Annotated in this window: 59 protein-coding genes, 1 tRNA gene and 1 riboswitch (2 of these 61 cut by a window edge); of the genes, 34 read left to right on the forward strand and 26 right to left on the reverse strand. The window is 66.1% G+C overall.

The window, feature by feature from the left end; translation table 11 throughout:
• Together KWG56_RS09315 and KWG56_RS09320 are read right to left on the reverse strand one after the other, a co-directional pair.
• Window positions 1-66, reverse strand: the beginning of a protein-coding gene (locus tag KWG56_RS09315; protein ID WP_219354547.1) for an enoyl-CoA hydratase. It extends 708 nt beyond the left edge of the window; the window shows 66 of its 774 coding nt (coding positions 1-66); the start codon lies at window positions 64-66; its stop codon lies beyond the left edge, outside the window.
• Window positions 63-1,148 (reverse strand): MBL fold metallo-hydrolase, encoded by a 1,086-nt coding sequence (locus tag KWG56_RS09320; RefSeq protein WP_244999448.1) that lies wholly within the window; start codon window positions 1,146-1,148, stop codon window positions 63-65. The genes KWG56_RS09315 and KWG56_RS09320 overlap by 4 nt, the downstream gene beginning before the upstream one ends.
• Window positions 1,149-1,275: 127 nt before the next feature.
• Here KWG56_RS09320 and KWG56_RS09325 point away from each other — a divergent pair, with 127 nt between their 5' ends.
• The 9 genes from KWG56_RS09325 (at window position 1,276) to KWG56_RS09365 (ending at window position 10,101) form a co-directional block, all read left to right on the forward strand.
• Complete coding sequence (locus KWG56_RS09325; RefSeq protein WP_219354548.1) at window positions 1,276-2,196, forward strand: hypothetical protein; 921 nt, start codon at window positions 1,276-1,278, stop codon at window positions 2,194-2,196.
• A 107-nt stretch (window positions 2,197-2,303) separates the two neighbouring features.
• Window positions 2,304-3,089, forward strand: a complete 786-nt coding sequence (locus tag KWG56_RS09330; RefSeq protein WP_219354549.1) for an exodeoxyribonuclease III — start codon at window positions 2,304-2,306, stop codon at window positions 3,087-3,089.
• A 5-nt stretch (window positions 3,090-3,094) separates the two neighbouring features.
• Window positions 3,095-3,610, forward strand: a complete 516-nt coding sequence (locus KWG56_RS09335; RefSeq protein ID WP_219354550.1) for a hypothetical protein — start codon at window positions 3,095-3,097, stop codon at window positions 3,608-3,610.
• A 129-nt stretch (window positions 3,611-3,739) separates the two neighbouring features.
• Window positions 3,740-4,645 (forward strand): cobalamin biosynthesis protein CbiG, encoded by a 906-nt coding sequence (locus KWG56_RS09340; RefSeq protein WP_201099310.1) that lies wholly within the window; start codon window positions 3,740-3,742, stop codon window positions 4,643-4,645.
• 45 nt (window positions 4,646-4,690) lie between these two features.
• Entirely contained in the window at window positions 4,691-5,662 is a 972-nt protein-coding gene (trhO, locus tag KWG56_RS09345; RefSeq protein ID WP_244999449.1) for an oxygen-dependent tRNA uridine(34) hydroxylase TrhO, read from the forward strand.
• Between the two features lie 41 nt (window positions 5,663-5,703).
• Window positions 5,704-6,489: a helix-turn-helix transcriptional regulator gene (locus KWG56_RS09350; protein ID WP_219354551.1), complete on the forward strand. Its 786-nt coding sequence runs from the start codon at window positions 5,704-5,706 to the stop codon at window positions 6,487-6,489.
• A 94-nt stretch (window positions 6,490-6,583) separates the two neighbouring features.
• Window positions 6,584-7,540 (forward strand): DMT family transporter, encoded by a 957-nt coding sequence (locus KWG56_RS09355; protein ID WP_219354552.1) that lies wholly within the window; start codon window positions 6,584-6,586, stop codon window positions 7,538-7,540.
• Window positions 7,541-7,709: 169 nt separating this feature from the next.
• The gene (locus tag KWG56_RS09360) at window positions 7,710-8,915 is read left to right on the forward strand and encodes a saccharopine dehydrogenase family protein (protein ID WP_219354553.1); all 1,206 of its coding nucleotides are present in this window, start codon (window positions 7,710-7,712) and stop codon (window positions 8,913-8,915) included.
• 13 nt (window positions 8,916-8,928) lie between these two features.
• Window positions 8,929-10,101, forward strand: coding sequence for a carboxynorspermidine decarboxylase (locus KWG56_RS09365; protein WP_219354554.1), 1,173 nt, complete (start codon window positions 8,929-8,931; stop codon window positions 10,099-10,101).
• 6 nt (window positions 10,102-10,107) lie between these two features.
• On the opposite strand, the gene recN is transcribed toward KWG56_RS09365, so the two are convergent.
• Both recN and KWG56_RS09375 read right to left on the reverse strand, forming a co-directional pair.
• On the reverse strand, window positions 10,108-11,805 hold the full coding sequence (gene recN, locus KWG56_RS09370; RefSeq protein WP_219354555.1) for a DNA repair protein RecN: 1,698 nt from the start codon (window positions 11,803-11,805) through the stop codon (window positions 10,108-10,110).
• A gap of 106 nt (window positions 11,806-11,911) precedes the next feature.
• Window positions 11,912-12,766 (reverse strand): outer membrane protein assembly factor BamD, encoded by an 855-nt coding sequence (locus KWG56_RS09375; RefSeq protein WP_201099502.1) that lies wholly within the window; start codon window positions 12,764-12,766, stop codon window positions 11,912-11,914.
• Between the two features lie 190 nt (window positions 12,767-12,956).
• On the opposite strand from KWG56_RS09375, the gene KWG56_RS09380 reads away from it, so the two are divergent.
• Window positions 12,957-13,889: a ribose-phosphate pyrophosphokinase gene (locus KWG56_RS09380; protein ID WP_201099299.1), complete on the forward strand. Its 933-nt coding sequence runs from the start codon at window positions 12,957-12,959 to the stop codon at window positions 13,887-13,889.
• Window positions 13,890-13,975: 86 nt separating this feature from the next.
• Entirely contained in the window at window positions 13,976-15,001 is a 1,026-nt protein-coding gene (locus tag KWG56_RS09385) for a hypothetical protein (protein WP_219354556.1), read from the forward strand.
• Between the two features lie 151 nt (window positions 15,002-15,152).
• Here the strand turns inward: KWG56_RS09385 and KWG56_RS09390 are convergent, their stop codons facing one another.
• Together KWG56_RS09390 and aceA are read right to left on the reverse strand one after the other, a co-directional pair.
• A complete protein-coding gene (locus tag KWG56_RS09390; RefSeq protein WP_201099295.1) occupies window positions 15,153-15,362 on the reverse strand; it encodes a hypothetical protein in 210 nt (69 codons plus the stop codon).
• 17 nt (window positions 15,363-15,379) lie between these two features.
• Complete coding sequence (gene aceA / locus KWG56_RS09395; protein ID WP_219354557.1) at window positions 15,380-16,660, reverse strand: isocitrate lyase; 1,281 nt, start codon at window positions 16,658-16,660, stop codon at window positions 15,380-15,382.
• A gap of 157 nt (window positions 16,661-16,817) precedes the next feature.
• On the opposite strand from aceA, the gene KWG56_RS09400 reads away from it, so the two are divergent.
• Window positions 16,818-18,248, forward strand: a complete 1,431-nt coding sequence (locus KWG56_RS09400) for a helix-turn-helix domain-containing protein (RefSeq protein WP_219354558.1) — start codon at window positions 16,818-16,820, stop codon at window positions 18,246-18,248.
• A gap of 4 nt (window positions 18,249-18,252) precedes the next feature.
• On the opposite strand, the gene KWG56_RS09405 is transcribed toward KWG56_RS09400, so the two are convergent.
• The gene (locus KWG56_RS09405) at window positions 18,253-19,704 is read right to left on the reverse strand and encodes a gluzincin family metallopeptidase (protein ID WP_219354559.1); all 1,452 of its coding nucleotides are present in this window, start codon (window positions 19,702-19,704) and stop codon (window positions 18,253-18,255) included.
• A gap of 78 nt (window positions 19,705-19,782) precedes the next feature.
• Entirely contained in the window at window positions 19,783-20,766 is a 984-nt protein-coding gene (locus KWG56_RS09410) for a helix-turn-helix transcriptional regulator (RefSeq protein WP_244999450.1), read from the reverse strand.
• 92 nt (window positions 20,767-20,858) lie between these two features.
• Between KWG56_RS09410 and KWG56_RS09415 the strand changes: the two genes are divergently transcribed.
• A complete protein-coding gene (locus KWG56_RS09415) occupies window positions 20,859-21,083 on the forward strand; it encodes a hypothetical protein (RefSeq protein WP_201099288.1) in 225 nt (74 codons plus the stop codon).
• A gap of 2 nt (window positions 21,084-21,085) precedes the next feature.
• On the opposite strand, the gene KWG56_RS09420 is transcribed toward KWG56_RS09415, so the two are convergent.
• The 10 genes from KWG56_RS09420 to KWG56_RS09465 all read right to left on the reverse strand — a co-directional run bounded on the left by KWG56_RS09420 (window position 21,086) and on the right by KWG56_RS09465 (window position 28,791).
• Complete coding sequence (locus KWG56_RS09420; protein ID WP_219354560.1) at window positions 21,086-22,174, reverse strand: acyltransferase family protein; 1,089 nt, start codon at window positions 22,172-22,174, stop codon at window positions 21,086-21,088.
• A 42-nt stretch (window positions 22,175-22,216) separates the two neighbouring features.
• Window positions 22,217-22,657, reverse strand: coding sequence for a hypothetical protein (locus KWG56_RS09425; protein WP_201099283.1), 441 nt, complete (start codon window positions 22,655-22,657; stop codon window positions 22,217-22,219).
• A complete protein-coding gene (locus tag KWG56_RS09430; protein WP_201099281.1) occupies window positions 22,657-24,078 on the reverse strand; it encodes an NAD(P)(+) transhydrogenase (Re/Si-specific) subunit beta in 1,422 nt (473 codons plus the stop codon). Before KWG56_RS09430 ends, KWG56_RS09425 begins: the two co-directional genes overlap by 1 nt.
• Before the next feature lie 13 nt (window positions 24,079-24,091).
• A complete protein-coding gene (locus KWG56_RS09435) occupies window positions 24,092-24,358 on the reverse strand; it encodes a hypothetical protein (RefSeq protein WP_219354561.1) in 267 nt (88 codons plus the stop codon).
• Window positions 24,355-24,693, reverse strand: a complete 339-nt coding sequence (locus KWG56_RS09440) for an NAD(P) transhydrogenase subunit alpha part 2 (protein ID WP_201099277.1) — start codon at window positions 24,691-24,693, stop codon at window positions 24,355-24,357. Before KWG56_RS09440 ends, KWG56_RS09435 begins: the two co-directional genes overlap by 4 nt.
• A gap of 2 nt (window positions 24,694-24,695) precedes the next feature.
• Complete coding sequence (locus KWG56_RS09445; protein WP_201099275.1) at window positions 24,696-24,938, reverse strand: hypothetical protein; 243 nt, start codon at window positions 24,936-24,938, stop codon at window positions 24,696-24,698.
• The gene (locus tag KWG56_RS09450; RefSeq protein ID WP_219354562.1) at window positions 24,935-25,159 is read right to left on the reverse strand and encodes a hypothetical protein; all 225 of its coding nucleotides are present in this window, start codon (window positions 25,157-25,159) and stop codon (window positions 24,935-24,937) included. Before KWG56_RS09450 ends, KWG56_RS09445 begins: the two co-directional genes overlap by 4 nt.
• 53 nt (window positions 25,160-25,212) lie before the next feature.
• Window positions 25,213-26,346, reverse strand: a complete 1,134-nt coding sequence (locus tag KWG56_RS09455) for a Re/Si-specific NAD(P)(+) transhydrogenase subunit alpha (protein ID WP_219354563.1) — start codon at window positions 26,344-26,346, stop codon at window positions 25,213-25,215.
• Window positions 26,347-26,474: 128 nt separating this feature from the next.
• Window positions 26,475-26,744 carry an aa3-type cytochrome c oxidase subunit IV gene (locus KWG56_RS09460; RefSeq protein WP_219354564.1) on the reverse strand — a complete coding sequence of 90 codons (270 nt, stop codon included), beginning with the start codon at window positions 26,742-26,744 and terminating at the stop codon, window positions 26,475-26,477.
• 241 nt (window positions 26,745-26,985) lie between these two features.
• Window positions 26,986-28,791, reverse strand: a complete 1,806-nt coding sequence (locus KWG56_RS09465) for a M3 family oligoendopeptidase (RefSeq protein ID WP_219354565.1) — start codon at window positions 28,789-28,791, stop codon at window positions 26,986-26,988.
• A gap of 103 nt (window positions 28,792-28,894) precedes the next feature.
• Here KWG56_RS09465 and KWG56_RS09470 point away from each other — a divergent pair, with 103 nt between their 5' ends.
• Window positions 28,895-30,676, forward strand: a complete 1,782-nt coding sequence (locus KWG56_RS09470; protein ID WP_244999452.1) for a DUF4153 domain-containing protein — start codon at window positions 28,895-28,897, stop codon at window positions 30,674-30,676.
• Between the two features lie 109 nt (window positions 30,677-30,785).
• On the forward strand, window positions 30,786-32,237 hold the full coding sequence (locus tag KWG56_RS09475; protein ID WP_219354567.1) for a sigma-54-dependent transcriptional regulator: 1,452 nt from the start codon (window positions 30,786-30,788) through the stop codon (window positions 32,235-32,237).
• Window positions 32,238-32,239: 2 nt separating this feature from the next.
• Here the strand turns inward: KWG56_RS09475 and KWG56_RS09480 are convergent, their stop codons facing one another.
• The 5 genes from KWG56_RS09480 to KWG56_RS09500 all read right to left on the reverse strand — a co-directional run bounded on the left by KWG56_RS09480 (window position 32,240) and on the right by KWG56_RS09500 (window position 33,975).
• On the reverse strand, window positions 32,240-32,626 hold the full coding sequence (locus KWG56_RS09480; RefSeq protein WP_219354568.1) for a GIY-YIG nuclease family protein: 387 nt from the start codon (window positions 32,624-32,626) through the stop codon (window positions 32,240-32,242).
• Between the two features lie 56 nt (window positions 32,627-32,682).
• On the reverse strand, window positions 32,683-33,036 hold the full coding sequence (locus KWG56_RS09485) for a hypothetical protein (RefSeq protein WP_373274050.1): 354 nt from the start codon (window positions 33,034-33,036) through the stop codon (window positions 32,683-32,685).
• Between the two features lie 78 nt (window positions 33,037-33,114).
• The gene (gene gapR, locus KWG56_RS09490) at window positions 33,115-33,390 is read right to left on the reverse strand and encodes a nucleoid-associated protein GapR (RefSeq protein WP_201099250.1); all 276 of its coding nucleotides are present in this window, start codon (window positions 33,388-33,390) and stop codon (window positions 33,115-33,117) included.
• 158 nt (window positions 33,391-33,548) lie between these two features.
• A complete protein-coding gene (ykgO, locus tag KWG56_RS09495; protein WP_008263184.1) occupies window positions 33,549-33,674 on the reverse strand; it encodes a type B 50S ribosomal protein L36 in 126 nt (41 codons plus the stop codon).
• A 224-nt stretch (window positions 33,675-33,898) separates the two neighbouring features.
• Window positions 33,899-33,975: transfer RNA gene (locus KWG56_RS09500), tRNA-Cys, on the reverse strand.
• A 217-nt stretch (window positions 33,976-34,192) separates the two neighbouring features.
• Between KWG56_RS09500 and KWG56_RS09505 the strand changes: the two genes are divergently transcribed.
• A complete protein-coding gene (locus tag KWG56_RS09505; protein WP_219354569.1) occupies window positions 34,193-35,488 on the forward strand; it encodes a lytic murein transglycosylase in 1,296 nt (431 codons plus the stop codon).
• 118 nt (window positions 35,489-35,606) lie between these two features.
• Here KWG56_RS09505 and cysS read toward each other — a convergent pair whose 3' ends face one another.
• Window positions 35,607-37,016, reverse strand: a complete 1,410-nt coding sequence (gene cysS / locus KWG56_RS09510) for a cysteine--tRNA ligase (RefSeq protein WP_219354570.1) — start codon at window positions 37,014-37,016, stop codon at window positions 35,607-35,609.
• Between the two features lie 133 nt (window positions 37,017-37,149).
• Here cysS and folE point away from each other — a divergent pair, with 133 nt between their 5' ends.
• From folE to KWG56_RS09585, 15 genes are all read left to right on the forward strand, one after another.
• Window positions 37,150-37,767, forward strand: a complete 618-nt coding sequence (gene folE / locus KWG56_RS09515) for a GTP cyclohydrolase I FolE (RefSeq protein WP_219354571.1) — start codon at window positions 37,150-37,152, stop codon at window positions 37,765-37,767.
• Between the two features lie 159 nt (window positions 37,768-37,926).
• A complete protein-coding gene (locus KWG56_RS09520; protein WP_201099242.1) occupies window positions 37,927-38,373 on the forward strand; it encodes a biopolymer transporter ExbD in 447 nt (148 codons plus the stop codon).
• Between the two features lie 112 nt (window positions 38,374-38,485).
• Window positions 38,486-38,827 (forward strand): MmcQ/YjbR family DNA-binding protein, encoded by a 342-nt coding sequence (locus KWG56_RS09525; protein WP_219354572.1) that lies wholly within the window; start codon window positions 38,486-38,488, stop codon window positions 38,825-38,827.
• Window positions 38,828-38,888: 61 nt separating this feature from the next.
• Window positions 38,889-39,773, forward strand: coding sequence for an alpha/beta hydrolase family protein (locus KWG56_RS09530; protein ID WP_244999453.1), 885 nt, complete (start codon window positions 38,889-38,891; stop codon window positions 39,771-39,773).
• Window positions 39,774-39,808: 35 nt separating this feature from the next.
• Window positions 39,809-40,651 carry an aldo/keto reductase gene (locus KWG56_RS09535; protein ID WP_219354573.1) on the forward strand — a complete coding sequence of 281 codons (843 nt, stop codon included), beginning with the start codon at window positions 39,809-39,811 and terminating at the stop codon, window positions 40,649-40,651.
• A 20-nt stretch (window positions 40,652-40,671) separates the two neighbouring features.
• Window positions 40,672-41,334: a Pr6Pr family membrane protein gene (locus tag KWG56_RS09540; protein WP_219354574.1), complete on the forward strand. Its 663-nt coding sequence runs from the start codon at window positions 40,672-40,674 to the stop codon at window positions 41,332-41,334.
• Between the two features lie 144 nt (window positions 41,335-41,478).
• Window positions 41,479-43,008 (forward strand): UbiD family decarboxylase, encoded by a 1,530-nt coding sequence (locus tag KWG56_RS09545; RefSeq protein WP_219354575.1) that lies wholly within the window; start codon window positions 41,479-41,481, stop codon window positions 43,006-43,008.
• A 132-nt stretch (window positions 43,009-43,140) separates the two neighbouring features.
• Complete coding sequence (locus KWG56_RS09550; protein ID WP_219354576.1) at window positions 43,141-44,073, forward strand: DUF3829 domain-containing protein; 933 nt, start codon at window positions 43,141-43,143, stop codon at window positions 44,071-44,073.
• 116 nt (window positions 44,074-44,189) lie between these two features.
• Window positions 44,190-44,822 (forward strand): hypothetical protein, encoded by a 633-nt coding sequence (locus KWG56_RS09555; RefSeq protein ID WP_219354577.1) that lies wholly within the window; start codon window positions 44,190-44,192, stop codon window positions 44,820-44,822.
• Window positions 44,823-44,923: 101 nt separating this feature from the next.
• Window positions 44,924-46,702 carry a M14 family metallopeptidase gene (locus KWG56_RS09560; RefSeq protein ID WP_219355260.1) on the forward strand — a complete coding sequence of 593 codons (1,779 nt, stop codon included), beginning with the start codon at window positions 44,924-44,926 and terminating at the stop codon, window positions 46,700-46,702.
• Window positions 46,703-46,705: 3 nt separating this feature from the next.
• Complete coding sequence (locus tag KWG56_RS09565; RefSeq protein ID WP_201099226.1) at window positions 46,706-47,113, forward strand: MAPEG family protein; 408 nt, start codon at window positions 46,706-46,708, stop codon at window positions 47,111-47,113.
• A 54-nt stretch (window positions 47,114-47,167) separates the two neighbouring features.
• A complete protein-coding gene (locus tag KWG56_RS09570; RefSeq protein WP_219354578.1) occupies window positions 47,168-48,523 on the forward strand; it encodes a TldD/PmbA family protein in 1,356 nt (451 codons plus the stop codon).
• Complete coding sequence (locus KWG56_RS09575) at window positions 48,520-49,314, forward strand: 3'(2'),5'-bisphosphate nucleotidase CysQ (protein ID WP_219354579.1); 795 nt, start codon at window positions 48,520-48,522, stop codon at window positions 49,312-49,314. Before KWG56_RS09570 ends, KWG56_RS09575 begins: the two co-directional genes overlap by 4 nt.
• A gap of 93 nt (window positions 49,315-49,407) precedes the next feature.
• On the forward strand, window positions 49,408-49,653 hold the full coding sequence (locus tag KWG56_RS09580; RefSeq protein ID WP_201099220.1) for a DUF4170 domain-containing protein: 246 nt from the start codon (window positions 49,408-49,410) through the stop codon (window positions 49,651-49,653).
• A 71-nt stretch (window positions 49,654-49,724) separates the two neighbouring features.
• The gene (locus KWG56_RS09585) at window positions 49,725-49,940 is read left to right on the forward strand and encodes a hypothetical protein (protein WP_219354580.1); all 216 of its coding nucleotides are present in this window, start codon (window positions 49,725-49,727) and stop codon (window positions 49,938-49,940) included.
• 3 nt (window positions 49,941-49,943) lie between these two features.
• Here the strand turns inward: KWG56_RS09585 and KWG56_RS09590 are convergent, their stop codons facing one another.
• Together KWG56_RS09590 and KWG56_RS09595 are read right to left on the reverse strand one after the other, a co-directional pair.
• Complete coding sequence (locus KWG56_RS09590) at window positions 49,944-50,609, reverse strand: protein tyrosine phosphatase family protein (RefSeq protein WP_219354581.1); 666 nt, start codon at window positions 50,607-50,609, stop codon at window positions 49,944-49,946.
• A gap of 59 nt (window positions 50,610-50,668) precedes the next feature.
• The gene (locus KWG56_RS09595) at window positions 50,669-51,634 is read right to left on the reverse strand and encodes a DMT family transporter (RefSeq protein WP_201099208.1); all 966 of its coding nucleotides are present in this window, start codon (window positions 51,632-51,634) and stop codon (window positions 50,669-50,671) included.
• A gap of 99 nt (window positions 51,635-51,733) precedes the next feature.
• Window positions 51,734-51,876, reverse strand: a riboswitch (FMN riboswitch).
• A gap of 111 nt (window positions 51,877-51,987) precedes the next feature.
• Between KWG56_RS09595 and KWG56_RS09600 the strand changes: the two genes are divergently transcribed.
• The 3 genes in view from KWG56_RS09600 to KWG56_RS09610 are tightly spaced (at most 10 nt apart) and all read left to right on the forward strand, a layout consistent with a single transcriptional unit that may run on beyond the window.
• The gene (locus tag KWG56_RS09600) at window positions 51,988-53,826 is read left to right on the forward strand and encodes an ABC transporter ATP-binding protein (RefSeq protein ID WP_219354582.1); all 1,839 of its coding nucleotides are present in this window, start codon (window positions 51,988-51,990) and stop codon (window positions 53,824-53,826) included.
• The gene (locus KWG56_RS09605) at window positions 53,823-54,506 is read left to right on the forward strand and encodes a lysophospholipid acyltransferase family protein (protein WP_219354583.1); all 684 of its coding nucleotides are present in this window, start codon (window positions 53,823-53,825) and stop codon (window positions 54,504-54,506) included. Before KWG56_RS09600 ends, KWG56_RS09605 begins: the two co-directional genes overlap by 4 nt.
• Before the next feature lie 10 nt (window positions 54,507-54,516).
• Window positions 54,517-55,671: the 5' portion of a 3-deoxy-D-manno-octulosonic acid transferase gene (locus KWG56_RS09610; RefSeq protein WP_219354584.1), read on the forward strand. The gene runs 147 nt beyond the window's last position; 1,155 of the gene's 1,302 nt are visible here — the first part of the coding sequence; it begins with the start codon at window positions 54,517-54,519; its stop codon lies off the right edge, out of view.

A 55,671-nucleotide genomic window follows, 5' to 3' on the forward strand; every position in this document is an offset into this window, starting at 1 on the left:
GTCGGCCCGGTTCAGGGTGACGCTCAGCACGCCATCCGACAGTTCGGTGCGGATATGTTCGCTCATGTCGTTTCCTCGTTCTTGTCCGTCGCCGACCACCAGTCGACGCCGTTTTCATCGCGCGTGCGCCGCGCGCGGCCCCGCCGTTCCAGATAGTTCAGATGCGCCTGGGCCTCGCCCGTCGCCATGCCCAGCACCGCATCCCCGATGGTGCGGCCGAACACCGCCGGGAAGGCGTCAATGACCCTAGCCGGTTTCCCCAAGGTCCGATCAAGCCGTTTCAACGCCGTCTCATGTCCACGCTTCAAGGCGTCCAGACGCGGGTGAACGCCATAGAACGGCTCGCCATGCGCAGGCAGGATGAAGGCGCCTTCCGGCAGCAGGGCGCGCAGCTTCTCGATCGAGTCCATCCAGTCGCCTAGCGGATCGGCATCCGCTTCGGTCGGCCAGACCGACACATTGGACGAGATGCGCGGCAGAATCTGATCCCCGGCGATGAAGACATCATCTGATTTGCGCCACAGACAGACATGCTCAGGGCTGTGGCCGGACCCGATCACCACCGTCCATTCGTCGGCGCCGATGATCAGGACGTCGCCCTCGCTCAGGCGCTGATAGCCGCGCGGGATCGGCGAAACACCCTTGGCGAATCCCCCATACTCCGCCCGCCATTTGGCGATCTGCGCCTCGCTCCATCCGGCGGCGCGATAGAAGACCTCGCCCTCGGCAGGCGCATCGCCCCCCTCCTCCGCCGCCAGCATGCGTCCGGTCAGATACTCGATCTGCGACATCAGCAACGGCGCGCCCGTGCGCTCGCACAGCCAGCCCGCCAGGCCTATGTGATCGGGATGCATGTGGCTGCAGATGATCCGCGTGACCGGCCGCCCGCCCAAAGGCCCCGCCAGCGCCTCGGACCAGGCCTTGATCGAAACCCCGGTCTTCAGCCCGGTGTCGATGATCACCCAGCCCGCGCCATCCGCCACGGCATAGACGTTGACGTGATCCAGCTGGAACGGCAGCGGCAGGCGCATCCACAGGACGCCAGGCGCAACCTCTGTCACCGCCCCCGGGACGGGAACCTCCAGAACCGGATAGTTCGGGCCGCGTCGTTCACCAGCCGTTTCGTGTTTCTGGGCGCCGTCGGGCAAGTCCGTCTCCAATCGCAACTAACGAACTCTATGCCGGATGTCGTAGCCACGTCCACCCACGCCTTGACCCCGAACCAATAGGTCGGCACACGAAAGTTTCGAAGACACAGCCCCCAAGGTGTTTCCTATGAAACTACGCATCGCAGCCGTGCTGCTCGCACTGGCCTTCAGCGCCGCGTCCGTCGCCCCTGTCGCAGCACAGGCCAATCGCGAGGACCCCCGCGAAAACGCCACTCGCGGTTCAGGAAACGCTCGGATGGGCGCCCGGAATCGTGATCGCGCGCCGCAGATGACGCCTGAACAGATCCAGGCCGCCGCTCAGGAACAGGCCACTCTGGCCAACACCGGCTGCCAGGTGACTGAAGCCAAGCTTCTGGGCACGACGGCGGAACGGACTTCGGTTTACGAAATGGCCTGCGCCGCTGGCCCAGGCTACATCATCGAGACGAAGACCCCGCCCAATGTGACGGACTGCGTCGTCCTGGCCCATTCCGCCGCCACCCTGCGCGCGTCGAACCCGGCAGCCGATGTCGGGCCGCAGTGCACGATCGCCGCCAACCTGGACACCCAGCGTTTCCTGCGTGAATACGCTCAGCAAGCGGGCGTGCCCTGCACGGTTGATGACGCCAGCGTCATCGGCAAGTCCAACGAAGGCGCCATCGTCTATGAGATCGGCTGCTCTGGCGAACAGGGCTACTGGATCAAGAAGATCGACAACGCCTGGCAGAAGACCGAATGCATTCAGGTTCTGGCCGAGCGCGGAACCTGCCGCCTGACGACGGCGGGCGAGATCGCCGCATCGGTCAAGAAGTGGCTGGCAGGCTCTGACGCCGCCGCCTGCGACGTCACTGAAGCCCGCCTGATGGGCCAGAACGCCAACGGCATGTTCTATGAAGCCAAGTGCGCGGCTGGCGACGGCTTCATCGCCCGCACCAACGCCGAACGTGTCGTACAACAGGTCTATCCCTGCGCCACCGCCCAGCAGATCGGTGGCGGCTGCACCCTGACGACGGCGGCCGCAGCCGCTCCGGCAGGCGGCCGTCCGTAAGGGCCGCTGCGCCAAATCACTGCATGAAGGGCCGTCGGAGCGATCCGGCGGCCTTTTTGTTTCACGGCCTCTTTTCCCAAACCGTGACGCAGCCTAGCCTCGCCGTCATGCGCATCGCCACCTGGAACGTGAACTCCGTCAATGCTCGCCTGCCCACAGTGCTGGCGTGGCTGGAACAGGCAAAGCCCGACGTGGCCTGTTTCCAGGAGATCAAATGCGTCGATGAAAAGTTCCCGCGCGAGGCCTTCGAGAGCCTGGGCTACAACGTCGAGACCCACGGCCAGAAGAGCTATAACGGCGTGGCCCTGCTGTCGAAGCACCGGCTGTCGGACGTGCGGCGCGGCCTGCCGGGCGATGAGGCTGACGAACAGGCCCGCTATCTGGAAGCCGTGGTCGAGGGCCCCCGCCCCATCCGCGTGGCGGCCATCTATCTGCCGAACGGCAATCCGCTGGGCACGGAGAAGTTCGCCTACAAGCTGGCCTGGTTTGACCGGCTGAACGCCCATGCCCGCGAACTTCTGAAGTTCGAAGAGCCGCTGGCCCTGTGCGGCGACTATAATGTCATCCCCGAGGCCGTGGACGCCAAGAACCCGTCCGCATGGACCGGCGACGCCCTGTTCCAGCCCGAAAGCCGCCAGGCCTTCCGCGCCCTGAAGAACCTGGGCCTGGCTGATTCCCATGAACTGGGCGACGAACCGGCGGGGACCTACACCTTCTGGGACTATCAGGCCGGCGCCTGGCAGCGCGACCATGGCATCCGCATCGACTTCGCCCTGCTGTCTCCGCAGGCCGCAGATCGTTTCCGCAGCATCGAGACCCATCGCGACGCGCGCGACATGGACAAGCCCAGCGACCACGTGCCGGTGGTGGTTGATCTCGATCTGGAGGCCTGACGGACATGGTGGATGCGCTGCGCGTCGTGTTGCTGGTCGCCCTGGCGGCCGCCCTGCTGACGACCGTGGCCCTGGCCTTTTCGTGGTGGATGGAGCCGCCGCGTCGTCTGCACCGCGCCCTTCTGAAAGCCATAGGCGGCGCACCCGAAGTCGAAACCATGTCGCCCGGCGAAGGCAAGGCCTGCGCCCTGAACTTTGACGAAGAACAGGTGGTCATCCTCTGGGCCAACGGCGCCGACGGACTGGCCTATCTGTTTGACGAGGTAGACGGCGGAGAGATCATCGTCGACGGCCATGTGGTCGCGCGGGTGCGTCGGGGCGAGGTGCGCAAGTCGCTGGATGTCCTGGCGCCCGACGCCGAACAGGTGGTGCTGCGGCTGATGTTCGCCGACGCGCGCAACCCCGAGTTTGAACTGGCGTTATGGGATGCGACGTTCGCGGGTCAGGTCGGATCGCCTGGCGAGGCCTTGAGATTGGGACGGCGCTGGCTGTCGCATCTGGAAGCCTTGCTCAAGGGCTGAAATCCCCAACCGGGCACGGCCGACGCCCGTTCGGTTTCATCGGCGACAATCCCCTCTTTCGATTGTCACGATGGGACGTTAGAAGCGCCAGTTCATTGTACTATACGCCTTTTTATTTGGGAGGCCGCCTTGGCCCGCCTTTTCGACGCCTATGTCGTCGCCGACTGGACCGCCGCTGAAAACAAGAAGCTGGGCGATACGTCCCTGTGGATCGGCGTGGCCAAACGCGATGTGCGTTTCCGTCTCTACACCGAGACGCACAACGTCGCGACGCGCGCGGAAGGCGAGGCCCTGCTGGCCAGCATTCTGGCCGAACATCGCAAGCGCGGCGACCGGGTTCTGGTCGGGCTGGACTTCAACTTCGGATACCCCAAAGGCACGGCCCAGCGGCTGAAGCTGGAGGGCGCGCCGTGGCAGGCGATGTGGAAATTCATCGCGTCCAACATCGTCGACAAGGCCGACAACACCAACAACCGCTATCAGGTCGCGGCCAAGATGAACCGTCTGATGACGGACGAAGCCTGGCCCCTGTGGGGGGCGCCTGCCAAACAGGCCCAGCGTTGGCTGACCACGACCAAGCCCCCGGCGGGCGCGGGCGCCGACATCCCAGAGTTCCGCGCCACCGAGGACGCGGCCCGCAAGGGACGGCTCCAGCCCAAGAGCGTCTGGCAGATGCACGGCGCGGGCGCCGTGGGCGGCCAGACCCTAGTCGGCATTCCGGCTGTGCGCCGCCTGTTGGAAAGTCTTGGCCCGTCCGGCGCCGTCTGGCCGTTCGGCACCGGCTGGCGCGCCCTGACGCCGGATGACGTCGAGCCGCTGTCGGCCCTGGTGGTCGAGGTCTGGCCCTCGATGTTCAACGCCAAGCCGAACGACGGTGAATACAAGGACCAGGCCCAGGTCCGCACGACCGCCGAGGCCCTGGCCCTGCTGGACGAAGCGGGCGATCTGGCGGGCAAGTTCGCGCCGCCCGCATCGGCGACGCCGGAACTGATCGAACAGGTCGAGCAGGAAGAAGGCTGGATTCTGGGCGTCTGACGCCGGGTTTGTCCAAACCCGGCGGTCGGAGTATCTGCTCGCGCCATGTCCTCCCTTCCCGACCACCAGACCATGCCGACGACGCAGGGCGACATCCGCGTCGCCGCCCTTTATCGGTTCAGCCCCATCACCGACCGCGAGGCAGTGCGCGACGCCCTGTTCGCCGCCTGCGAGGCGGGCGGGGTGCGCGGCACGCTGCTGGTCGCGCATGAGGGTCTGAACGGCACCATCGCGGGGCCGCAAGCGGGCATCGAGGCCGTTCTGGCCGCCATTCGCGCCCTGCCCGGTTTCGCCGATCTGGATGTCAAATACGCCTGGACCGGCGACATGCCGTTCCTGCGGCTGAAGGTCCGCGTGAAGGCCGAGATCGTCACCATGGGCCAGCCCGATCTGGACCCGGCGCGTCAGGCGGGGGTCTATGTCTCGCCGACCGACTGGAACGCCCTGATCGCCGATCCGGACACCCTGATCATCGACACCCGCAATGATTACGAAGGCGAGATCGGCGCCTTCGAGGGCGCGGTTCAGCCCAATACGAAAAGCTTCCGCGACTTCCCCGACTGGTTCCGCACCGAGGGCCGCGCCCTGATGGAGCAGACCCAGCCCAAGCGGGTCGCCATGTACTGCACCGGCGGCATCCGCTGTGAGAAGTCCACCGCGTTCCTGAAGGCCGAGGGGGTCGAGAACGTCCATCATCTGGAGGGCGGCATCCTGCGCTATCTGGAAGAGGTCGATCAGGCCGACAGCCTGTGGCGCGGCGATTGTTTCGTCTTCGATGAGCGGGTGTCCGTGGGACACGGTCTGGTTCAGGGCCCGCACAGCCTGTGCCGCGCCTGCCGCCTGCCGGTCGATGAGGCGGGCCGCGCCTCGCCCCACTTCATCGAAGGCGTCTGCTGCGAACGCTGCCGCGACACGCGCGATGACGAACAGCGGCTGCGCTATGCCGAACGTCAGCGTCAGATCGAGATCGCCCGCAAGCGCGGCGTCGACCATCTGGGCGCCGCCAAGGGAACATAGGGGCGGCTGCGCGCCCTGACCGCCTGTGATAGATTGCCCCCATGTCGATCCTGACCGGCGCATCTGATGAAAAGCCGATGGCGCTGGGGCTCAGCGTCCGGTCCTACGGCGCGGATCATGGCGAGCACCGGCACGATTTCGGCCAACTGGTCCTGCCGCTGTCCGGGTTTCTGGAAATCGACGTCAACGGGCGCCAGGCCCCCTTGATGCCGGGACGCGCCGCCTTTGTCGGCGTGGGCGAGCGCCATTCCCAGGAAGGCCGCCAGCCAAATATGTCTCTGATCCTGGATCTGGACCTGTCGTCGGCGTCGCCGCAGGCCAGCGACGCCCTGGCGGCGGGATCCTTCCTGACCCTGAACCCGCTTGCGGGCAAACTGGTCGACTATATGGGCCTGATGACCGCGTCCGGCGCGGCGCCGTCAGCCCAGGCATTGAGCCACTGGACGCCCCTGCTGCTGGACGCCCTGACCACGGGCTCGCCGTCGGCCACATCGCGGCTGGATGGCCTGCTGGCGCGAATGGAGGCCGAGCCGGGCGCCGACTGGACGGTCGAGTGCATGGCCGAACGCGTCGGGGTCAGCGCCAGCCGCCTGCACGTCCTGTTTCGCGAAAAGCTGCAGACCACACCCGCCGCGGCCCTGGCCGACATCCGCCTGAAACAGGCCGCGCGCTGGCTGACGCAAACCGAACTGCCGATCTCGGAACTGGCCTACCGCGCGGGCTACTCGGATCAGAGCGCCCTGACCCGCGCCATGCGTCGAAGCATGGACGTCACCCCCGCCGTCTATCGCCGCCTGTCGCGCCTGTCGCGCCTGACAACGGGCTGACCGGACAGGAGTCCCGGTCTAAAGATCAGCAGCCTGGATCAAGATTACAGCCTATGGAGCGGATATTGGGCGTCTCCGAAACGGAGCGTCTTCAATGCCATCGACCAACAGGATCATTCTGGGCCTTCTCTGCGGCATGGCCGCGGGCGCCCTGTGGGGCGTGGTCTTTGTCGCCCCGGAACTGGCGCGGCCGTTCAACGGGATGCAACTCGCGGCGGGCCGCTTCCTGGCCTATGGCGTCATCGCCGCCGCCCTGATCACCCCGCACTGGAAACGGCTGTCGGCCCTGATCGGCGCGAAGGAATGGTGGGCGCTGATCGTGCTCAGCCTGTTGGGTAACATCATCTATTACATCTTCCTGGCCAGCGCGGTTCAGTTCGGCGGCGTGGCCATGACCTCGCTGGTGATCGGCTTCCTGCCGGTGGCGGTGACCATCATCGGCAGCCGCGACAAGGGCGCCGTCCCCTTCGCCAGACTGGCCCCATCGTTGTTGATGTCGGCGGCGGGCGTGGGCCTGGTCGGCTGGCAGTCGCTGGGCGGGACGGCGCCGGGCGAGATGAAGGGGCAGTTGATCGGTCTGGCCTGCGCCTTTGCGGCGCTGGGCTCATGGACCGCCTATGCCGTCAGCAACAGTCGCTGGCTGGCGCGCCTGCCTCATGTCACCGGCCAGGACTGGAGCCTGCTGACCGGCGTGGTCACCGGCGCCCTGGCCCTGGTGATCGCCATTCCGGCCTTCCTGATCCGCCCCGGCCATTTCGCGCCCGATGAATGGATGCGCTTCATCGCCGTGGTCAGCGGCATGGCCCTGCTGGCCTCCATCGTCGGCAACGCCCTGTGGAACAGGATGAGCCGCCTTCTGCCGCTGACGCTGGTGGGGCAGATGATCCTGTTCGAGACCCTGTTCGCCCTGCTCTACGGCTTCCTTTGGGAGCAACGCCTGCCGACCGCGCTGGAATATGTGGCGATGGTTCTGGTCGTGGGCAGCGTCATCACCTGCATCTGGGCGCACCGTCCGCCCGCGCAGCGCGTAATCGCCTCGAAAACGTCATGACCGGCGACATTCGATGCGGCAACCGGCTGCGGCGCGTCACCGCAGTGCGCCATTGAAACAAACCGAGCACGAGTTTGTTAGCGATCCTGTCATCACCGTGCTATGAGCCGCGCCCTTTATAGGCGGCGGCGATGTCGCCAGAGTTTTCACACTTCGGGAGAAGCCACACATGAGCAGGGTGCTGGTTATCGGCGCAGGCGGCGTCAGTTCGGTCGCCGTCCACAAGATGGCGATGAATACGGATGTGTTCTCGCACATCACCCTGGCGAGCCGCACCAAGTCCAAGTGCGACGCCATCGCCGAATCCGTGAAGACGCGTTTTGGCGTTTCCATCGACACCGCGGCCATCGACGCCGATGACGTGGCGGCGACCACGGCCCTGATCCAGTCGGTCAAGCCTGCGCTGGTCGTGAACCTGGCCCTGCCCTATCAGGACCTGTCGATCATGGACGCCTGCCTGGCTGCCGGCGTGAACTATCTCGACACCGCCAACTACGAGCCGCGCGACGAGGCCAAGTTCGAATACAAGTGGCAGTGGGCCTATCAGGACCGCTTCAAGGAAGCCGGTCTGATGGCGCTGCTGGGTTCGGGCTTCGACCCCGGCGTGACCTCGGTCTTCGCCACCTACACCAAGAAGCACCTGCTGGACCGGATCGACACCCTCGACATCCTGGACTGCAACGGCGGCGACACGGGCCTGCCCTTCGCCACCAACTTCAACCCGGAAATCAACCTGCGTGAAGTGACCGCCAACTCGCGTCACTGGGAAAACGGCCAGTGGGTTGAAGGCCCGGCCCTGAGCCACAAGCAGGAGTTCAACTTCGAAGGCGTCGGCCCCAAGAACATGTACCTCATGTACCATGAGGAACTGGAGTCGCTGGCCAAGTTCTACCCGGAAATCAAACGCATCCGCTTCTGGATGACCTTCGGCGACAGCTACCTCAAGCACCTGGAAGTGCTGGAGAACGTCGGCATGACCTCGATCGAGCCGATGCAGTTCCAGGGCCGCGAGATCATCCCGATCGAATTCCTGAAGGCGCTGCTGCCGGAACCCTCGTCGCTGGGTCCGATCACCAAGGGCAAGACCAACATCGGCACTATCGCCACCGGCCAGAAGGACGGCGTTCAGAAGACCTTCTACGTCAAGAACATCTGCGACCACGAAGAAGCCTATGCCGAAACCGGCAACCAGGCCGTCAGCTACACCACGGGCGTCCCCGCCATGATCGGCGCGGCCCTGATGCTGACCGGCCAGTGGAAGGGCGAAGGCGTCTTCAACATCGAGCAGCTGAACCCCGATCCGTTCATGGACATGCTGAACAAGCACGGCCTGCCCTGGACGGTTGAGGAGCTGGACGCTCCGCTGGCCTTCTGATCGGAAGAACGGAATGCAAACCCAGGCCGGAGATCCGGGCGCCTTCGCGCATTTTGACCTGAACCGTGTCGCCTCGCCCGCCTTCGTGGTGGATGAGGCGGCCGTCAGGCGCAATTTGTCCGTGCTCAAGGATGTGCGCGACCAGTCGGGCGCCCGCGTCCTGCTGGCGCTCAAGGCGTTTTCGATGTGGTCGCTGGCCGATGTGGTCGGCGAATACCTCGACGGCGTCTGCGCCTCCGGCCTGTGGGAGGCCCGCCTCGCCCGCCAGTTCTACAAGGGCGAACTGACCACCTATTCCCCCGCCTACCGCGCCGAGGATCTGCCCGAGATCCTGCGCCTGTCGGACCATGTCATCTTCAACAACCCCGCCCAGGTCGCCCGTTTCGCCGACCTGATCGCCACGGCCCGCGCCGAGGGCCAGGTGTTCGAGATCGGCCTGCGTCTGAACCCCGAACATTCCGAGGGCGAGGTCGCGAAATACGATCCGGCCCAGCCCTGCTCCCGCCTTGGCTTCCCGGTTTCACAGCTGAAGCCCGAACATCTGGTCGGCGTGGACGGCCTGCATATCCACGCCCTGTGCGAACAGGACTTCACCCCTCTGGCCCGCATCTGGGCGGCGGTGGAGCCGAAACTGGCGCCCCTGCTGGGCGGCGTGAAATGGGTCAATCTGGGCGGCGGCCATCACATCACCCGCGCCGACTATCAGACCGATGATCTGGTCGCCTTCGTGCGCCGCCTGTCGCAGACGCACGGCGTCCAGGTCTATCTGGAGCCGGGCGAGGCCGTGGCGCTGGACGCCGGCATCCTGATCGGCGAGGTTCTGGACGTCTTCGACAACGGGATGCCCATCGGCATCACCGACATATCGGCGACCTGCCACATGCCCGATGTGATCGAGGCGCCCTACCGTCCCGCCATGCTGGGCGAGCCTGAGGACGGCGTCGCCGTTCGTCTGGGCGGCCCGTCCTGCCTGGCGGGCGACATCATCGGCGACTACGTCTTTGCCGAACGCCCGGTCGTCGGAACGCGCATCGCCTTCCTGGATCAGGCCCATTATTCGATGGTGAAGACCAACACCTTCAACGGCGTGCCACTGCCCTCAATCCACCTGTGGAACAGCGCCACGGATGAACTGAAGCCGATCAAGGCCTTCGACTGGACCGAGTTCCGCGACCGCCTGTCCTGAGACAGATCAGCCGATCAGGGCGCGGGCTGCGGCGCGGGCCTCGTCGGTGATTTCCGCCCCCGACAGCATCCGCGCGATCTCTTCCTGGCGGCGGGCGTCGTCCAGAGCCACGACCGTGGTGGTGGTCATGCCATCACGATCGGCCTTCATCACCTTCCAGTGGGCGTGACCGCGCGAGGCGACCTGCGGGCTGTGGGTCACGACCAGAACCTGCGCGCCGTTCGACAGGCGTTTCAGGCGCGACCCCACCGCCTCGGCCACGGCGCCGCCGACGCCCTGATCCACCTCGTCAAAGATCATGACGGGCTGGTGCATGTCCTCGCGGCTGGCCAGCGCCGCCTTCATGGCGAGGGCGAAACGCGCAAGTTCGCCGCCCGAGGCAATGGCGTCCAGCGGGCCGAAATCGGTCCCGGCGTTGGTGGCGATCTGGAAGCGGATGGTCTCGACGCCGTCCGGCCCGCGACGCCCCTCAATCGGCTCCAGCGCCACGCGGAAACGCGCCCGCTCCAGCTTCAACGGCCCCAGTTCGCCCATCACGGCGGCGGTCAGGCGATCAGCCGCCGCCTCGCGCGCCGAGGTCAGGAAGGTGGCGGCCAGATCGTAGGATTCTGCGGCTTCGGCCGCTTCGCGCCCGGCATTGGTCAGGGCCTCCTCGCCGTCCTCGATCAGCCGCAGTTGCTCGCGCAGGCGGATGCGAAGGCTGGGCAGGGCGTCGACCGTGGTGTTCAGCTTGCGGGCGGCGGCGCGCAGGGCGAACAGGCGCTCTTCCGCCTTGTCCAGTCGGCCCGGCTCATAGTCGAAGGCGTCGGCGGCGGCGTCCACGGCGGCGACGGCCTCGGCGGCCTCGACCATCGTGCGGTCGATGGCCTCGACGGCGGCGGACAGTTTCAGGATGACAGGGTGATCGCCCTCGGCGCCCGCCTGCCCTGCCCTCTGGCGGGCGTGTTCGACGGCGCGCAGGGCGGCCCCCAGTTTCTGGCTCAGCTTGTCGCCGCCCAGTTGGGTGCGGGCGTCCGCCAGATCGGCGATGGCCTTTTCCGCCGCGCCCAGCAGGGCGCGTTCGCCCGCCAGTTCGGTTTCCTCGTCCGCGCGCGGGTCCAGCGCATCCAGTTCGGACAGGTTCAGGCTGATTTCTTCAAGACGCGCGGCGACGTCTGCGGCCTGGGCCTTCAGTTCGGCCAGTCGCGCCTCAGCCGCCTTCAGCTTGGTCGAGGCGGCGGCGACGGCGGAAAGCTGCGGCTGCAGACCGCCATAGGCGTCCAGCAGGCCCCGATGATTGCGCCAATCCAGCAGGCCCACCGTCTCATGCTGGCCATGCACCTCGACCAGTGCCGAGCCGATCTCGCGCAGGGCGGTGACGCCTGCGGGCTGGTCATTCACATAGGCGCGGCTGCGGCCGTCGGCGGACAGGACGCGGCGCAGGATCAGCTCTTCGCCCGGCTGGACCTCGAATCCCTTGTCCGCGATCAGGGCCAGAAGATCGGGATCATCGGGGGCGCTGAAGACGGCGGTGGCGACGGCCTGTTTGGCGCCGGACCGCACCAGGCCCGCATCGCCGCGTCCGCCCAGCGCCAGACCCAGGGCGTCGAGAATGATCGACTTGCCCGCCCCCGTCTCGCCGGTCAGCACGGTCAGGCCGCTGTCGACGTCGAGGTCGAGCACGTCAACCAGAACGACATCGCGGATGGAAAGGGCGGTCAGCATGAGGTCAGCAGCCGGCGGAACGAATCAGGATCACGACCGGCAGAATCGAGAGATGCGCGGGGATGCACAAGGGTGTTCCCCGCAACACGCTCGACCAAATTCAAACTCAGCCCGGAATGAGACGGCGCAGCCAGCTCTCGCGCTTGCCTTCCGGCGCCTTGTCCGGCGACTGGCCGTTTTCGGTCAGCAGGGCATAGGCCTCGGCGTACCAGGGGCTCCCCGGATAGTTATAGCCCAGGACGGCGCCATTACGGGTCGCCTCTTCCTTCAGACCCAGCATCAGATTGACCTCGACCAGGCGGTAGAGGGCTTCCGGGGTGTGCGAGGTGCGCTGGAAATCAGGGTTGGCGATGACGGCCTTGTAGCGGTTCAGCGCCGCCAGCGGCTGATTGTTGCGCTGGTAATAACGGCCGATGTTCATTTCCTTGCCGGCCAGCTGATCGTTGACCATGTCGATCTTGATCGCGGCGTCGCTGGCGAAAGGCGTGCCGGGATAGCGGCGGGCCACATCACGCAGACCGGCCAGAGCAGCATTGGCGTAGCCCTGGTCCCGGCCCACGTCCGTGATCTGCTCGAAGTTGCAGACGGCCTTCATGTAGAAGGCGTAGGCGGCCGACGGGTTGCCGGGGAACAGGGCGATGAAACGGTCAGCCGCGGCAATGGCGTCGGCGTAGTTGTTGTTCTGATAATAGGCGTACACCTGCATCAGGATCGAACGGCGCGCCCAGTCCGAATAGGGGTGCTGACGCTCCACTTCCTGGAAGTAGTCGACGGCGTCGGACCAGCGGTGCTGCTGCAGGCGTTGATAGCCGGTGTTGTACAGCGCCTCGACCGGGCGCTCTTCATAGGCCAGACGCGGCTTGGCCTTGCCTGCGCAACCGGAAATCGTCATCGCGGCGACGGCGACGGCCAGCAGGACCATGCCGGAACGGAACTTGGATGCGAACAAGGACGACCCCATAGACGTGCAGACAAGGTGCGGACGCACCTGTTGAAAGACTGATCCGGCGTTCTCTAGCATCCGCTTTCAGGCTGCGCCATGCCGAGGAAATGTCGTTCCGCAGCTTGCCCCGCCCGTAGTCGCTGCTAAAGAGCGCGCCAACCGACGTCCGTTCATGGGGGTCGGATGACGGCGAAAGGATGACCGGCCCATGAAGCTGCTCTCAGGCAACTCTAACCGCGCACTGTCCCAGGCCATCGCCGACCACCTGGATATGCCGCTGACCAAGGCCCAGGTGAAGCGGTTCGCTGACAACGAGGTCTTCACCGTCATCGAGGAGAACGTCCGCGGCGAGGACGTCTTCATCCTTCAGTCGACCAGCTATCCGGCCAACGACAATCTGATGGAGCTGCTGATCATCACCGACGCCCTGGTGCGCGCGTCGGCCAGGCGGATCACGGCTGTCGTCCCCTATTTCGGCTATGCCCGCCAGGACCGTAAGACCGGCGGCCGCACGCCCATCTCGGCCAAGCTGGTCGCCAACATGATCACCCGCGCCGGCGCCGACCGGGTCCTGACGATGGATCTGCACGCGGGCCAGATCCAGGGCTTCTTCGACATCCCGACCGACAATCTGGTGGCGACGCCGGTTCTGGCCCAAGACATCAAAGACAACTACCAGCGCGGCAATCTGATGATTGTCTCGCCCGATGTCGGCGGCGTGGTCCGCGCCCGCTCGCTGGCCAGCCGCCTGGACGTGGATCTGGCCATCGTCGACAAGCGTCGTCCCAAGGCGGGCGAGAGCGAGGTCATGAACATCATCGGTGACGTGGCTGGCCGTCACTGCATCCTGTTCGACGACATCGTCGATTCGGGCGGCACCCTGGTGAATGCGGCCAAGGCGCTGATCGAACAGGGTGCGACCGAGGTGTCGGCCTACATCAGCCACGGCGTCCTGTCGGGTCCGGCGGTGCAGCGCATCACCGATGGTCCGCTGAAGGAGCTGGTGATCACCGACTCCATCGAGCAACCCCACGAAGTTTTGAACTGCCCGAAAATCCGCACGGTTTCAGTGGCTCCGCTGATTGGTGAGGCTATCCGACGGATCGCGAACGAAGAATCCGTCTCCAAGCTGTTCGATTAACCTTCGGATAACCACTTTTCGTTCGTTATATGCGCCTTTCCGTATCGGCGCTGCCCCCGGCGCCTCGAGTTCTGGGACGCGCCTCCATGCCCAAGGCCTTCATGACCCGCGGCCTCACGGTCGCCGCTATCGCCGCCGCCGCCTTACTGGCCAGCTGCTCCACTGACAGCTCCAAGAACAAGGGCGTCGCCCCGCCGCCTCCGCCGCCGCCGCCGGTGACGCTGAACCAGAGTGTCGCGGACGCGGCCTCCATCTATGTCGCCTTCCTGCGTCAGGCCCAAACCATCCAGCCCGGCGGCTTCTCCAGCGCAGAATCCATCCAGGCCGAAATCCGCAAGGGCGCTTCGTATGAGCCGGAAGAACTGTCGCGCGGCCTGATCGCCTATGGCTCGATCATCGCCCTGCAGTCGCCCGAGTTCGTCGCAGGCGTGCGTCAGTTCGCCGTCGATCCTGTCCAGCGCCAGCAGGTGATCGCCCAGATCGTCGCCGACCCCGCCTATGCCGCCAGCCTGCCCGGTGCCGATGCCGCGGCCGGCCTGATCACTGCCGCAATCAACAATGACGCGGTGGCCATGCGCACAATCGCCGACGGCATCGAGCAGGACGCCTATACGATCCAGGAACGCCGCGACCCGCGCCGCCGCTGGGCCACCACGCCCATCGCCAACCGCGAAGTGCGTCTGGAAGGGGCCAAGACCCTGTCCGCAGTAGACATGCTGCCTTCCGCCAATGAAGCCGCCAGCCTGTTCACCGCCGCAAACACCGGAACGGGCCTGACGGTGGAGCCTTCGCGCAAGGCGCCGCCCTACACCCCTGCCCTGACCCGCTCGCTGGCCATCGCCGCCTTGGCCGCCCTGGGCGCTGCGGGCGACGAAGCCAAGGCCAACACCGACGCCCTGGTGATCGAGCCGAACAGCGAGTTCTGCCTGAACATGTCCAAGCTGATGCTGTTCCAGTGCCTGGCCGCCTCGCGCCCCAGCTATGAGGACATGTTCTGCCTGGGCCGCCACGTCGCCCGCGACCTGTCCAGTTGCGCCACCCAGGCCGTTTATGCACCGATCATCACCGTCGGTGATCCGACGGCGACCCGGACACCTGCGCCGGGCAACTAAGCCCTTAACCGAGGCGATCTATATTCACTCTTGGATTGTCATTCCGGGTCGTGCGAAGGACAAACCCGGAATGACGGCTCTGAGTTGAAATCAGACATGACAAGGCCCGCCCCGAGCGATCGGAGCGGGCCTTTTCTTTTCCGCAATCAGACTATTCGTAGCCGTGGGCGGCTTCGTTGATCACCTGCGACGGCATGGACGAGAAGTCCACGGCGACGGGCGTGGCGGTCTTGGCCTGATAGGTGCGAAGCACATGCGTCAGACGACGGCGCACTTCACGTTCCGCCTCAGAGCCGCCTTCCAGCACCAGGGGCGCCAGGCAGAAGTCGATGATCGATTCAGTACGGGTCAGCGGTTCCATTGCGGTTCCTTTCCTGATTAAGCCGCGGTGGTGAACTGGGCGGTCTCGGTCGAGTCCTTCAGCGCCGTCGTCGAGGACGTGCCGTTGGAGATGACCGTGGCGACCTGGTCGAAATAGCCGGTGCCGACTTCGCGCTGGTGACGCGTGGCGGTGTAGCCGCTGGATTCATTGGCGAACTCGCGCTGCTGCAGCTCGGAGTAGGCCGCCATGCCACGGTCGCGATAACCGTCGGCCAGCTCGAACATCGAGTTGTTCAGCGCGTGGAAGCCCGCCAGGGTCACGAACTGGAACTTGTAGCCCATGGCGCCCAGCTCACGCTGGAACTTGGCGATGGTGGCGTCGTCCAGCTTGGCCTTCCAGTTGAAGGACGGCGAGCAGTTGTAGGCCATCAGCTTGCCCGGATGCTTCTTCTGGATCGCCTCGGCGAACTTCTTGGCGTCGTCCAGATCGGGGTGAGACGTCTCCCACCACAGCAGGTCGGCGATGTTGGCGTAGGACAGGCCGCGCGCAATGCAGTGGTCCAGGCCCGTGCCTTCCTTCAGGCGGAAGAAGCCCTCGGACGTGCGGTTTTCACGGTCGATGAAGGGCTGGTCGCGCTCATCGATGTCCGAAGTGATCAGTTGGGCCGATTCGGCGTCGGTGCGGGCGACCGTGATGGTGGGCGTGCCCATGACGTCGGCGGCCAGACGCGCGGCGACCAGATTGCGCTCATGCGCCTGGGTCGGGATCAGGACCTTGCCGCCCAGGTGTCCGCACTTCTTCTCCGACGCCAGCTGGTCCTCGAAGTGAACGCCAGCCGCGCCCGCCTCGATGAAGGCCTTCATGATCTCAAAGCTGTTCAGCGGACCGCCGAAACCGGCCTCGGCGTCGGCGACGATAGGGGCGAACCAGTCGCGCTTGGCGCCGCCCTCGGCATGTTCGATCTGGTCGGCGCGCTGCAGCGTGCGGTTGATGCGGCGGCACAGTTCCGGCGCGGCGTTGGCCGGGTACAGCGACTGGTCCGGGTACATGGCGCTGGCCGTGTTGGCGTCAGCGGCGACCTGCCAGCCCGACAGATAGATGGCCTTCAGGCCCGCGCGGACCATCTGCATCGCCTGATTGCCGGTGACGGCGCCCAGGGCGTTGATGAAGGGCTCGGTGTGCAGCAGCTCCCACAGGCGGTTCGCGCCGCGTTCCGCCAGGGTGTGGGTGATCGGCACCGATCCGCGCAGACGCAGGACATCTTCCGGCGTGTACGGGCGCTCGATGCCGTCGAAACGGCCAGCGGGCGAAGGAACCAGGTCGGCGAAGGTGGTCATGGTCGAACTCGTCTCTGCGAAGGGCGCGGCCTAGGCCGCCGTCTCGGAGACAAGAACACGCCGAAGTCACGAATGACACAGCGCGGACACTCAGATAGAAGTCACTTTGTCATATCATGACTTTGCATTGCAGGTCACATTATGACACCATGCCGTCATGGAGACAGCCGCCGACCGCAAACTCTTCCTCGGCGCCCGGTTGAAGCGGCTGCGGCGCGATCTGTCGCTGACCCAGACGGCAATGGCGGCGGACCTCGGCGTTTCCCCTAGCTATCTCAACCACATAGAACGCAACCAGCGTCCGGTTTCAGCCCAGCTTCTGCTGCGTCTGGCAGACACCTACGACGTCGATCTGCGCACCCTCAACCAGGGCAGCGCGGCGGACGAGGCCCGTCTGACCGAAATCCTGGCGGACCCGCTGTTCAAAGGTCTGTCCGCGCCGCGTCACGAGCTGGTGCAGTTGCTGGAAGAGGCGCCCGGCGTCGCCGACGCGATTGTGCGCCTGTATCAAGCCTTTGACGACGGACGCGCCAAGGCGCGCGCGGCTGCAGAGAACGGCGAAGGCCTGATCGAAACCAGTCCCGCCGAATGGGTGCGCGAATATATCCAGTCGCGCGGCAATCATTTCGCCGAACTGGATCAGATGGGCGAGGCGCTGGCGGACGCTCTGGCGACGGACGCGCCTGCGCACGGCGACGGGTTCGAGCCCGCCGCCCGGCAACGACTGGCGGCGAAACACGCTCTGGGCGTCCGCACCCTGCCCGCCGATGTCATGGTGGAGTGGACACGTCGCTATGACCTGCACCGCCGTCGGCTGCTGTTGTCTGAGACGTTAGGGCCGTCGTCGCGGGCCTTCGCCATCGCCTATCAACTGGCCCTGGTCGAGCACGGCCCCGCCCTGCACGCCATGGCCGAGGCGTCGGGCGCGCCTGATGCGGCGACGCGATCTCTGTTAAAGGTCGCCCTGACCAACACCCTGGCCGCCGCCATCCTGATGCCCTACGCCGCCTTCCAGCGGACGGCGGAGGACACCGGCTATGATCTTGCCCGCCTGCAGGCGCGCTTCGGCGTCAGCTATGAACAGGCCGCCCACCGCCTGACGACCCTGTCGCGCCCCACCGCGCGCGGCGTGCCCTTCTTCCTGATGCGGGTCGATCAGGCGGGCAATATCTCCAAGCGGTATGCAGCTGGGGCGTTTCCCTTCTCCCGCTTCGGCGGCGCCTGCCCGCGCTGGCGGCTTCACTCTGCCTTCCGCACGCCGGGCCGGATCATCACCCAGATCATCGAGACGCCAGACGGAGGGCGCTGGTTCACCTTCGCCCGGACGGTCGAGCGGCAGGGACAGGACGGGTTCGGCGAAAGCCACGATCTGGCGATCGGCCTGGGCTGTGAACTGCGCCACGCACACCGATTGGCCTATGCCCACGGCCTTGATCTGGACCGGCCGGATGTGACCCCCATCGGCCCCTCTTGTCGGCTGTGCCACCGCCACCCCTGCGCCGAACGCGCCGCCGCCCCCATCGACCGCCCTCTGGCCGTCGATGACTGGTCGAAGTCCGTCAGCCCCTATCCGTTCGGCGCTGCCTGACGCCTCACGTCAGAACCACCTGCCCGTCCACCATGCGGAAGGCCACGCCGGTGCGCTCGAACAGGCGGGCGATGACCGCGGAGGGGTTGGCCGCCCCCTGATCCAGCAACCGTTCGATGTCCAGACGCAGGGTCGGGTCGCCCGACGCCCGCGTCAGGGCGGACAGCCACTCCTCGCGCGTCAGCACGCCATCGGCGCGATTGGCGTCGATCAGGCCGCGCAGGAAGTCAAACCAGTCGCCGCCCGTCCGCTTCTTCTGCGCGCCCTCAGCCGCCATCGCGAAGACGGCTCCACAGGCGTAATAGGCGCGGTGCTCGCCGCGTTGCCCGGCATCGGCGACGCCCCGGTTCACCGTCAGTTCGGCGCAGTCCTTGACCTCATTCTGCAATTCGGCCCGGACATCGAAACCGGGATCGAACTGCTGCAACGCCCGCACCGCCATCAGGTCGGCGCCGCCCTCGGTGATCCACATGTCGCGCGCCGTTTCATAGCGCACGGCCTGCCCCAGCCAGAAATGCGCGCTCTCATGGCCGATGAACCAGCGCGACCGCTCCTGCACCTGTTTGCTGGGCTGGACCACGCCGGCCCCCTCAAACCGCATGACGATCAGGGACGAAAGGGCGCTGCCGGCCATGCTGGTCATGCGTTCGGTCGGGCCGTTCCAGCCGACCATGACAACCGGGATTTCGTCCCCATCGCCCGACGGGCCGAGGCGGTGCTTGTAATAGTCGCCGACACGCGGGGCGAAGCTGCGGATCTCCTCACCGATCCACGACGGCAGGCTTGGGTCCATGACGGTGGTCAGCCCATCTCCGCGCGTCACTGTCGCCTGCCCCATCAGCACATAGCTCTGATCGGTCGTCGTGGTCAGGTTCGCGCGGCGTTCGCCCTTATAAAGAACCGGGCCGGAGGCATCGCGCCAGGTGACGGGTGAAGGACCGCCGTCCACATCCACACCGTTCAGATCATCGGGCGTCGCCGCCGCCTCCGCCACGGAACGCACAGCGAAGACATCGAATTGGCGCGTCGGCAGGGCCACCGCCCCATCCGAGAAGGTTATGGTGCGATAGGCCGCCTCCAGATCGACGGACCTGGGCCGGATGATGAAGCGGACATGGCGCGGCACGAGCCCGCCGTCTCGGCTTCGGATGGTGTCATAGGCGCCGTGCCGCTCCATGACGACGCCGGGCGTTTCGACCGTCCACTGCGTCGGCCGCCACGGTTGGCGCGAGCCGGTCATCAGGGCCGATTCCGTAAAGGCCCAGACCGGCGCATCGCGGGTGAAGACATAGTCCGCCGTCAGGATGTCGCCGTTGCGCGTCACCGTCACGGACGGGGCTGACCGCGCCTGCACCTGCGGGACCGCCATGCTCGAAACGGATGAAGTCGCCGCACAGGCCGCCAGCAGAGCGGTGGATGAGCAAAGAGTGACGGCGGCGATCAACGTCAGGCGCAAAGGGTCGTCTCCGAATTGTTCAGCAAGCTGCCAGCATAGATCGGCAAGCCCCGGTGTCAGCTTACCTTTCTGTCACGCTCAGGCCTGTTGCAGAGCGCGCCCCGCCGCCGCCAGTTCCTCGGCCATGACGGCTTTCAGTCGATCCGGCGACAGGATCACCGCCTGCTGGCCCCATGTGAACAGATGCCAGGCTAGTTCGCGCATCCCCGACGCGCGGAACCGCACAATGACAGCGCCGTCGGCCTGCTCCTCCAGCGTCTGGGTCGGGTGCCAGCGCCAGCCGCGCGCCTCGTCCGCGCCTTCGGGGGCGATGCGGATGGCCACGTCCTCGATCTCGTCCTGATAGATGCCGAAGGACTGGCTGGCGAAGACGCCCAGATCGAAATCGGCGGGCGGTACGGCGACGCCGTCCTGCGGCGCGACGCTGCTCATCCGGTCCAGCCGGAAGGTCTGGATGCGGCCCGTCTCGCGATCGGCGGCGACCAGATAGTTGGCGCGCCCGAACATAACGCCACACGGGGCGACGGATCGCCTGCGTGGCTCGGCACCCGGACGCGAATAGGTGAAGCCCAGCGGCTGTTGCGCCAGAACCGCCCCGCGAATGGCGGTCAGCATGGCTTCGTCCGCATGGGGCCGCGGCCCCGCCTGCACGGCGATGGTCTCGGCGCGGACCAGAGCCTCCAGGTCCGGCGCCATCCGGTTCAGCGTCGTGGACCGCATCGCCGCCTTCAGCTTGCGCTCCAGCCCCTCCAGCGCCGCCGCGCGCGCCGGTTCGCCCGCCGCGCGCAGGGCCGACGCCGACTTGGTCAGTTCCAGCATCTCGGTCGCGGTCGGCGCCTGTTCAAAGGCGGACAGTCCCCCGCGGATACGCCAGCGCTTGGACGGCGGATCCGACACCTCCTCCACCTGCGGGAACAGCATCAGCACCGCGTCACGCATCCGTTCGGCGGTGCGGCGCCCCACGCTCATATCCCGCGCCATCTCGTCCAGGGTCAGGCCCTCGGCGCTGGCGGCCATGCGCCGCGCCAGTTCGATCACCATGGCCGCCTTGTCGTGTCTCACTGCCGCTCCCGCTCGATACGTCCGTTTCTGGCGCAATGCTGTCTCATAACACCATCATCGACAAGAGGCGAACCGCTTCAGGAGATCAACACATGGCCCGCTTCCAACCCGCCCACGCTATCAACGCCAGCCGCTATCTGATCGTCCCGTGCGAGGCCGATGGATCGTCCGATCTGGCGGTCATCTGGGATCGTCTGGAGGAGCAGGTGGTGGACGTCATCTCCGCCGCCGCCAGCAGCCGCTATTCGGACGAGGACGCCCTATGGGACGAAGGCCGCGCGCTTCCGGTCGAGACCGAATGGCGGATGGCGGCCTGACGTCAGGCCATCTTCGGCTTGGTCCAGCGGTCGATCATGCGCTGGGCTGGTTGCTCGACCAGTCGATGCGCGAACACCGCCACAACGACGATGAAGCCGAACATGCCGATGGCGAACAGGTCGTTCAGCCAGACCGAGCCGAAATCAATCCGGCGCTCTGGCACCCAGTTCAGTTTTCTGGCCACGATCATCATGACGGTCAGAATGAACATATGGACCATGTAGATGGCGAACGACCACCGCCCCAGGGTGACCAGCGCCGGATGATCCAACAGGCGTGACAGGGCCCCGTCCTCGCCGGAAAAGACCCAGACCAGGGCCACGAACACCAGGGTCACCGCCACCGTAACCGGTCCCTGCGCATAGCCGATGAAGACACAGGCGGCGACGACAGCGGCGATCTCCAGTCCGGTCGCGGCCATCCCCTTCAGACGCGGAATCTTGGTCAAAATCCCCTGCAGCAGACAGCCCAGGAAGAAGCCATAAACCGCCCTTGGCACGGCGAAGTCGTAGGTCGTGTTCATGAATCGCTTGGCGCACGTCAGGACCAGCACCCCGCCCACGATCGCCAGCACCAGCCCGATCCAACGGAACCGTTTGGGCGCCGCCAGCACCAGGGCGGCGAAGATCAGATAGCAGGCGACCTCGGCGCTCAGGGTCCAGGCCGGACCATTCCAGGTCAGATAGGGATGGACGTGCCAGGCCTGGATCAGCAGCAGATTGGTGAAGATCGCCTCCACCGACCGGTCACGCGTGAAGGCCGAGGCGGAATCCACGTGGAAAAACAGTCGCGCCAGCTCCAACGCGATGAAGGCGCCCAGCATCAGCACATGCAGCGGCCATACCCGACCCAGACGCCGCACCATGAACCGCCCGGCGTCGCGCCCCGTCTTCAGCCGCCCGGCATAGGCATGGGCGATGACGAAGCCCGACAGGACAAAGAAATAGTCGACGAACAGATACGAGTGCTGGATGAAACCCCAGTCACGCCAATGGCTGGCCACCGGCATGTGAAACATCACCACCAGAATGGCGCAGACTCCCCGCAGGGAGTCCAAGGCTTCAAATCGGCGCGGCGCTGCTGTGTTCACAGACGCGTGATAACGGGTCTGAAAGCCCTGCGATAGGGGTCTTTAGGGCGTGGGCGAAACGGCGTCGGCGCGCGCCTGCAAGATCCGCCACTGGCCGTCGCGGAAATGGAATCGGGCGCCGCCCCGCCAGGGAACTTGAGACAGAGGATGGGTCGTCATCCCGCCGCCTGTGACCTCATAGACGCCGTCCGCCCGCAGAGGCGTTGCAGCAGACTTGACCGTGAACCCGGCGGGCGTCTCGCCATAGACGATCCGGGTCAACCTCACGCACCGCGGCCCTTCCGCCGCGATGGACCAGAGGGGCGTGTAGGCGTCGCCCGACTTCTCATAGACGGCCAGATCACGCACGCAGGCGCGCCGCCCTTGGTCGAAGGTCACTTCCGGCCGGTCCAACCCGCCCGATACGGTCAGGTTCAGCATGGCCGAACAGGCGGACAGGGACAGAACGCCGGTCAGGGCGGCGGCGCCTGTCCAATCTCGCATCACAGCGACTTCACGATCCCTTCGACCATCTTCTTGGCGTCGGCGAACAGCATCATGGTGTTGTCGCGGAAGAACAGTTCGTTCTCCACGCCCGCATAGCCCGAGCCCATGCCGCGCTTGATGAACAGGACGGTGCCGGCCTTTTCGACATCCAGGATCGGCATGCCGTAGATGGCGCTGGTCGGGTCGGTCTTGGCCGCCGGATTGGTGACGTCATTGGCGCCGATGACGAAGGCGACGTCGGCGGTGGCGAACTCGGCGTTGATGTCCTCCAGTTCGAACACCTCGTCATAGGGGACGTTGGCCTCGGCCAGCAGGACGTTCATGTGCCCCGGCATCCGGCCCGCGACGGGGTGGATGGCGTATTTCACCTCGACGCCCTCTTCCTTCAGCTTGTCGGCCATTTCACGAAGCGCGTGCTGGGCCTGGGCCACCGCCATGCCGTAGCCCGGCACGATGATGACCTTGGAGGCGTTCTTCATAATGAAGGCGGCGTCCTCGGCCGAGCCCTGCTTTACCGGACGCGTCTCTTTGGCGCCGCCGGGGCCTGCCGCCGCATCGCCGCCGCCGAACCCGCCCAGGATGACCGAAATGAAGCTGCGGTTCATGCCCTTGCACATGATGTAGCTGAGGATGGCGCCCGACGATCCGACCAGGGCGCCGGTGATGATCAGGGCGATGTTCTCCAGCGTGAAGCCCAGGGCCGCCGCCGCCCAGCCGGAATAGGAGTTCAGCATCGACACCACGACGGGCATGTCGGCGCCGCCGATGGGGATGATCAGGGTCGCGCCCAGGATCAGGGCGATCAGGAAGACGCCCCAGAAGGCCCAGGTCGCCGCGCCGTTTGTGCCGATCAGAATGCCGATCAGGAAGACCAGCCCCAGCGCCAGACCGATGTTGATCAGATGGCGGGCGGGCAGCAGGATCGGCGCGCCGCTCATGTTTCCGTTCAGCTTGGCGAAGGCGATCACCGAGCCGGTGAAGGTGATGGCGCCGATGGCCACGCCCAGGCTCAGTTCGATAATCGACAGGGTCTTGATCCCCGCGCCGTCCGCCGACAGGATTCCAAAGGCCTCTGGCGCATAGATGGCGCCGATGGCGACCAGACAGGCGGCCATGCCGACCAGACTGTGGAAGGCGGCGACCAGTTGCGGCATGTCGGTCATGGCGACCCGCTTGGCGATCAGCGCCCCCGCCCCGCCGCCAACGATGACACCGCCCGCGATCAGGCCCAGCGTCACGGGATCCAGTGCGCCGGTCGCACCCAGCGTCAGCAGGGTCACGCCGATGGCCAGGGCCATGCCGATCATGCCAAAGGTGTTGCCCTGACGGCTGGTCTCGGGGCTGGACAGCCCCCGCAGCGACAGAATGAACAGAACCCCGGAAACCAGATAGGCCAGTGCGGCCAAAGATGCGTTCATCACGCCCCTCCCCCTAAGACGTGCGCGCCAGCCGCCACAGGGCGGCGGCGATGAACAATGGACCGATGAAGAACAGGGCCCATTCGAAAACTCCCAGCGGCCGGTCCTGCGTGACCACGCGAACCAGAATGGCCGAGAAGACCAGTGCGATGCCGCAGTCATGCAGCCGCTGGCGTTTCAGCGGGATCTGCGTCCCGAACCAGCCGTAAAGCCACAGGCCGAAGCCGATGCCTGTGCCGATCCATGAACCGACGATGGCGATCTGGGCGGCGTCCGTCACGTTGTGACCTTGGGCGCGGCGGGCCGCTCCTTCTTCTTGTACATGGCCAGCATCCGGCGCGTGACCATGAAGCCGCCGAAGATGTTGACGCTGGCCAGGGTCACGGCGACGACGCCCGCCCCCTTGGCGATCCAGGCGCTGGGGCCGGACACATCACCCGAAACGGCGGCGGCGGCGATCAGACCGCCGACGATGATGACGCTGGAAATCGCATTGGTCACCGCCATCAGCGGCGTGTGCAGCGCAGGCGTCACTGACCAGACGACATAATAACCGACGAAGATGGCCAAGACGAAAATAGCCAGACGGAAGACGGTGGGATCGACGTGTTCCATGGTCAGACTTTCTCTCCCTGAAGCCGCTCATCAATACTCAGCAACACCAACAGAACACCGCCTTGTACGATCGTGCTGGCGAAGGTCGCGAATGTCGAAATCCAGAACTGGCCTGATGATCCTACAAGGGTGAAGTCCGACCTCACAAACAGTTCATAGACGCTGACGACCGACGAAAGAGGACCGAACAGCATCAGGATCACGGCCGCCCATCGAAGGGCTTTGCGCAGGATAGGACCGATCATCCTCTCACTCCCTCACGCATCACGCCGCCATCGTCGCCCGGCGAGTTTGCGCCTTCCGCAGACGAGGTTTGGCTTTCCAGTTGTTCAACACGCCTAGTCAGTTTGAGGGTGATGCGTGCAAGGGCCGCCAGGATCAGGAACGGCGTCAGAAGCAGAACCGACTGCGCCTCTATGCCGGGGCGCCACACCACCATTGCGGCGACGAGCAGCGTCATGGCCAAGCTGAGCCCCAAGTAAGCCTTAAGCTCGGTGGCCGTCCTCATTCGCTCCACGTTCATCCCCTGATGCCCTCATGCACTACGGCCCCGCCGTGGGTGACAACCGACGCCTTGAGGATTTCGTCCTCGAGATCGACCGCCAGCGCGCCGTCCTTGATCAACAGGCCGATGAAGGCGAACAGGTTGCGGGCGTAGAGGGCGCTGGCGTCAGCGGCGATGCGGCCCGGCAGATTGGCCCAGCCGACGATGCTGACGCCATTTGGGGTGACGACGACCTCGTTCAGTTTCGAGCCTTCGACATTGCCGCCCGCCTCGACCGCCAGATCGACGATGACCGAACCGGGCTTCATCGAGGCGACGTGTTCGGCGGTCAGCAGGATCGGCGCGGCCCGGCCGGGGATCAGGGCCGTGGTGATGACAATGTCCTGTTTGACGATGTGGCTGGCAGTCAGTTCGGCCTGCAGGGCGCGGTATTCCGCCGACATCTCCTTGGCGTAGCCGCCTGCCGTCTGGGCGTTCTTGAACTCTTCGTTCTCGACGGCCAGGAATTTGGCGCCCAGGCTTTCGACCTGCTCCTTGGTGGCGGGGCGCACGTCGGTGGCGGTGACAACCGCGCCCAGACGCCGCGCCGTGGCGATGGCCTGCAGCCCCGCAACGCCGACGCCCATGATGAAGGTCTTGGCGGCGGCGACGGTGCCGGCCGCCGTCATCATCATCGGGAAGCCCTTGCCATAGGCATACGCCGCCTCGATCACCGCGCGGTATCCGGCCAGGTTGGCCTGTGACGACAGCACGTCCATGATCTGGGCGCGGGTGATGCGTGGGACGAACTCCATCGCAAAAGCCGTGGCGTTGGCGCCGCGCAGCGCCTCGACCGTGTCCTTCTCGCGATAGGCGTCCAGCATGGCCAGAACGATGGCGCCGGGTTTCAGGGCGCTGGTTTCCTGGGCCGTGGGACCGCGCACCTTCAGGACGATGTCGGCGCCGTCCAGCACGGCGCGGGTGTCCGGCTTCACCACCGCGCCAGCGGCGGCGTATTCGGCGTCGGGAATGGACGAGCCCAGCCCCGTCCCGGCCTCGACCGTCACGGTCGCACCGAGGGCGATCAGCTTTTTGACGGTTTCAGGCGTGACGGCGCAGCGCGTCTCACCTTCACGGCGTTCCCGGGTAACGGCGATAGCGACAGCCAAGCGAATCCCCTTGTTCTTATCCTTGAACGAAGGTTAGGCCGTCAGAGCCCGCGCCGTCAAAGCACGGTTATGCCAAAGCTTTGGGAGATCAGCAGATTCCCGACCCTGGTTTCACAGGATCAGGGCAATCAGTGAGCAGCGCCGGGCTTGGACTTCAGGGCGAAGAAGCCGGCGACCGCCAGAACCGCCGCGCCGATGAAGGCCGCGCCGAAGCTGCCGCCCGGGTGGAACCACAGGGTCAGCGCCAGGATCAGCACGGCAATCGACAGCGAGCCCCACTTGGCCAGGACGATGAACAGGTCGAAGGTCGACGCCTGTTCCGTGATCTGCATCGAGCCCCGTTGGTATTCGTGCGCGTCGGCGTGGGCTTCGGCGGCGGGGGTGTGCGAGTCGGCCATGGATCTTCCCTAGTCGGTCTTTCAGCGACTTATACCGAGGCACACGGTTCGCTCAAGCCCGGGAATGTGAACACGCGGTCGCGGTCCGTCCTCCAGCCCCCATTATCACCCTACCCGTCATCCTCGGGCTTGACCCGAGGATCGGAGGAGCCGCCGCATTGCGTCTCTCTCGAAAGCACAAACCGCTGAACGCCTGATCCTCGGGTCAAGCCCGAGGATGACGGAAATAGGACGGCAAAGATTACGTCAGTTGCTCGAACTGATCGACCAGACGCTCCAGCCGCTTGCAGCCTACGCTCCAGAAGGCCGGGTCGCGCGGGTTGAGGCCGAACGGCTTCAGCGCCTCGACATAGGTCCGCGCCCCGCCCCCCGCGAGCAGTTCGCGATACAGGGGCGTAAAGCCCGTCGGGTCGGCCCGACGCGCCTCCATCAGGGCCGCGACCAGCAGGTCCCCGAACGCATAGGCATAGACGTAGAAGGGCGAGTGGACGAAGTGGCTGACATAGCTCCACCAATGCTCATAGCCGGGGTTCAGCGCGACGGAGGGCCCCAGCGAGGCGCCCATCTCCTCCAGCCAGATTTCGTTGATCCGCTGCTGCGGCACTTCGCCCTTCACTCTCTCGTCGTGGAAGCGGGTCTCGAAACGATGGAAGGCGATCTGGCGCACCACGGTGTTCAGCCCGTCCTCTATCCGCCCGGCCAGCAGACCGCGCTGCTCCGACTTGGGCGCCGTGGCCAGCAGACGGTCGAAGGTCAGCCCCTCAGCGAAGATCGAGGCGGTTTCGGCCAGGGTCAGAGGCGTGTCGGCCAGCAGGGTGCCCTGGTCCGCCGCCAAGGTCTGGTGGACGCCGTGGCCCAGCTCGTGCGCCAGCGTCAGGACATCGCGGCGCTCGCCCATCCAGTTCAGGAAGACATAGGGGTGGCGGTCCGCCGTCACCGGGTGGGCGTAGGCGCCAGACTGTTTGCCCGCCCGCGCCCGGCCATCGATCCACGGCTTGTCGAAGAAGCCTGAGGCGCGCTGGGCGAAGTCGCCGCCCAGGTCGGAGAAGCTGTCCAGCACGATCTCGCGGCCCTGCAGCCAGGTGAAGGCGCGCGGGGCGGTGGTCTCGATGGGGGCGTTGCGGTCCCAGTGGTCCAGACGGGTCTTGCCCATCGCCTTGGCCTTCAGCGCGTAATAGCGATGCGACAGGCGCGGATAGGCTTGGGCGACCGCGTCGGCCATGGCGTCCACGGCCTCGCCGTCCACTTCATTGGCCAGATGGCGGCTGTCGGCGGGTCGTTTGAAGCCGCGCCAGCGGTCCTCCATCGCCTTGTCGGCGGCGACGGTGTTCAGCACCAGGGCCAGGGTCGGGGCGCGGGCGGCCAGGGCGTCGGACAGGCCCTCGGCGGCGGCGCGTCGACGGGCGGGCTTGGCGTCCGACAGGCGGTTCAGGGACTCAGCCAGGGTCAGGCTTTCGGCGCCCGCCCCACGTCTGCCGACCTGAGCGCGCAGGGCGGCCAGCTGCTCGTCGAACAGGCGCGGCCACTGGGCGGTGATCGGCCCGCGCTCGGCGATGAAGGTCTCCAGCTCGGTCGACAGCTCATGCGGCTTCATCGTCCGCACGCGCCGCAGCCAGGGACTCCAGCGCGCGGCGGCCGCGTCCGCAGCCAGGGCCGCCTCCAGCTCGGCGTCGTCGATGGCGTTGATCTCCAGCGTCAGCCAGACGGTGGGGGTGGCGATGGCGGTGATCTTCTCACGCACATCCGCCTCGAACCCCTGTGCGCCCGCATCATCGCGCGCCGTCGAGGCCGACAGGAAGGCGTAGGCGCCCAGCGCGCCCAGAACATCCGACGACTGTTCATACAGACGGATCGCCCGGTCCAGCAGCCCGCCCAGAGCCTGAGCATCGGCACGCGCGGCGACCAGCTTGCCCTGCAGGCTGTTCAACTCGTCCACCAGTCCGCGCGCCTTCGTCAGATCAACGCCGATCTTGGCGTCGTCGCGCGAGGCGTAGAGGTCGGTCAGGTCCCAGAGGGGGGCGTCTGTCGGCTTGAAGTGTGCATTCATGGGGCGTGTTGTGGGCAAGCCGGTCCGATGGCGCAACCTTCGCCCGTCCTTTCCAGCACCTATTGTCCATGCAATCCTTGCTGCAACCGCAAGGAGACGCCCGGTGACCGAGACGACGCAGGACACGGCTCATGACACCGGACGCGCCGGATTAAGGGGCGAGAACCGCCTGTTCGCAGCCGGTGTCGGGATCGGCCTGATCCAGGGTCTTCTGCTCTATGGCCTGTATCGCGCAGCGGACGGCAAGGTCTGGCCATCCACCGACCCGGCCTTGTTCGGCGGGCTGGCGCTGGCCATCGGCTTTGCCCCCGTGGCGGCCCTGGCGGGCGTGGGGCGGTTGAGATGGCCGGTGCTGGCGATCTGGATCGGCGTGGCGGCGCTGACGCTGTTCCTGCTGGGCTGGCACGACGTCGCGCGCAGGGTGCTGGCCCCTTACGATCAGGCGCCCTTCCTGAAGTTCCCGGTCATGGCCTTTTCCGCCGCCGCCCTGTTCATCGCCCATCACCTGCTGACGCCTGCGGTGCGCGCCCGGCGCTGGGTGGTCGATTATCATCAGTATTTCGACGTCGCCTGGAAGGCGGGCGTGCAGTTGGCCCTGTCACTGGGCTTCACCGGCGCCTTCTGGATCCTGCTGCAACTCGGCGCGGCCCTGTTTGATCTGATCGGGTTGAAGTTCCTGACCGAACTGGTGCGCTCGGCCTGGTTCGCCTTGCCTGTCACCTGCACCGCCTTCGCCATTGCGGTTCAGTTGACCGATGTGCGCGATGGTCTGATCCGGGGCGTGCGGACCGTGGCCCTGATGCTGTTGTCCTGGCTGCTGCTGGTCATCACGGTGTTGACGGCTGGCTTTCTGGCCGCCCTGCCCTTCACAGGTCTGGAGCCCCTGTGGGCGACACGCAGCGCCACGGCGATGATCCTGGCGGCGGCGGCGGCCCTGATCATCCTGATCAACACCGCCTATCAGGACGGTCAGCCCGACAATCTGCCGCCGCTGGTTCTGCAGATCGCGACGCGGGTCGCGTCGGTTCTGGTTGCACCGCTGGTGGTTCTGGCCATCTGGGGTCTGAGCCTGCGGATCGGCCAGCACGGCCTGACGCCGGACCGGATCATCGCCGCCGCCTGCGCCCTGGTCGGCCTGGTCTATGCGGGCGGCTATCTGTTCGCCGCCGTACGGCCCGGCGCCTGGATGAAGCCGCTGGAGCGCACCAATGTCGTCGCCGCCGTCCTGTCGGTTCTGGTGATCCTGGCCCTGTTCAGCCCCCTTCTGGACCCGACGCGCCTGTCGGTGGCGGATCAGGTGGCGCGGCTGGAGCGCGGCAAGGTTGCCCCCGCCGACTTCGACTACAGCTTCCTGCGCTTCGACAGCGGCAAGGCGGGACGAGCGGCTCTGGACGGATTGATAGGCTCGAACGATGCGGAAACGGCGCGTCTTGCGCGAGAGGCCAAGGCGTCGGATGTCCGATCCGCCTATTCGCCGGACGAAAAGCGCGAATTGGCCCGACAGGTGAAGATCGAGCCGGTCGCAGGCCAGACCCTGCCGCCCGACTTCATGGCTCAGATCCAAAGCCAGCCGGATCTTGCGCTCAACTGCCGCGCCGACGAGACCTGCGTTTTACGCACAGTCGATCTGGACGGCGATGGGCGTCAGGATGTTCTGCTGGCCAGCAGGACGGCAATCCTGGGCTTTACGGCAGGCGAGGACGGCAGGTGGAATCTGCAGGCCCGATACAATGCGACCTGCGGCAATACGGCATCCACCGACCTGAGGGCGGCATTGCGGACGGGCGTCGAAACCGCGCCCGTGCCCCTGCCCAATCTGATCGTCAACGGCCGAAGACTGCAACTCGGGCAAGAGGTGCGCTGCGACACCAAGGGCGCGCGTTAACGGGTCGCACACCACGCCGGACAACGCGATTTTCACCTCGACGCCCTAGAAATCGTCCCGAAACGGGCCATCCGCCAAGGTTGGCCGCAAGGATGATGAAGGGCTGAACATGGCCAAGACCGTTCTGGTCGTCGATGACGATCCGACCCAGCGCCGACTGCTGCAGGCCGTGCTGGAGCGTGACGGCTATGCGGTTGTGCACGCCGTCAACGGCGGCGAGGCCATCGACCGCATGACCAAGGGCGGCGGCGCCGACGTCATCCTGCTGGACATGATCATGCCGGAGATGTCGGGCATGGAATGCCTGGCCGAGATGCGCAGCGCAGGCGTCACCACGCCGGTCATCGTGCTGACGGCCAACGGCGGCATCGACACCGTGGTCAAGGCCATGCAGGCGGGCGCCCAGGACTTCTTCGTCAAGCCGGTCAGCCCGGAGCGGCTGCTGATCGGGGTGCGCAACGCCCTGCAGCTGACGCAGCTGACGGCCGAGGTCGGACGCCTGACCAAACGCGCCCTGGGCCGGGCCAGTTTCGATGACATCGTCGGCGACGGCCCCGCCATGCGGATGGTCAAGGCGCTGGGCGCGCGGGCGGCCAAGTCCTCCATCCCCGTCCTGATCACCGGCGAAAGCGGCGTGGGCAAGGAGGTCATCGCCCGCGCCCTGCACGGCGCCAGCGAGCGCGCCGGCAAGCCGTTCGTTGCGGTCAACTGCGGCGCCCTGCCCGCTAACCTGGCCGAGTCGATTCTGTTCGGTCATGAGAAGGGCGCCTTCACCGGGGCGCACGAGAAGACCTTGGGCAAGTTCCGCGAGGCGGACGGCGGCACCCTGTTCCTGGACGAGATTGGCGAACTGCCGCTGGACCTTCAGGTCAAGCTGCTGCGCGCCCTGCAGGAAAGCGAGATCGACCCCGTCGGCGGCAAGCGTCCGGTCAAGATCGACGTCCGCATCGTCTCGGCGACTAATCGCGATCCCGGCCAGCAGGTAAAGGACGGCGCCTTCCGCGAAGACCTGTTCTATCGCCTGAACGTGTTTCCGATCGAGGCCCCCTCCCTGCGTGAGCGGCGCGAGGACATTCCGGCCCTGATCGACCATTTCATCGCCCGCTTCAATGCCGAGGAAGGCAAGCGGATCGTCGGCTGCGCGCCGGAAACCCTGGCCATGCTGCAGGCCCACGACTGGCCCGGCAATGTGCGCCAGCTTGAGAACGCCGTGTTCCGCGCCATTGTCCTGGCTGACGCCCCTTTCCTGCAACCGCACGATTTCCCCGCCATCTCGGGCCTCGCCGCCCCCATGCCCGACAGCGTCCCGTCAGCGGCGGCGGTCGCATCCGTGGCCCACAGCGACCTGGCCGCCCTACCCGACCAGCCGATCCGCATCCTGGACGAGCGCGGCCATCTGAGGACGTTGGAAGAGATCGAACGCGACCTGATCCAGCACGCCATCGAGGTCTATGCCGGCCATATGAGCGAGATCGCCCGCCGCCTCGGCATCGGCCGCTCGACCCTGTACCGCAAGGTCCGCGAACAGGGGCTGGAGGAGCAGTTGAAGGAAGCGGGCTAGGCCTATCCGCCTTCGCCCAGCCGCTTCAGGAAAACTGCCACACTTCCTTCCCCGTCATCCGCGGGCTTGACCCGAGGATCAGGCGCCCAGCCGCACAAATGAGGATAGAGGTCCGCCCAGTTTGGGTTCATACGTTCGATCAGTTCGAGCTTCCAAACGCGATTCCAGCGCTTCAACGCCTTCTCCCGACGGATCGCCGTCGTGACGTATTCGTGCTGCTCATACCAAACCAACAGGCCACAACCGTATCGGCTGGCGAATCCCTCGAGAGCGCCTGTTCGATGCTGGCCGACGCGTTCGTACAGGTTTGCGGTCATTCCCACGTAAAGCACGCCATGCGGACGACTGGCCTGGATATAGGTGGCGATGAAAGGTCTGCGCTCACTCATCAACGCTGAGTTGCGGACGATCCGATCCTCGGGTCAAGCCCGAGGATGACGGATGTTTATGCGTCCTTCGGCTTCCTTCCCCACCGGCGTTTCGGCTCCTCGCCGTTGGCCTTGGCGGTGATTTCCTTCAGTTTACGGCCCTGCATGGCCGACAGGGCCTGACCCGGGGCGCCCTTTTCGGGGTCAGCGAAGGCGCGGCCGTGGGTTTTGACGCGGTCGCTGACGGAATCGAGGAACTCGCCCTCCCATTCAGACAGCGAAACGCCCGCCTTCTCTGCCGAGCGGCGGGCGCGTTTCAGGGCGTTGAGGGCGGCGCGTTTGGCGGCCTCCCGCTGTTGTTCGAACGGGCTGGGCAAGGGTTTCTTGCTGGCGCTGCCGCCCTTCGGGCTACTTGAGCGCGGCTTGGTCACGCCGTCGCCTTTAGGGCTGCCTGACCGTGACAGCCCGCCGCTTGGCTTGAAGGGCGTGCGCTTCAAGCCGGATCAGCCTCAGATCTCGCCGAGGGCCGACATGTAGAGATCCAGGATGGCGTCCTCTTCCTGACGCTTGGCCTTGTCCTGCTTGCGGATGCGCAGGACCTTGCGAAGGATCTTGACGTCATAGCCCTCGCCCTTGGCCTCGGCGAAGACCTCCTTCATGTCGGTCATGACGGCCTGCTTGTCTTCTTCGAGGCGCTCCAGGCGCTCGATGATGCTGCGCAGGCGGCCCTGGGCCGTGGAGGTGAGAACGTCGGGACCACCGTCGAACGAGGCGTCGTCAGCCATGGGATATACTCCAGTAATCAGGCGCGGACGCTAACCATGACCGGGCGCATGGCTCAACCGCGAACACGAAAAAGGCCGCGGACAAAATCCGCAGCCTGTGGATCGTCAGCAAGACGCTGTGCGCGCACGCCGCCGAAGCGGCGCGCAAGCGAGACAGCTTAGCCTTGCTTCGCCTTGAAGCGCGGGTCGGTCTTGTTGATGACGAAGACGACGCCCTTGCGACGCACGACTTTGCAATCGCGGTGGCGGGTCTTCAGCGACTTGAGCGAGCTACGGACCTTCATGGTCGGACGTCCTGAGAGAAACCAATAGAAAAGCCGCTGACCCGGGCGGATCGCGGCGGAGGCGGTCGTATAGATAGACGAGTCGGATGCGTCAACCCAAACCGCCCTGTCCCGCCCGGTTTTTCAGGCGCAGCGGGCTTTTTCGGGCCGCACGGGGGCGAAACCCGGCCGCACTGGCGATGCGTTGTCCGTCGGGCGGCCTCGCCGCGCCGCACGAAAAAGTCTGGAGGCCTGACCTCCGAGTCGAACGGAGGGTTTACGGGGTTGCACCCCCGTCGCGTCGCCACTCCGCCATCAGGCCGTCAGAGCTTAAGCTGCGCCATTACGCCGCAGCCTGTTAACACAGTCCAAACACAGGCCCGAAACCTTACAATAGCCGTTGAAGGAAGGGATCGGACAGCAACGGTTCCGGCCCTTGCGCGCTTTAGGGCCATCACGGTGATCGCCGCGGGACATTCGCCGCCCATTCGCGGTGTTGTCATTTCACGTTTCCAGTCGAGGGCTTTACCCTGAATCTCATGCGTTTTTCCTTCCGCCTTCTTCTGATTGGTTCGGTCGCCGCCTGCGCCCCGATGCTGCCTGAGCCGCCCCTGCCCTCGATGCCGACAGGACCGCAGCCCAGCGCGACCCAGCCTGCGTCGCCGACGCCGCCGCCCGCGACGCCCGCCCCCCAGACCCCGCCGCTGACGGCCTATGACCAGCAGGGTTTCGACGGCTGGAAACAGGGCTTTCTCGCGCGCAAGGGCGGCGCCCGCCAGGCGGCCTATGCACGGGAGCTGGAGGGACTGACGCCGGATGCGACGGTGATCCGCCTGGACCGCAACCAGCCTGAGTTCTCGCGCCCCGCCGGCGCCTATATCCAGAATGCGGTGACGCCCGTGCGCATCGCCCAGGCCCGCCAGCGCATCGACCGGGTTCCGTGGCCGGTGGTTCAACGTTTCGGCGTGCCCAGCGAGATTCTGGTCGGGGTCTGGGCGCAGGAAAGCGCCTTCGGCCAGGTCCAGGGCAATTATGACGTGATCCGCTCGCTGGCGACCCTGGCTTATGACGGGCGCCGTCGCGACTGGGCCGAGACGCAGCTGAAACATGCGCTCGACATCGTCATCGAAGGCAAGCGCACGCGCGAAGGCCTGAAGGGCAGCTGGGCCGGGGCCATGGGCCAGACCCAGTTCATGCCCGACAACTATCTGCGCCTGGGCATCGACCAGGACGGGGACGGCAAGGTCGACATCTGGGGCAATGACGGCGACGCCCTGGCCTCGGCCGCCAATCTGCTGGCCCAGGCGGGATGGAAACGCGGACAGGGCTGGGGCTACGAGGTCGTCCTGCCCGCCGGGTTCAACTATGCCGAAGCGGAAGGGCCCAAGCACGACTGGGCCTACTGGTCGGCGCGCGGCGTGCGCCTGGCGCAAGGCGGCACGCCGAACGGCGCCGAGGCGCAGGAGCAGGCCACGATCCTGCTGCCGCAAGGCGCCAACGGCCCCGCCTTCCTGGCCCTGCCGAACCACTATGTGATCCGCGCCTACAACAACTCGGTCTCCTACGCCCTGGCCATCGGCCTGACGGCGGACGGGATCATGGGCAAGCCGGGACTGAGCAAGGCCTGGCCCAACGACCCAGCCATGACGCGCGACCAGCGCATCGGCGCCCAGACCGCCCTGACGCGCCTGGGCTATGACACGCAAGGGGTCGACGGCGTGATCGGATCGAACACGCGTGCGGCCCTGCGCCGCTGGCAACTGGCCAACAACCGCACGGCGGACGGTTACCTAACCGCGCCGCTGGCTGACGAGCTGATCCGCAAGGCGAACTGAAAACCGCACGGCGGGCATGGGTTCAGGCTCCTGCCCGTCGAAGGCGGAGGGGATGGAGAGCTAGGCGGGGCGTCACCTCCCCATGAAATGGGGAGGAGAAGCATGGCGGAAGAAAGCGTCAGCCCTTCATGCGCCAGGTGGCGCCGTCGGGGCCGTCCATGACGACGACGTTCAGTTCGTTCAGGCGGTCGCGGATGCGGTCGGCCTCGGGCCAGTCCTTGGCGGCGCGGGCGGCGGCGCGTTGTTCCAGAAGGGAGTCGACCTCGACGCGCAGATCGTCGGACACATCGCCTTCCAGCCAGGCGGCGGGATCGGCCTGAAGCACGCCCAGGATGGAGGCGCAGGCGATCAGGCGGCCGCGCGCCTGGGCCACCGCGTCCAGATCGCCCGCCGTCATGCCGCGCTCTATCTCGCTGGACAGGGCGAACAGCGACGCCATGGCGCCGGGGGTGTTCAGGTCGTCCTCGATGGATTTCAGGAAGTCCGCGGGCGGATCCAGATCCAGCGCCTCAATGCCCGACGAACGATGCAGGGCGCCGTACAGGCGATCCAGCGACTTCTTGGACTGATCCAGCAGCGACTGATTCCAGTCCAGCGGCTGACGGTAGTGCGCCGACAGAAGCGCCCAGCGGACGACCTCGCCCGGCATGGCCTGGACCAGATCGTGCAGCAACAGGACGTTGCCGATGGACTTCGACATCTTCTCGGCGTCCACGGTCAGGAAGCCGTTGTGCATCCAGTAGCGGGCGTATTCGTCATGCGCCTGATCGCCGTGGGCGTGGCCGTGGGCGCAGACGCCCTGGGCGATCTCGTTCTCGTGGTGGGGGAAGACCAGGTCGATGCCGCCGCCATGGATGTCGATGGGCAGGCCCAGCGTCTGTTCGATCATGGCCGAGCATTCGATGTGCCAGCCGGGACGCCCCTCGCCCCAGGGCGAAGGCCAGGACGGCTCATCCGCCTTGGACGGCTTCCACAGGACGAAGTCGTGCGGGTTCTTCTTGTAAGGAGCCACCTCGACGCGAGCGCCGGCGATCATGTCGTCCAGGTTCCGGCCGGAAAGCGCGCCATAGTTCTTGTAGGACGAGACGTCGAACAGGACGTGGCCTTCGGCGGCATAGGCGCAGCCCGCGTCGATGATGGCCTGGATCTGATCGACGATGGCGGGGATGTAGTCGGTGACGTGGGGGGCGATGTCGGGGGGCGACACGTTCAGCAGAGCCATGTCGGCCAGATAGGCGGCCTCATAGCGGGCGGTGACCTCGCTGATCGGCACGCCTTCGCGGGCGGCCTTCTGGTTGATCTTGTCATCCACGTCGGTGACGTTGCGGGCGTAGATCACATGGTCCGCGCCATAGGTCCGGCGCAGCAGCCGCACCAGCACGTCGAACACCACCGGCGGGCGCGCATTGCCGATATGGGCGTAGTCATAGACCGTCGGCCCGCAGACATAGAGGCTGACCCGGCTTGCGTCGCGCGGCGTGAACAGGCGCTTTTCACGGCGCAGGGTGTCGTGGATGTGCAGCGGCATGGATCAGTCTTCAGCGGGTTTTCTTGCAGGACGGAGGCTCCGCCCCATATAGCGGCCTGATATACAGTCCTGATGGATTGTAGAAGGTAAACCCCGAGCGGCTCTCCCCGCCCCGGCCGGAAATCGAGTCCCCATGAGCGCCACGCCCGTCACGCCCGTCCTCGTCGCCAACGAAGCGACCTCCAAGCGTCCCAGCCGCGAACAGGCGCTGGAGGCGGTGCGGACCCTGATCGCCTGGGCCGGCGATGACCCCGAACGTCCCGGCCTGATCGACACGCCCAAGCGGGTGGTCGACGCCTATGGCGAATGGTTCGACGGCTATGAGGCCGACGCCGCCAAGGAGTTAAGCCGCACTTTCGAGGACGTGACCGGATACGACGACATGGTCATCCTGCGCGACATCGAGGTGGAGAGCCACTGCGAGCATCATATGGCCCCCTTCCTGGGCAAGGCCTATGTCGCCTATCTGCCCGGCGAGAAGGTGGTGGGCATCTCCAAGCTGGCGCGCGTGGTCGAAATCTTCGCGCGGCGCCTGCAGAATCAGGAAACCCTGACCAACGACATCATCGACGCCATCGAATCGCACCTGCAGCCGCGCGGCGTGGCGGTGATGCTGGACGCCGAGCACCAGTGCATGACCACCCGAGGGGTGCATCACCGGCACGTTTCGACCATCACGACCCGCTTCACCGGCGCCTTCAAGGACGATCCTGCCCTGATGGACCGTTTTTTGAAGCTGGCTAAGGCGTAACCGCTGCGCTTCCTGCGTGTAATTGACGTTCGGGAACGGCAGATCGTTTAGAACCGCTTTACAAGCGCGCATCGGGACGCCAAGAACCCTTCAAGCCTTCGGGCGATCCATAGGGAAATGTCGGCGCGGAATGCGTCAGGCGAGTAACGGAGACGATGCATGGCTGCCAAGCTCGGTGGTTCCGGCGGGGACAAGCACACGATCGAACAGACGGCGGATATCAACATCACGCCGTTCATCGACATTCTGCTGGTCCTCATGATCATCTTCATGGTCGCCGCGCCTATGGCGACCGTGTCGATCCGTCTGGACCTGCCGCCGGCGACCCCGCCTGACGCCTCGGCCGAAAAGCCGAAGGATCCGGTGTACATCACCATCCAGGAATCCGGTTCGCTGTTCATCGCTGACAAGCAGACCGACATCGAGAAGCTGGCCGCCGACGTCTGCACCGCAGTCGGCAACCCGACCGGTCAGGGCTGTGAAGAAGAGCGCGTCTTCGTCCGCGCCCAACCGGAAGTGAAATACTCGCAGTTCATGGAAGTCATGAACGAGATGCAGAAGAACGGCTTCTTCAAGGTCGGCCTGCTGAACGAAGACATCACCTGAGTTCACGCTCAGTCAAACGATCAGGGCCGCGTTCCGACAGGGACGCGGCCTTTTTCTTTGGGCGATGACGGGATTAGGGTGGGCGCAAGCTTAACCCCGCTGGAGGCGATAGGTGACCCACGACGAACTGCGCGCCCTGGTGTTCAGTTTTCCCGGCGTCGAGGACGGGGTTTCCTATGGCGAGCCGTCGTTCAAGGTCGCGGGCAAGTTCCTGACCTGGATCAGACCGCAGCTGGACGACAGCATCGTGGTGCATCTGGATAATCTGGATGAGCGCGATCTGCTGATCGAGATGGACCCGGCGACCTTTCACTTCACCGACCATTACCGCGACCACGCCCTGGTGCTGGCGCGCATCGCCACGGTCGATCCGGTCTGGCTGAAGGGCATGCTGGAGAGGCGCTGGCGCAAGGCGGCGCCCAAGCGGCTGGTGAAAAGCTTCGACGGCGCTTGACCTGACGCGGGGGAAATCAGCCATGGTCCGTATTCTATAAAAACGGACAAAGGGGCGTTCCGTGGGTGTCAGGGTTGAAGACCGGATCATCAAGGCCAGCGACGGCTGGCCGCTGGAGGCGACGCTGTTTCGCCCGACGGACGCGCGGATGGCGGTGCTGGTTTCAGCCGGGACCGGCTTTCCACGCGGCTTCTATGGCCGGTTCGCGCGCTGGATGGCCGAGCGCGGGGCCGTGGTCTTGACCTATGACTATCGCGGCATCGGCGGGTCGCGGCCGGATGATCTGGCCGCGATGCAGATGGATTATCCCGACTGGGGGCGGCTGGACATGCCCGCCGCCCTGAAGGCGCTGAAGGTCGCAGCGCCGGGCCTGCCGGTCTTTCATGTCGGCCACAGCGTCGGCGGCCATTTCGTCGGCTTCATGCCGAACCAGAGCGGGTTTGAGAAACACGCTTTCGTCTCGGTCGGCACCGGCTGGTGGGGCGGGCATCACCGGACCTACAACCCGTTCGAGCTGTTCTTCTGGCTGGGGCTGGGCCCCAGTGAAATCCGCAAGCACGGCTATGTGCCCAGCGGCAAACTGTGGCGGGGGACCGACCTGCCGCGCGGGGTTTTCGAGACCTGGAAGCGATGGTGCCTGAAACCGGACTATTTCTTGAAGGAACTGGCCGACGGCGCGCTGGACCCGCAACAGTTCGACAAGGTGATCGCCCCGATCCGGTCATGGATTTTCAGCGATGATCCCATCGCCACGCCCGGCACAGGCGCGCGCCTGCTGACCGCCTATCCTGCCGCGCCCGTCGAAATCCTGTCACGCAGACCCCACGATTACGGGGTCAAACGCATTGGGCACGAGGGCGCGTTCAGGAAGGGGATGGAGCCGCTGTGGGAAGAAATTCTGCAATGGTTTGATGAGGACCTTTCGGCGGAGGCGTCGGGCGCCTAACTGTTCCGCTCTCCCCTGACGTGAAGGACCGTCCCATGGCTTATGGCGATCAACCCACAATTACCGTCGACGACATCGAAATCCCGCTGCTGGGTTTCGGGACGTGGCAGCTGGAGCCGGACGACGCGCGGCGCATGGTCGCCGAGGCGCTGCGGATCGGATACCGCCACATCGACACCGCCTGGATCTACAAGAACGAGAAGGCGGTCGGCGAAGGCATCCGCGATTCCGGCGTGGCGCGCGAAAACTTCTTCCTGACGACCAAGATCTGGGTCGACCACTTCGACCATGACGGCCTGCTGCGTCAGGCGCAGGAATCGGTCGACAGCCTGGGCACGGTTCCGGACCTACTGCTGCTGCACTGGCCCAAGGCCGAGCCGTCGTTCGAAGAGACCCTGGGCGCACTGAACGCCGCCAAGGAAGCCGGCCTGACCAAGTCGATCGGCCTGTCCAACTTCCCGTCCAAGGAGTTCCGTCAGGCGCAGGGTCTGTCCAAGGCCAAGCTGATCACCAACCAGGTCGAGCACCACCCCTATCTGGGCATTGACCAGCTGGTCGCCACCGCCGCCGAGCTGGGATCGTCGATCACCGCCTGGTCGCCGCTGGCCCAAGGCAAGGTTGCCGACGACGCCACCATTTCCGAAATCGCCAAGGCCCACGGCAAGACCAACGGCCAGGTGACGCTGCGCTGGCTGATCCAGAACAAGATCATCGCCATCCCGCGCACGACCAAGGAAAGCCGCGCGCGCGAAAACTTCGACATCTTCGATTTCGAACTGTCGGCGGAAGAGGTTCAGCGCCTGAACGCGCTGGATCGCGCCGAACGCATCGGCGACTGGCTGGACCCCGCCTTCAATTGGGACAAGACTGAAGCCTGATCGACGACGGGAGGGCGTCCATGCTGCGTGCGCGTGATCGACCACGACTGTGGCAGGGCGCCTTCGCCGTTGTCGGCTGGGCGGCGCTGGGGCTTCAGTATCTGCTGATGATCGGCCCGGCGGAGGTCGAGGCCATGCCCAGCCTGACCGTCAACTTCTTCAGCTATTTCACAATCCTGACCAATCTTCTGGCGGCGCTGGCCCTGACAGCGCCGCTGGTTCGGGCCGACAGCCGACTGGGACGCTGGGGCGCCAATGTCCACGTCCGGGCGGCGCTGGCCATGTATATCGCGGTGGTGGGGCTGACCTATCATCTGCTTCTGGCGCATGTCTGGGCGCCGCAGGGGCTGGCGTGGCTGGCCAACAGCCTGCTGCATTATGTGATGCCCGCGGCCTTCGTGCTGGACTGGCTGATGTTCACGCCCAAGGGCCATCTGCGCTGGATCGATGCGGTCCGGTGGCTGGCGTTTCCGCTGATCTATGTGATGTGGACGGTGCTTCACGGCTTCACCTCGGGCTGGTGGCCCTATTGGTTCGTGAATGTGGAGCAGTTGGGCTGGGGCAGGACCGGCTTCTGGGCGGCGGCCATGCTGGGCCTGTTCCTGGCGGTCGGACTGGCGGTGGTCGGGCTGGATCGCCTGATGGGCCGCGCGGGGCGTGACACAGGCGCGCGACCCGCCTGAGCCTGATCGGTTGAGATGGAATCGCTGCGCGATTCCATCGATGCCGTGAATCAGGCTCCAGATTAAAGCGAGAGCATGATTCACGCTTCTGTCGGAACCGCTTCGCGGTTCCACCTGAAACGATCATGCTCTAAGCCACGCTTCATGGCCTACAAATCCCTTCGCGACTTCATCGAGCAACTGGAAGCCGACGGCGAACTGGTGCGGGTGTCCGAGCCGGTTTCGACCGTGCTGGAGATGACCGAGATCCAGACCCGGCTGCTGAGGAACGGCGGCCCGGCGGTCCTGTTCGAAAAGCCGGTGATGCCGGACGGAACCATCAGCCCCATCCCCTGCCTGGCCAATCTGTTCGGCACGGTGAAGCGGGTGGCCATGGGGGTGACGCTGGAGGGCAAGGCGCGCACCACCACGGCGGAGCTGCGCGAGGTCGGCGAACTGCTGGCCTTCCTGAGAAATCCCACCCCGCCGCGCGGACTGGGCGATGCGATGGAGATGCTGCCGCTGGCGCAGACCGTCATGTCGATGCGGCCCAAGACAGTGAAGAAGGCCCCCGTGCAGGAGGTGGTTCTGAAGGGCGACCAGATCGACCTGACCGCCCTGCCCGTTCAGTCGTGCTGGCCCGGCGAGCCTGCGCCCCTGATCACCTGGGGTCTGGTCGTCACCAAGGGGCCGTCGGACGACCGCGAGGACGACTTCAACCTGGGCATCTATCGGATGCAGGTGCTGGGCAAGGACAAGGCCATCATGCGTTGGCTGGCCCACCGGGGCGGGGCCCAGCACTATGCCCGGCACAAGAAGGCCGGAAAGCGCGAGCCCCTGCCCTGCGCCGTGGTGCTGGGCGCCGATCCGGGCACAATCCTGGCGGCGGTGACGCCGGTGCCGGACACCCTGTCGGAATATCAGTTCGCGGGCCTGATGCGGGGCGCAAAGGCCGAACTGGTCCCCTGCAAGACCGTGCCGCTGATGGTGCCTGCCCAGGCCGAGATCGTGCTGGAAGGCCATGTCCTGCTGGACGAGTTCGAGGACGAAGGCCCGTACGGCGACCACACCGGCTATTACAACTCGGTCGAGAAGTTCCCGGTCTTCAAGGTCAGCGCCGTCACCATGCGCCGCGACCCCATCTATCTGACCACCTTCACCGGGCGTCCGCCGGACGAGCCCAGCGTGCTGGGCGAGGCGCTGAACGAGGTGTTCATTCCCCTGTTGCGCCAGCAGTTCCCCGAGATCGTCGACTTCTGGCTGCCGCCCGAGGGGTGCAGCTACCGCATCGCGGTGGTATCGATGAAGAAGGCCTATCCGGGCCACGCCAAGCGGGTGATGCTGGGCGTCTGGAGCTATCTGCGCCAGTTCATGTACACCAAATGGGTCATCGTCGTGGACGACGACATCGACGCCCGCGACTGGAAGGACGTCATGTGGGCCATCTCGACCAAGATGGACCCGGCGCGCGACATCACCCTGATCGAATCCACCCCCATCGACTATCTGGACTTCGCCTCGCCCGAGAGCGGGCTGGGCTCAAAGATCGGTCTGGACGCCACCGACAAGTGGGAGCCCGAGACCAAGCGCGAATGGGGCGAAGAGATCCGCATGGATCAGGACGTGATCGAGCGGGTTTCCGACATGTGGGACCGGCTGGGCCTGCCCGGCGACGGCAAACCGATCTGGAAGTGACGACTTATCAGAGACTTGCGATTTAATCGCAACGAACAGTGGTTTTTGTAGAACCCGGGCTTTGCCGTGGCGTTCCGTCTCCCGGACTGCGGCGAAGCTTTCTCTTCGCCGGTCGAGGAAGGGAAAATCCATATGAAATCTCGGACAGCTGTCAGCGCCATGGCCTTGGTCTGCGCAATGACGATGGGGCTTGCGGCCTGCGGACAGGGTGACGCCAAGGGCGGCGCCGACGGACGCGCTCCGTCGATCACGGCCGCCGCCGGAAACGAGTCGACGCAGCAGAAAATGGGCCTCTATTCCGAGGCGTTCAACAAGCTGATCGACGACCACTGGGGCGTATCCGAGAACTTCGAACGCTATCAGAAGACGGATATTCCGAACGCCGCTGCGTCCAGCACCATCAACTTCCCCGAGAACATCACCACGCTGGAAACGGCGATCGCCAAGCTGAAGGAAGGCAAGGCCCTGTCGGGCGGCGGCCAGAGCCAGCGGACCGACGCGGCGGTGGACAAGCTGCTGCCGCACCTTGAGGCGCTGCTGGCCCAGTGGAAGACGCTGGACCCCTATTATGAATCCCGCGCCTATCGCGAAGACAATCTGGCCCAGGGCAAGGCCGCGCACGCCGCCCTGATCTCGGCCTACGAAAACTCGATCGCGGGCATCAACGAGTTCGATGGGGCCCTGACCGAGTACCAGCGCGCCGCCAATGCGGCCAAGATGGCGGCCCTGGTCAAGGCGGGCCATACCGCCGAGGCCAGCATGATGGACGCCATGCAGAAGGCGGACCATTTCACCACCGCCGTGATCGACGACAACACGGCCGAAGCCGACCGCCTGCTGCCCGAGTTCGTCGCCGCCACCGGCAAGCTGCGTGAGGCCCAGGCGGGAATGGCCGCAGACGCCGCCAACAAGTCCGAGCTCAGCTCCATCGCCGGGAACCTGGATTCGATCATCGGCTCGTGGCGCGACTACAAGCAGGACAAGAATGACCGCCACCGCGAGAGCATCGTCAGCGACTACAACCGCGCCATCGGCACGGTGAACCGCGTCGAAATGCCGATCTGACCATGACCGCCGCCTCCGCCGCCTGATCGCGGCGGAGGCGATGTCTGCACAAGACGCCGACTGGCGGCGGCCCCGGATACGGTTTAGCTCTGTCGTTCTCAGTCGGGGGATGGCGTTTGAGTTCGTTCGAGTTCTTTTTCAGTTTCTACGGCCTGTTGCTGGGCCTGTCCGTCGCCGAACTGGTCGGCGGGTTTGCGCGGGTCCTGCATGAGAAGGACCGCATCCGGTTCGGCCTGCTGACGCCCCTGCTGGCGATGTTCGTGGCCATCGAGATCGGCACCTTCTGGAACCAGGCCTGGGTGATATTCCGCGGCGCGCCGTTCAACACCTCCGTGCTGCTGATCGCCCTGGTCATCGCCGCCACCTTCTATGTCGCCGCCAGCATCACCTTCCCGCGGGTTTCAGCCGAAGGCGGCGAGGACAAGATCGATCTGGACGATCATTTCTGGGCGCGGCGGCGGCTGGTCTTCTCGTGTATTCTGGCGGCCAACCTGATCGTGGCGATGGTGCTGCTGGTGTTGGCCCAACTGGATCCCGGCTTCGCCAAACTGGCCAGTTCGGTCAGGTTGTGGGTCGGAACCGGCATATTCGTGATCTGCACGGCCACAGCCGCCTTTGCGCCGTGGCGTCGTGCGGTGGTCGCCGCCCTGGTGATCGTGCTGCTCTACAGCCTGTGGGGCGTGCTGAACGCGGCCTCGGCGCTGATTGCAGGCGGAGGCTGGGCGCCGGCGCTGGGCGCGGGGGGATGAGCTTGTCAGGCGGGGGCAATCGGCCCACGAAAGCCTTCATGCATCCCTATCTTGCAGTTCCGGCCGTCCTGGCCGCCCTAACCTGCTGGGTGACCCCCGTCATGTCTCAAACGCCTTCGTCCGTTCCCAACGCCGCCCCATGGGATCAAGCCTTCCTGCCGCCAGCGCCCGCGTGGAACGGCGCGTCAAAGGCCCTGTTGAGGGGCGCGGCCGATCCGTGGGTCACGGCGTTCGAGGCCGACCCCGCCCATGATTTCAGCCCCGACTATGCCGACACCCGCGCCTGGTTCGACCGGCTGGATGCGGCGTCGGACCTGATCCGCATCGAACAGTTCGGCACGTCGCCGGAGGAACGACCCATCTATGCGGTGATCGCGTCCAAGGACGGCGCTGCGTTTGATCCGGCCAAGCCCGTCCTGATGATCCAGGCGGGCATCCACCCCGGCGAGATCGACGGCAAGGACGCGGGCATGATGCTGCTGCGCGACATCGCCTTTTACGGCAAGGACGCCCTGCTGGACCGGGTGAACCTGATCCTGATCCCGATCCTGAGCGTGGACGGGCATGAACGGGCGTCGGCCTATTCCCGGCCCAACCAGCGCGGACCGCGCATTCAGGGCTGGCGCAACACGGCGACCAACCAGAACCTGAACCGCGACTATCTGAAGCTGGACCAGCCCGAGATGCGGGCCGTGCGCGGCCTGATCCTGAAATACCGACCCGACCTCTATGTCGACATCCACGTCACCGACGGTCTGGACTACCAGTATGACGTGACCTTCGGCTTCAACGGCGAGGACGGATCCTTCAGCCGCTCGCCGCACGGGTCGCAGTGGCTGGACACTGTGTTCAAGCCCGCCATGAATGCGGCGCTGGAGCGTGAAGGCCACATCCCCGGCGAACTGGTGTTCGGTGTCGATGATGATGCGCCCAAGGCCGGTCTGTCGGACGGCGGGCTGGGCGAACGCTATTCCAACGGCTGGGGGGCTGCGGCCCACGTCCCGACGATCCTGATCGAGAACCACAGCCTGAAACCGCACGAGCAGCGGGTGCTGGGCGCCTATGTCTTCATCGAAGAGGCGCTGCGGCTGCTGGCGGACAAGGGTTCGGCGCTGAGGGCGGCGACCGAACAGGACCGCGCCCTGCGTCCGGCGGAGATCCTGGCCAATTTCGAGCAGGACGAGGCCCCTTCCTCCACCCGTCAGTTCAAGGGCGTGCTGTTCGACACCTATTTCAGCCCCGCTTCGGGCCGCAACGAAATCCGTTGGTCGGGCCAGCCCGATCCCGTGCTGTGGCAGATGCCCTTCTATGGGTCCAAGCCGACCCTGACCCTGCAACGCCCGACGGCCTACTGGATTCCCAGCTACCGCACCGACATCATCGAGCGGCTGAAGGCGCACGGGGTGCAGATGGAGACGGTCGCGGCGCCGCGCGTGGTCAATGTTGACATGCTGCGGCTGGTGTCGCCCAAGCTGGCGACCCGCGCCAATGAGGGCCACGTCCAGACCTCGGTGGAAACGGTCAATGTGGAGCGCCGCGACTGGACCTTCCCCACTGGATCGGTGCGGGTTCCGACCGACCAGCCGCTGGGCGATGTGGCCATCCTGCTGCTGGAGCCGCAGTCGAACGAGAGCTTCTTCGCCTGGGGCCTGTTCCCCGAGGTGATGAGCCGGGTTGAATATATTGAGGCCTACGCCATTGCGCCCCTGGCCGAGAAGATGCTGGCGGCGGACCCGGCGCTCAAGGCCGAGTTCGAGGCGAAACTGGCGGCGGATGCGGCCTTCGCCGCCGATCCGCAGGCCCGGCTGGCCTGGTTCTATGAGCGGACGCCCTTCTATGACGACCGCTACCTGCTGTACCCGATCGCGCGCGAGAACTGAGCCATGACGCCTCATTTGATGCTGGCTCTGCAGGCGGCGGGCCTGTGGAGCGGCCTGCTGATCCTGTTGCTGCTGGTGCTGTCCGGCGTGGTGTCCAGCGGTCGCAGGCGGCATCTGGTCTCGTTCGGCGACGGGGGGAACCCTGAGCTTCAATCCGCGACCCGCGCCTTTGGCAACTGCGTCGAATACGCCGCGCCCGGCATGGCGGCGATGGGGCTGCTGGCGGTGCTGGGGGCCGAGCCGTGGATGGTTCATGCGGTGGGCGGGACGCTGTTTGCGGGGCGGATCATCCATGCGCTGGGCCTGCTGTTCCAGACCGGGCCGTCGCTGGGGCGGGTGCTGGGCATGGGTCTGACGTGGATTTCCCTGCTGGCGGCGGCGGTGGGCCTGATCGCCTACGCCATCGTGTGAGACTGTTCGGCGGCGCCATGTTGCGGTGCGGGGGCGCGTCCGCCATATCGGGGCATGACTGAAACCACGACCGCGTCCGTCTCCACCGATCTTCTCAATGACATCGTCCAGGCGGCCCTGAAGGCCGGGGCCGACGCCGCCGAGGCCGTCAGCGCCGACCGCCAGTCGCTGTCGGTCGGGGTCCGCAACGGCAGGCTGGAGGACGTGGAGCGCGAGGAATCGCGCGATCTGGGCCTGCGGGTCTTCGTCGGCCAGCGTCAGGCCTCGGTGTCCGCCTCCGATCTGTCGGAGGCCACCCGCACCCGTCTGGTTGAACGCGCCGTGGCCATGGCCCGTCTGGCGCCGGAAGACCCCCATGCCGGTTTCGCCCCCGAGGACCGTCTGGCGCGCGGTCCCTTCGCCGATCTGGACCTGTATGACGCCAGCGAACGCACGGCGGAGGAACTGGAGCGCGCATCCGCCGAGGCCGAGGCCGCCGCCCTGGCTGTGCCCGGCGTGGCGAAATCCGAAGGCGGCCATGCCTCCTGGTCGTCCAGCCGCTGGCGCCTGGCGACCTCGCACGGGTTCGACGGCGACTATCGCGGCACGGCCTTCTCGCTGGGCGTCGGCGTCATCGCCGAGAAGGACGGCGCCATGGAGCGCGGCGGCGAAAGCCGCACCACCCGCCACCTGTCTGACCTGCCCAGCGCCCAGTCCATCGGCGTCTATGCCGGTGAAAAGGCCGTGTCGCGCACCGGGCCGCGCAAGATCGCCTCGACCACCGCGCCGGTCATCTTCGAGAACCGCGTCGCGGGCCAGATCGTGTCGCCCGCGGTCGGCGCCATCGCCGGGCCGTCCATCGCGCGCGGCACCTCCTTCCTGAAAGATAAACTGGGCCAGAGGGTCTTCGCCGAGGGCGTCAGCCTGATCGACGACCCGTTCCGTAAGCGCGGCCTGGGATCGACCCCATTCGATGACGAAGGCGTCGCGGTCGAGCGTCGCGCCCTGTTCGACGACGGCGTCCTGACCACCTGGCTGCTGAACACCGCCTCGGCGCGCCAACTGGGGATGCAGACGACGGGCCATGCGTCGCGCGGACTGGCGGGGCCGTCCGGCGTCTCGCCCCACAACCTGCATATGGAGCCCGGAGAGCGTGATCTGGCGGGCCTGATGGGCGACGCAGGCACGGGCCTGCTGGTCACCTCGATGTTCGGGCCTTCGCTGAACGGCAACACCGGCGACTGGTCCGCCGGGGTGTCGGGCTTCTGGTTCGAGAACGGCCAGATCGCCTATCCGGTCAGCGAAGTGACCGTGGCGGGCAAGCTGCCCGAGCTTTATCTGCGCCTGCAGCGGGGATCGGATCTGGAGTTCCGGGGTTCCTTCAACGTGCCCAGCCTGATGTTCGACGCGGTGGCCATCGCCGGAAAATGACCGACCTAGCTGCAGACCTTGAACTGATCCGCCAGGCGGCGCTGGACGCAGGCACCCTGGCGCTGGCCGAGCGCGAGGCCGGGCTGAAGATCACATCCAAGGTCGGCGGATCGCCCGTCACCAGCGGCGACCTGAAGGTGGACGCCATGTTGAAGGACCGGCTGCTGGCGGCCCGGCCCGACTATGGCTGGCTGTCCGAGGAGACGGCGGATTCCAGCGCCCGGCTGTCGAAGAAACGCATCTTCATCGTCGATCCGATCGACGGCACGGTCGCCTATATGAAGCGGACGCCGTGGTGGTGCGTGCCGATCGCGGTGGTCGAGGACGGCGAAGTCGTCGCCGCCGTCATCCATGCGCCCGAAGTGGACGAGACCTATGTAGCGACACGCGGCGGCGGGGCGCGGCGCAACAGCCGGTCCATCCGGGCCTCGGACGCCGACACGCTGGAGGACGCCTCGGTGCTGGGCGACGCGCGGCTGATTGAAGCGCCCTATTTCGATGAGCCGTGGCCGCCGATGCGGTTCGAGAAGCGCAACGCCCTGGCCTATCGCATGGCCCTGGTGGCGGCGGGGGCGTTCGATGCGGCCCTGGCCCTGACGCCGAAATGGGACTGGGACGTCGCGGCGGGCTGCCTGATCGCGCAGGAGGCGGGCGCCGTGGTCAGCGATCACCACGGGCGTCCGTGGCGGTTCAACCGGCCCGACCCGCGTCAGGCCAGCCTGGTCTGCGCCGCCCCTGCGCTGCAGCCGATGATAATCCGGCGCTGTAAAAACGTGCCGCTTTCGACCTAAGGCGAGGGTGAAAACACCCCGCGCACATTGATCCTTGGCCATTCTGGGCCTATGCCGCGCGGAAACCTCCCCCCTCTGCGCCACAGGACTCCGATGACTGAGCCAAACAATGTTCCGCCTCAACTGCTTCACCTGGTGATCGGCGGCGAGCTGCGCCACCTGGGCGAGCCGGTGTTCCGCGATCTGTCGCAGGTCGAGTTCGTCGGCGCGTTCGGCACCTATGAGGACGCCAAGAAGGCCTGGAAGGCCCGCGCACAGGCCACCGTCGACAACGCCCACATGCGCTACTTCATCCTGCACGCGCACAAGCTGATCGACCCGCGCGGCGACGCCGCCTGAGGTCATGCGACATCAGGGAGCGGAACCCGCTCCCTGATCCACCCGCTGGAACTGGACGAACGAGGAAAGCCGTGAACCTGGAACCGCAACAGACTTTTCAAATCATCAGCATGCTGGCCGTGCTGGCGCTTTTCTGCTTTTCGCTGCGCGACAAGATCAACTACGCGCGGTGGTTCAAACAGTGGGAAGCCGACCGCAAGGCCCGCCGCGACGCCGAACTGGCCGCCGAGGCCCGCGCAAACGGCGATGAACCGAAGACTGAGCCGAAGACCGGCCCCTGGAGCTGAGGCCTACTCCCGCCGCAGCAGTTTGTCGGTCAGAAGCGTGCCCCACCAGCCGGCCTTGAACTCGGCGCGGATGGCCTTGGGGTCGTAGTCGGGGCTGTCGACCCATTCGATGAAGCTGATCCCCCGGGGCTCGACCTCGTTGACGTATTTCTCCAGCGTATAGTCCAACACGCCCGTCAGCCCCTCGCGTGAGTGCAGATATTTCTTGGACAGCTGGTTCATGGCGACTGAGATCGGCTCGCCCAGATGGAAGTGGCGATAGAAGACCGCCATCATCCCCGCCCGGTCCGCGCCGGACTTGCAGTGGATCAGCACCGGATATTCGATGGTCTTGAACAGGTCGCGGGCGCGGTGGATGCGATCCGTCTGGGGAGGATCACGCGAATCCAGCGGCGCGCTGATCAGGGTCAGGCCCAGACGCTCGCAGGCCTCCTTCTCCAGCCAGTAATAGCCCTCGTCGCGTTCGCCGCGCAGGTTGATGACGGTCTTGATCCCCTTGGCCTTCCACCCAGCCAGTTGGCGCGGCGACGGCTGGTTGGTGCGCACCAGATCGGGTCCAAGCCAGTGGGCGTTGGAGAAGGCCACGCGCAGAAACGCATGATCCGCCCAGAAATAGTGCCAATGAGCCTTGAAGCGGCCCATCGCAGTTGTGAGATCAAAGCGTGACATTGACCGTCAGATAGCGACCCGACGCCCCCGCGTCATCCCACGCCTGCGGACCATGTGTCTCAGGGACAGGGCTGGGCAGCGGCGATCCGCGCCTGGGCCGAGCGGTTCTCGCCCCAGAAGATGAAGACCGACGCCCCCACGATCAGCGCTGCGCCCGGCCAGAACCAGACGGACGGCGCCTGCCCCAGGGTGATCCAGCCGATCAGGCCCGCCAGAGGCACCTTGAGGTCCGCAAACGGCTGCAGATAGACCGCATCCGCCGTCTTGTAGGCCGAGGCCAGCAGATATTGCGCCGCCGCCGTCGCTCCGCCCAGCGCCAGCAGAAGCAGCAGCCCCTCGCCGTGCGGCAGGGCGAAGGGGAAGCCGTTCGCCACGCCCGGCGGCATCATGAAGGCCAGGGCGTTGACCAGCAGCAGGATGGCCAGATGGTTGGGAGCGATCAGCACCAGCAGCGAGACGGTCAGGGTCTCTGGCGTCTCTTCGCGAGCCAGATATTTGGTCAGGACGTCGGTCGCCGCCCACAGGGCGGCCGCCGCGATGGGCGTTAGAGCGCGCCAGTCCAGATGCTCGGTCCCGACGCCTGAGACGACCACCGCCCCGACGAACCCGGCCAGGGCCGCGCCCAGACGTGCGCCCGAAACCCGCTCGCCCAGAAACAGGGTCGAGCCGATGATGATGAACAGCGGACCGGTGGCCAGCAGGGTCACCATCTGCCAGATCGGCACGCCCGTCGCGAAACCATAGACGAAGACATGCACGCCCAGCGCCGAGGCCAGGGCGCGGACTTCATGGATCAGCGGACGACGGGTGCGAAACTTGTTCAGGCCGATCCGCATCACGATCGGCGCCATCAGCACCGAGGCGATCAGATACTGCCAGAAGGCCATGCCGGTGGAGCTCATGCCATAACGCCACGGCAGGACGGATTGCAGGGTGTTGCCCGCCGCGAAGGCCAGGCTGGCGCAAACCATAAGCAGCGCGCCATGCGAAGCAGCGCGTTGGTATGGCGAGGAAATCTGGTTCAAGCGTCGTCCTTTCCGTAACCAGTTTTCCTCAGGGTTACGGGCGACGACGCGCCGGCGCCCCGCCCGGCGAAAGGCGACGCACGCCGACGTGGCGTGTGATCCCGTTCTCTTTCATCCGGACTATACCGTCGGCCCCGGAATCACACCGGATCTGCTGACCTCCCCAACCGGGGGAGCGCTCGCGGGCTTGGCGTCGCCGCCTTACCGCCGGTGGGGAATTGCACCCCGCCCTGAGAACAACGCGGGCGAACCCGCAGCCCCTAGCTAGTGAAGGCAGCCCCGGGGTTCAAGCGCCCCTTGCGCAACGCCACACAAGCCTTGACTTGAAGGGCTGCTCGGACGACCGAAGGCCGATGACCACAACTGCCGCCGAGACCATGCCCCTGCGCGCCCTTCTGGCGCGGATCTGGCGCGACTACCTGTCCCGGCACAAGGGATCGCTGGTGCTGTCGATCCTGCTGGCGGCGGTGACGGGTCTGCTGACGGCGGCCCTGTTAAAGCTGCTGGAGCCGGCGGTGAACGGCCTGTTCCTGGGTGGAACGGCGCCGATCAGCCTGTTCGGTCTGGTCGAGTTTCCGGCGTCGAAGGCTATTCTCTGGATACCCGCAGCCATCCTGGCCGTCGCCGTGGCGCGGACCCTGGCGGCCATCGGACAGGCGGCGCTGGTCAACCGGCTGGGACACACCATCGTCGGCGACATTCAGGTGCGTCTGTTCGGGGCCATGATCCGGGCCGATCTTGCGCGGCTGCGCAGCCAGCATTCGGGCGGCTTCGTCTCGTCGGTGCTGTTCGACGCCAATCTGGTGCGCGAGGCCTTCACCTCGGGCGTGGTGACCTACACCCAGAACCTGCTGACCCTGATCGCCGTGCTGATCTACATGGGCTTCATCGACTGGCAGCTGACCATGGTGGTGCTTCTGGGCGTGCCGATGGTGGCGCTGGTGCTGCGCCGGTTCGGCAGAAAAACCCGCAAGGCCGCCGTCGGCGCCATGACCGAGACGGAGAACCTGTCCACCGCCCTGATGGAGAATCTGGACGGGGTCCGCCTGATCAAGATCGAGAACCGCGAGGCGGCCGAAGAGGCCCGCGTCGGCGAGGTCGTCGCCCGCCGCCAGCGCCACGTCATCAAAGGCGCCAACGCCCGTGCCTTCGCCGGACCGTCCAGCGATCTGGTGGCCTATATCGTCGTCGCCGCCGTCATGGCCTATGCCGGATGGCGGGCGCAGTCGGGCGAGATGACCGTGGGCGGGTTCGCCGCTTTCATCGGCATGCTGCTGGCCGCAGGACAAGCCCTGCGTCAGGTGACCAATCTGGCGACGGTGATGGCCGAGGGCTTCACCGCCGCGCGCCGCCTGTTCGGCGCCCTGGATATCGAACCGGAAATCCGTGAGGCGCCCGACGCCGCGCCCCTGGCCGCCGGGCCGGTCGAGGTGGTGCTGGACCGCGTATCCTTCGCCTACGCCCCCGCCGCCGACGGCGGAGCGCCGACGCTGGATCAGGTGTCGCTGCGTGTCGCGCCGGGCGAGACGGTGGCCCTGGTCGGACCGTCGGGCGGGGGCAAGAGCACGATCCTGAGCCTGCTGCCGCGTTTCTATGACGTGACTGGCGGGGCGGTGACGCTGAACGGGCGCGACCTGCGCGACCTGCGCCTGCATGACCTGCGCGAACATATCGCCCTGGTGACGCAGGAGCCCTTCCTGTTCGACGACACCATCGCCAACAACATCGCCTATGGCCGCCCCGGCGCGACGCAGGATCAGATCGAGGCCGCCGCCCGATCCGCCGCCGCCCATGACTTCATCACCGCCCTGCCACAAGGCTACGACACCCGCGCAGGCGAAGCGGGACTGCGCCTGTCGGGCGGCCAGCGCCAGCGCATCGCCATCGCCCGCGCCTTCGTCAAGGACGCGCCGATCCTGCTGCTGGACGAGGCGACCAGCGCGCTGGACACCGAGAGCGAGGCGCTGGTTCAGGCGGCGCTGGAGCGGCTGATGCAAGGTCGCGCCACCCTGATGATCGCCCACCGCCTGTCGACCGTGAAGAACGCCAACCGCATCTATGTGATCGAGGCCGGACGCGTGGTCGAGGAAGGGTCGCATGACGCCCTGGTGGCCAAGGGCGGCCTGTACGCCCGACTGGCCCGTCAGCAGTCGCTGGATGGAGCCCCCGTCAACGTCGAGACGGTCGCGTGAGACCCCTGCGCATACCCGCCGTGCAGGCGACCCTGTCGTTCATTCTGGCGCGCTGGATGCAGTTCTGCTTCGCCACCATCCGCTGGACCTATGAGAACCAGTCGGTCGCCGAAGACGTCTGGGACAAGGGAGGCGGCGTGCTGTGCGCCTTCTGGCATTCGCGCATCAGTCTGGCGCCCGCCAGCTGGCCGCTGGACCGGGCGCAGCCGGCCAAGGCGCTGATCTCGCTGTCCGCCGACGGCCAGTTCATCGCCAAGGCCGTGGCCCTGCAGGGCTTTCCCGCCATCCGGGGCTCGTCGTCGAACAAGGACAAGGCCGACCGCGACAAGGGCGGCGCACAGGCCCTCCGGGCCGGTCTGCGTCAGCTGAAGGAAGGCGCCCTGGCCATCACGCCGGACGGCCCGCGCGGCCCGGCGCGCCAGATGGCCGAGGGCCTGCCGATGATGGCCAAGATCTCCAGGGCGCCGACTCTGTTCATCGGCATGTCGTGCAATCCGGCGATCCGGCTGAACAGCTGGGACCGGGCCCTCATCCCCCTGCCCTTCGGCAAGGGTGCGATCGTGTGGGACGTGGCGCACTATCCCCGCGGCGAGGATCTGGACGCCGTGCGGCTGGACTGGGCCGACCGGCTGAGCACCGTCGAGGCGCGGGCCGACGAGATCACAGGTCTGGAACCATGAGGGTTCAGCCGTGACGCCCCTGCCGCTGATCGCCTATCGGCTGGCGACCCGCGCGCTGGAGCCGCTGGCCCCGCGCCTGCTGGATGCGCGCGCGCAAAAGGGCAAGGAAGATCCGGTGCGGGTCGATGAGCGGCTGGGCTACACCCGCGCAGAACGGCCCGGCGGCGATCTGGTCTGGCTGCACGGCGTCAGCGTGGGCGAGACCCTGTCGCTGCTGCCGCTGGTGGAGCGGTTTGTGAAGACGCGGCCCGACCTGACGGTGCTCGTCACTTCGGGCACGGTGACCTCGGCGCAGATTTTGGCCGAACGCCTGCCCGACGGCGTGATCCATCAGTACGCGCCGGTCGATGGGCCAGGCGTGGTCGAGCGGTTTCTGGATCACTGGCGGCCCGCCCTGGCGATCTTCGTCGAGAGCGAACTGTGGCCCAATATGCTGCTGGAGGCGCATCGCCGCGGGGTGAAGCTGGCCCTGGTCAGCGCGCGGATCACCGAAAAGACCGTGGACGGCTGGGGTCGTTTCCCGAAATCCAGCCGCGCCCTGATGAACACCTTCGATCGGGTCCTGCCGCAGGATCAGGTTTCGGCCGAGCGGCTGAAACGACTGGGCGCCCACGTCGACGAGCTGATCAACCTGAAGCTGGCGGGCGAGCCCCTGCCGCATGACGCCGCCGCCTTCAGCCGCATCAGCGAGGCCATCGGCGATCGGCCCGTGGTGGTGGCGGCCAGCACCCATGAGGGCGAGGAGATCGCCATCATCCGCGCGCTGGACAAGCTGCCTGACCGGGCGTGTCTGATCCTGCTGCCGCGCCACCCGGATCGGGCGCCCGCCATCGCCGCCGCGCTTCAGGCCGAGGGTTTCGCCTTCGCCATGCGGTCGCGCGGTGAGAGCATCGGGCGCGACACGGACATCTATCTGGCCGACACCCTGAACGAGATGGGCCTGTTCCTGCGCCTGGCGGACGTGGTGGTGATGGGCGGATCATTCGCGCCTGCCCTGGGCCTTGCGCCGGTCGGGGGGCATAATCCGCTGGAGCCTGCGCGGCTGGCTCGGCCGACGATCAGCGGGCCGGACGCCTCCAACTGGGCCACCGTGACCTCGTCGCTGGCCGAGGCGGGCGGGCTGATCCTGGTGCAGGGCCCACATGAACTGGCTGGGGTCGTCGCG

Origin of the sequence: Brevundimonas nasdae (genome assembly GCF_019395145.1) — a bacterium.
GTDB classification, from domain to species: Bacteria; Pseudomonadota; Alphaproteobacteria; order Caulobacterales; family Caulobacteraceae; genus Brevundimonas; species Brevundimonas nasdae.

Excerpts from the sequence above, each read along its gene's own strand:
- KWG56_RS09325 (WP_219354548.1), top strand. The coding sequence starts at position 1,276 with ATGAAACTACGCATCGCAGCCGTGCTGCTCGCACTGGCCTTCAGCGCC.
- KWG56_RS09330 (WP_219354549.1), top strand. The coding sequence starts at position 2,304 with ATGCGCATCGCCACCTGGAACGTGAACTCCGTCAATGCTCGCCTGCCC.
- KWG56_RS09335 (WP_219354550.1), top strand. The coding sequence starts at position 3,095 with ATGGTGGATGCGCTGCGCGTCGTGTTGCTGGTCGCCCTGGCGGCCGCC.
- trhO (WP_244999449.1), top strand. The coding sequence starts at position 4,691 with ATGTCCTCCCTTCCCGACCACCAGACCATGCCGACGACGCAGGGCGAC.
- KWG56_RS09350 (WP_219354551.1), top strand. The coding sequence starts at position 5,704 with ATGTCGATCCTGACCGGCGCATCTGATGAAAAGCCGATGGCGCTGGGG.
- KWG56_RS09355 (WP_219354552.1), top strand. The coding sequence starts at position 6,584 with ATGCCATCGACCAACAGGATCATTCTGGGCCTTCTCTGCGGCATGGCC.
- KWG56_RS09360 (WP_219354553.1), top strand. The coding sequence starts at position 7,710 with ATGAGCAGGGTGCTGGTTATCGGCGCAGGCGGCGTCAGTTCGGTCGCC.
- KWG56_RS09365 (WP_219354554.1), top strand. The coding sequence starts at position 8,929 with ATGCAAACCCAGGCCGGAGATCCGGGCGCCTTCGCGCATTTTGACCTG.
- recN (WP_219354555.1), bottom strand. The coding sequence starts at position 11,805 with ATGCTGACCGCCCTTTCCATCCGCGATGTCGTTCTGGTTGACGTGCTC.
- KWG56_RS09375 (WP_201099502.1), bottom strand. The coding sequence starts at position 12,766 with ATGGGGTCGTCCTTGTTCGCATCCAAGTTCCGTTCCGGCATGGTCCTG.
- KWG56_RS09380 (WP_201099299.1), top strand. The coding sequence starts at position 12,957 with ATGAAGCTGCTCTCAGGCAACTCTAACCGCGCACTGTCCCAGGCCATC.
- KWG56_RS09385 (WP_219354556.1), top strand. The coding sequence starts at position 13,976 with ATGCCCAAGGCCTTCATGACCCGCGGCCTCACGGTCGCCGCTATCGCC.
- KWG56_RS09390 (WP_201099295.1), bottom strand. The coding sequence starts at position 15,362 with ATGGAACCGCTGACCCGTACTGAATCGATCATCGACTTCTGCCTGGCG.
- aceA (WP_219354557.1), bottom strand. The coding sequence starts at position 16,660 with ATGACCACCTTCGCCGACCTGGTTCCTTCGCCCGCTGGCCGTTTCGAC.
- KWG56_RS09400 (WP_219354558.1), top strand. The coding sequence starts at position 16,818 with ATGGAGACAGCCGCCGACCGCAAACTCTTCCTCGGCGCCCGGTTGAAG.
- KWG56_RS09415 (WP_201099288.1), top strand. The coding sequence starts at position 20,859 with ATGGCCCGCTTCCAACCCGCCCACGCTATCAACGCCAGCCGCTATCTG.
- KWG56_RS09425 (WP_201099283.1), bottom strand. The coding sequence starts at position 22,657 with ATGCGAGATTGGACAGGCGCCGCCGCCCTGACCGGCGTTCTGTCCCTG.
- KWG56_RS09430 (WP_201099281.1), bottom strand. The coding sequence starts at position 24,078 with ATGAACGCATCTTTGGCCGCACTGGCCTATCTGGTTTCCGGGGTTCTG.
- KWG56_RS09440 (WP_201099277.1), bottom strand. The coding sequence starts at position 24,693 with ATGGAACACGTCGATCCCACCGTCTTCCGTCTGGCTATTTTCGTCTTG.
- KWG56_RS09445 (WP_201099275.1), bottom strand. The coding sequence starts at position 24,938 with ATGATCGGTCCTATCCTGCGCAAAGCCCTTCGATGGGCGGCCGTGATC.
- KWG56_RS09460 (WP_219354564.1), bottom strand. The coding sequence starts at position 26,744 with ATGGCCGACTCGCACACCCCCGCCGCCGAAGCCCACGCCGACGCGCAC.
- KWG56_RS09465 (WP_219354565.1), bottom strand. The coding sequence starts at position 28,791 with ATGAATGCACACTTCAAGCCGACAGACGCCCCCCTCTGGGACCTGACC.
- KWG56_RS09475 (WP_219354567.1), top strand. The coding sequence starts at position 30,786 with ATGGCCAAGACCGTTCTGGTCGTCGATGACGATCCGACCCAGCGCCGA.
- KWG56_RS09480 (WP_219354568.1), bottom strand. The coding sequence starts at position 32,626 with ATGAGTGAGCGCAGACCTTTCATCGCCACCTATATCCAGGCCAGTCGT.
- gapR (WP_201099250.1), bottom strand. The coding sequence starts at position 33,390 with ATGGCTGACGACGCCTCGTTCGACGGTGGTCCCGACGTTCTCACCTCC.
- ykgO (WP_008263184.1), bottom strand. The coding sequence starts at position 33,674 with ATGAAGGTCCGTAGCTCGCTCAAGTCGCTGAAGACCCGCCACCGCGAT.
- KWG56_RS09505 (WP_219354569.1), top strand. The coding sequence starts at position 34,193 with ATGCGTTTTTCCTTCCGCCTTCTTCTGATTGGTTCGGTCGCCGCCTGC.
- cysS (WP_219354570.1), bottom strand. The coding sequence starts at position 37,016 with ATGCCGCTGCACATCCACGACACCCTGCGCCGTGAAAAGCGCCTGTTC.
- folE (WP_219354571.1), top strand. The coding sequence starts at position 37,150 with ATGAGCGCCACGCCCGTCACGCCCGTCCTCGTCGCCAACGAAGCGACC.
- KWG56_RS09520 (WP_201099242.1), top strand. The coding sequence starts at position 37,927 with ATGGCTGCCAAGCTCGGTGGTTCCGGCGGGGACAAGCACACGATCGAA.
- KWG56_RS09535 (WP_219354573.1), top strand. The coding sequence starts at position 39,809 with ATGGCTTATGGCGATCAACCCACAATTACCGTCGACGACATCGAAATC.
- KWG56_RS09540 (WP_219354574.1), top strand. The coding sequence starts at position 40,672 with ATGCTGCGTGCGCGTGATCGACCACGACTGTGGCAGGGCGCCTTCGCC.
- KWG56_RS09545 (WP_219354575.1), top strand. The coding sequence starts at position 41,479 with ATGGCCTACAAATCCCTTCGCGACTTCATCGAGCAACTGGAAGCCGAC.
- KWG56_RS09550 (WP_219354576.1), top strand. The coding sequence starts at position 43,141 with ATGAAATCTCGGACAGCTGTCAGCGCCATGGCCTTGGTCTGCGCAATG.
- KWG56_RS09560 (WP_219355260.1), top strand. The coding sequence starts at position 44,924 with ATGTCTCAAACGCCTTCGTCCGTTCCCAACGCCGCCCCATGGGATCAA.
- KWG56_RS09565 (WP_201099226.1), top strand. The coding sequence starts at position 46,706 with ATGACGCCTCATTTGATGCTGGCTCTGCAGGCGGCGGGCCTGTGGAGC.
- KWG56_RS09570 (WP_219354578.1), top strand. The coding sequence starts at position 47,168 with ATGACTGAAACCACGACCGCGTCCGTCTCCACCGATCTTCTCAATGAC.
- KWG56_RS09575 (WP_219354579.1), top strand. The coding sequence starts at position 48,520 with ATGACCGACCTAGCTGCAGACCTTGAACTGATCCGCCAGGCGGCGCTG.
- KWG56_RS09580 (WP_201099220.1), top strand. The coding sequence starts at position 49,408 with ATGACTGAGCCAAACAATGTTCCGCCTCAACTGCTTCACCTGGTGATC.
- KWG56_RS09590 (WP_219354581.1), bottom strand. The coding sequence starts at position 50,609 with ATGTCACGCTTTGATCTCACAACTGCGATGGGCCGCTTCAAGGCTCAT.
- KWG56_RS09600 (WP_219354582.1), top strand. The coding sequence starts at position 51,988 with ATGACCACAACTGCCGCCGAGACCATGCCCCTGCGCGCCCTTCTGGCG.